This window comes from Photobacterium japonica (assembly GCF_050337005.1).
Taxonomy (GTDB): Bacteria; Pseudomonadota; Gammaproteobacteria; order Enterobacterales; family Vibrionaceae; genus Photobacterium; species Photobacterium japonica.
In genome coordinates this window covers 1-57,671 of sequence record NZ_JAKJSN010000042.1, presented here as the reverse complement: position 1 = coordinate 57,671, position 57,671 = coordinate 1, and the positions used below count along the sequence as shown (strand labels likewise).

General features: G+C 49.7%; 41 protein-coding genes (1 of these 41 running past the window's edge). 22 read left to right on the top strand and 19 right to left on the bottom strand.

The annotated features are described in order from the left end of the window. Window positions 1-1,080, bottom strand: partial view of a xylose isomerase gene (gene xylA / locus L4C36_RS16330; protein ID WP_428478871.1) — the 5' portion only. The gene continues 240 nt to the left of window position 1, outside the view; the window shows 1,080 of its 1,320 coding nt (coding positions 1-1,080); its start codon is at window positions 1,078-1,080; the stop codon falls past the left edge of the window. 386 nt (window positions 1,081-1,466) lie between these two features. Then, on the bottom strand, window positions 1,467-2,498 hold the full coding sequence (locus L4C36_RS16325) for a LacI family DNA-binding transcriptional regulator (protein ID WP_428478870.1): 1,032 nt from the start codon (window positions 2,496-2,498) through the stop codon (window positions 1,467-1,469). A 144-nt stretch (window positions 2,499-2,642) separates the two neighbouring features. On the opposite strand from L4C36_RS16325, the gene nhaC reads away from it, so the two are divergent. From nhaC to L4C36_RS16310, 3 genes are all read left to right on the top strand, one after another. Continuing rightward, on the top strand, window positions 2,643-4,088 hold the full coding sequence (gene nhaC / locus L4C36_RS16320) for a Na+/H+ antiporter NhaC (protein WP_428478869.1): 1,446 nt from the start codon (window positions 2,643-2,645) through the stop codon (window positions 4,086-4,088). Window positions 4,089-4,723: 635 nt separating this feature from the next. Then, a complete protein-coding gene (locus L4C36_RS16315) occupies window positions 4,724-5,887 on the top strand; it encodes a glutathionylspermidine synthase family protein (RefSeq protein ID WP_428478868.1) in 1,164 nt (387 codons plus the stop codon). A gap of 196 nt (window positions 5,888-6,083) precedes the next feature. Then, a complete protein-coding gene (locus L4C36_RS16310; RefSeq protein ID WP_428478867.1) occupies window positions 6,084-7,088 on the top strand; it encodes a DUF3187 family protein in 1,005 nt (334 codons plus the stop codon). Window positions 7,089-7,154: 66 nt separating this feature from the next. On the opposite strand, the gene L4C36_RS16305 is transcribed toward L4C36_RS16310, so the two are convergent. Further along, window positions 7,155-7,955, bottom strand: coding sequence for an SH3 domain-containing protein (locus L4C36_RS16305; RefSeq protein ID WP_428478866.1), 801 nt, complete (start codon window positions 7,953-7,955; stop codon window positions 7,155-7,157). Between the two features lie 749 nt (window positions 7,956-8,704). On the opposite strand from L4C36_RS16305, the gene L4C36_RS16300 reads away from it, so the two are divergent. The 3 genes from L4C36_RS16300 (at window position 8,705) to L4C36_RS16290 (ending at window position 11,887) form a co-directional block, all read left to right on the top strand. Beyond that, a complete protein-coding gene (locus tag L4C36_RS16300) occupies window positions 8,705-9,409 on the top strand; it encodes a UTRA domain-containing protein (RefSeq protein WP_428478865.1) in 705 nt (234 codons plus the stop codon). A gap of 8 nt (window positions 9,410-9,417) precedes the next feature. Further along, window positions 9,418-10,377, top strand: a complete 960-nt coding sequence (locus tag L4C36_RS16295; RefSeq protein WP_428478864.1) for a sugar phosphate isomerase/epimerase family protein — start codon at window positions 9,418-9,420, stop codon at window positions 10,375-10,377. Between the two features lie 253 nt (window positions 10,378-10,630). Next, window positions 10,631-11,887, top strand: coding sequence for an MFS transporter (locus tag L4C36_RS16290; protein WP_428478863.1), 1,257 nt, complete (start codon window positions 10,631-10,633; stop codon window positions 11,885-11,887). 109 nt (window positions 11,888-11,996) lie between these two features. Here L4C36_RS16290 and L4C36_RS16285 read toward each other — a convergent pair whose 3' ends face one another. Then, complete coding sequence (locus tag L4C36_RS16285; protein WP_428478862.1) at window positions 11,997-13,592, bottom strand: cytochrome-c peroxidase; 1,596 nt, start codon at window positions 13,590-13,592, stop codon at window positions 11,997-11,999. A gap of 726 nt (window positions 13,593-14,318) precedes the next feature. Between L4C36_RS16285 and L4C36_RS16280 the strand changes: the two genes are divergently transcribed. Then, window positions 14,319-14,828 carry a hypothetical protein gene (locus tag L4C36_RS16280; RefSeq protein WP_428478861.1) on the top strand — a complete coding sequence of 170 codons (510 nt, stop codon included), beginning with the start codon at window positions 14,319-14,321 and terminating at the stop codon, window positions 14,826-14,828. 55 nt (window positions 14,829-14,883) lie between these two features. On the opposite strand, the gene L4C36_RS16275 is transcribed toward L4C36_RS16280, so the two are convergent. From L4C36_RS16275 to L4C36_RS16260, 4 genes are all read right to left on the bottom strand, one after another. Further along, window positions 14,884-16,059: a hypothetical protein gene (locus L4C36_RS16275; protein WP_428478860.1), complete on the bottom strand. Its 1,176-nt coding sequence runs from the start codon at window positions 16,057-16,059 to the stop codon at window positions 14,884-14,886. Between the two features lie 221 nt (window positions 16,060-16,280). Next, window positions 16,281-16,625, bottom strand: a complete 345-nt coding sequence (locus tag L4C36_RS16270) for a hypothetical protein (RefSeq protein WP_428478859.1) — start codon at window positions 16,623-16,625, stop codon at window positions 16,281-16,283. 165 nt (window positions 16,626-16,790) lie between these two features. Further along, a complete protein-coding gene (locus L4C36_RS16265; protein ID WP_428478858.1) occupies window positions 16,791-19,082 on the bottom strand; it encodes a patatin-like phospholipase family protein in 2,292 nt (763 codons plus the stop codon). Between the two features lie 169 nt (window positions 19,083-19,251). Continuing rightward, entirely contained in the window at window positions 19,252-21,252 is a 2,001-nt protein-coding gene (locus L4C36_RS16260) for a replication initiator protein RctB domain-containing protein (protein WP_428478857.1), read from the bottom strand. 1,347 nt (window positions 21,253-22,599) lie between these two features. On the opposite strand from L4C36_RS16260, the gene L4C36_RS16255 reads away from it, so the two are divergent. The 3 genes from L4C36_RS16255 to L4C36_RS16245 all read left to right on the top strand — a co-directional run bounded on the left by L4C36_RS16255 (window position 22,600) and on the right by L4C36_RS16245 (window position 27,042). Next, entirely contained in the window at window positions 22,600-23,814 is a 1,215-nt protein-coding gene (locus tag L4C36_RS16255; RefSeq protein ID WP_428478856.1) for an AAA family ATPase, read from the top strand. An 8-nt stretch (window positions 23,815-23,822) separates the two neighbouring features. Continuing rightward, the gene (locus L4C36_RS16250; RefSeq protein WP_428478855.1) at window positions 23,823-24,800 is read left to right on the top strand and encodes a ParB/RepB/Spo0J family partition protein; all 978 of its coding nucleotides are present in this window, start codon (window positions 23,823-23,825) and stop codon (window positions 24,798-24,800) included. Between the two features lie 118 nt (window positions 24,801-24,918). Further along, complete coding sequence (locus L4C36_RS16245; RefSeq protein WP_428478854.1) at window positions 24,919-27,042, top strand: tRNA(Met) cytidine acetyltransferase TmcA; 2,124 nt, start codon at window positions 24,919-24,921, stop codon at window positions 27,040-27,042. A gap of 1,211 nt (window positions 27,043-28,253) precedes the next feature. Here L4C36_RS16245 and L4C36_RS16240 read toward each other — a convergent pair. Further along, window positions 28,254-30,221 carry an EAL domain-containing protein gene (locus L4C36_RS16240; protein WP_428478853.1) on the bottom strand — a complete coding sequence of 656 codons (1,968 nt, stop codon included), beginning with the start codon at window positions 30,219-30,221 and terminating at the stop codon, window positions 28,254-28,256. A 563-nt stretch (window positions 30,222-30,784) separates the two neighbouring features. On the opposite strand from L4C36_RS16240, the gene pdxH reads away from it, so the two are divergent. Next, window positions 30,785-31,429 carry a pyridoxamine 5'-phosphate oxidase gene (pdxH, locus tag L4C36_RS16235; RefSeq protein ID WP_428478852.1) on the top strand — a complete coding sequence of 215 codons (645 nt, stop codon included), beginning with the start codon at window positions 30,785-30,787 and terminating at the stop codon, window positions 31,427-31,429. A 40-nt stretch (window positions 31,430-31,469) separates the two neighbouring features. Here the strand turns inward: pdxH and L4C36_RS16230 are convergent, their stop codons facing one another. Further along, window positions 31,470-32,180: a helix-turn-helix transcriptional regulator gene (locus L4C36_RS16230; RefSeq protein WP_428478851.1), complete on the bottom strand. Its 711-nt coding sequence runs from the start codon at window positions 32,178-32,180 to the stop codon at window positions 31,470-31,472. Between the two features lie 1,633 nt (window positions 32,181-33,813). Between L4C36_RS16230 and L4C36_RS16225 the strand changes: the two genes are divergently transcribed. The 4 genes from L4C36_RS16225 (at window position 33,814) to putP (ending at window position 40,821) form a co-directional block, all read left to right on the top strand. Continuing rightward, complete coding sequence (locus tag L4C36_RS16225; protein ID WP_428478850.1) at window positions 33,814-34,599, top strand: AraC family transcriptional regulator; 786 nt, start codon at window positions 33,814-33,816, stop codon at window positions 34,597-34,599. 557 nt (window positions 34,600-35,156) lie between these two features. After that, complete coding sequence (gene putA, locus L4C36_RS16220) at window positions 35,157-38,336, top strand: bifunctional proline dehydrogenase/L-glutamate gamma-semialdehyde dehydrogenase PutA (protein ID WP_428478849.1); 3,180 nt, start codon at window positions 35,157-35,159, stop codon at window positions 38,334-38,336. 32 nt (window positions 38,337-38,368) lie between these two features. Next, entirely contained in the window at window positions 38,369-39,079 is a 711-nt protein-coding gene (locus L4C36_RS16215; RefSeq protein WP_428478848.1) for an aldehyde dehydrogenase family protein, read from the top strand. Between the two features lie 245 nt (window positions 39,080-39,324). Then, window positions 39,325-40,821, top strand: a complete 1,497-nt coding sequence (gene putP / locus L4C36_RS16210; protein ID WP_428478847.1) for a sodium/proline symporter PutP — start codon at window positions 39,325-39,327, stop codon at window positions 40,819-40,821. Window positions 40,822-40,949: 128 nt separating this feature from the next. Here the strand turns inward: putP and L4C36_RS16205 are convergent, their stop codons facing one another. From L4C36_RS16205 to L4C36_RS16195, 3 genes are all read right to left on the bottom strand, one after another. Beyond that, window positions 40,950-42,320: an L-serine ammonia-lyase gene (locus tag L4C36_RS16205; RefSeq protein WP_428478846.1), complete on the bottom strand. Its 1,371-nt coding sequence runs from the start codon at window positions 42,318-42,320 to the stop codon at window positions 40,950-40,952. A gap of 111 nt (window positions 42,321-42,431) precedes the next feature. Then, window positions 42,432-43,562, bottom strand: a complete 1,131-nt coding sequence (locus L4C36_RS16200; protein WP_428478845.1) for an HlyD family secretion protein — start codon at window positions 43,560-43,562, stop codon at window positions 42,432-42,434. Beyond that, window positions 43,562-43,924 (bottom strand): DUF3302 domain-containing protein, encoded by a 363-nt coding sequence (locus L4C36_RS16195; protein ID WP_428478844.1) that lies wholly within the window; start codon window positions 43,922-43,924, stop codon window positions 43,562-43,564. Before L4C36_RS16195 ends, L4C36_RS16200 begins: the two co-directional genes overlap by 1 nt. Window positions 43,925-44,157: 233 nt before the next feature. Between L4C36_RS16195 and L4C36_RS16190 the strand changes: the two genes are divergently transcribed. After that, window positions 44,158-45,543: a tetratricopeptide repeat protein gene (locus L4C36_RS16190; RefSeq protein ID WP_428478843.1), complete on the top strand. Its 1,386-nt coding sequence runs from the start codon at window positions 44,158-44,160 to the stop codon at window positions 45,541-45,543. A gap of 49 nt (window positions 45,544-45,592) precedes the next feature. On the opposite strand, the gene yieH is transcribed toward L4C36_RS16190, so the two are convergent. Next, complete coding sequence (gene yieH / locus L4C36_RS16185) at window positions 45,593-46,258, bottom strand: 6-phosphogluconate phosphatase (RefSeq protein ID WP_428478842.1); 666 nt, start codon at window positions 46,256-46,258, stop codon at window positions 45,593-45,595. A 128-nt stretch (window positions 46,259-46,386) separates the two neighbouring features. Further along, on the bottom strand, window positions 46,387-46,857 hold the full coding sequence (locus tag L4C36_RS16180) for a hypothetical protein (protein ID WP_428478841.1): 471 nt from the start codon (window positions 46,855-46,857) through the stop codon (window positions 46,387-46,389). 91 nt (window positions 46,858-46,948) lie between these two features. Between L4C36_RS16180 and L4C36_RS16175 the strand changes: the two genes are divergently transcribed. After that, complete coding sequence (locus L4C36_RS16175; RefSeq protein WP_428478840.1) at window positions 46,949-47,623, top strand: CatB-related O-acetyltransferase; 675 nt, start codon at window positions 46,949-46,951, stop codon at window positions 47,621-47,623. 86 nt (window positions 47,624-47,709) lie between these two features. Here L4C36_RS16175 and L4C36_RS16170 read toward each other — a convergent pair whose 3' ends face one another. After that, entirely contained in the window at window positions 47,710-48,645 is a 936-nt protein-coding gene (locus L4C36_RS16170) for a Rossmann-fold NAD(P)-binding domain-containing protein (RefSeq protein WP_428478839.1), read from the bottom strand. A gap of 101 nt (window positions 48,646-48,746) precedes the next feature. Here L4C36_RS16170 and L4C36_RS16165 point away from each other — a divergent pair, with 101 nt between their 5' ends. Together L4C36_RS16165 and L4C36_RS16160 are read left to right on the top strand one after the other, a co-directional pair. Beyond that, window positions 48,747-49,661, top strand: coding sequence for a LysR family transcriptional regulator (locus tag L4C36_RS16165; RefSeq protein ID WP_428478838.1), 915 nt, complete (start codon window positions 48,747-48,749; stop codon window positions 49,659-49,661). Between the two features lie 408 nt (window positions 49,662-50,069). Then, entirely contained in the window at window positions 50,070-51,263 is a 1,194-nt protein-coding gene (locus L4C36_RS16160; RefSeq protein ID WP_428478837.1) for an acetate/propionate family kinase, read from the top strand. A 111-nt stretch (window positions 51,264-51,374) separates the two neighbouring features. On the opposite strand, the gene L4C36_RS16155 is transcribed toward L4C36_RS16160, so the two are convergent. Next, a complete protein-coding gene (locus L4C36_RS16155; protein ID WP_428478836.1) occupies window positions 51,375-52,328 on the bottom strand; it encodes a LysR family transcriptional regulator in 954 nt (317 codons plus the stop codon). Between the two features lie 254 nt (window positions 52,329-52,582). Between L4C36_RS16155 and L4C36_RS16150 the strand changes: the two genes are divergently transcribed. Further along, on the top strand, window positions 52,583-53,464 hold the full coding sequence (locus L4C36_RS16150) for a radical SAM protein (protein WP_428478835.1): 882 nt from the start codon (window positions 52,583-52,585) through the stop codon (window positions 53,462-53,464). A 153-nt stretch (window positions 53,465-53,617) separates the two neighbouring features. Here the strand turns inward: L4C36_RS16150 and trmY are convergent, their stop codons facing one another. Then, window positions 53,618-54,214, bottom strand: a complete 597-nt coding sequence (gene trmY / locus L4C36_RS16145; RefSeq protein WP_428478834.1) for a tRNA (pseudouridine(54)-N(1))-methyltransferase TrmY — start codon at window positions 54,212-54,214, stop codon at window positions 53,618-53,620. Window positions 54,215-54,954: 740 nt separating this feature from the next. Then, on the bottom strand, window positions 54,955-55,929 hold the full coding sequence (locus L4C36_RS16140) for a TDT family transporter (RefSeq protein WP_428478833.1): 975 nt from the start codon (window positions 55,927-55,929) through the stop codon (window positions 54,955-54,957). Between the two features lie 1,095 nt (window positions 55,930-57,024). Here L4C36_RS16140 and cspE point away from each other — a divergent pair. Next, window positions 57,025-57,234, top strand: coding sequence for a transcription antiterminator/RNA stability regulator CspE (cspE, locus tag L4C36_RS16135; protein ID WP_428478832.1), 210 nt, complete (start codon window positions 57,025-57,027; stop codon window positions 57,232-57,234). Window positions 57,235-57,459: 225 nt separating this feature from the next. Beyond that, window positions 57,460-57,671: transposase family protein (locus L4C36_RS16130; protein ID WP_428478831.1), on the top strand; the 212-nt coding region annotated here is incomplete at its 3' end.

Genomic DNA, 57,671 nt, shown 5'->3' with positions numbered 1-57,671 from the left:
CATGCCACCAATGTGACCGTGGAACAGATCTTCTGCATCAATCGATGGGCGACGTACTCGTGAATCAAAGTTGAAACCACCGGTGGTAAAACCGCCCGCTTTCAAAATTTCGTACATCACCAAGGTATTTTCTTCTACGCTGTTCGGGAACTGATCGGTATCCCAGCCTAGCTGCGGATCACCACGGTTTGCATCAATCGACCCGAACAAGCCCAATGACGTGGCCGTCGCTACCTCATGTTGGAAGCTGTGACCTGCCAACGTCGCGTGGTTCGCTTCAATGTTCACTTTAATTTCTTTTTCAAGACCGAACTGCTTCAAGAAACCGTACACCGTCGCCGTGTCGTAGTCATACTGGTGCTTAGTCGGCTCTTGCGGTTTTGGCTCAATCAAAATCGTGCCTTTAAAGCCGATCTTGTGTTTATGCTCCACCACCATTTGCATCAAGCGGCCTAGCTGCTCGCGCTCTTGACGCAGATCGGTATTCAGCAGGGTTTCATAACCTTCACGGCCGCCCCACAACACGTAGTTTTCCCCGCCCAGACGCTGTGTGGCACCCATTGCGTTGAAAATTTGTGTCGCCGCATAGGCAAACACTTTCGGATCCGGGTTAGTGCCCGCCCCTGACATGTAACGCGGGTGCGAGAACGCATTCGCGGTGCCCCAAAGCAATTTCAAGCCGGTTTCTGCTTGTTTTTGCTCTAACACATCGACCATTTGGGCGAAGTTATTGACGTATTCTTTGATTGAAGCCCCTTCCGGTGCCACATCCACATCGTGGAAACAGTAGTAAGGTACGCCCAATTTCGCGAAGAAATCGAACGCAGCATCGGCTTTCATGCGTGCCATTTCCATCGCGTCACCGCTGTGGTGCCAAGGGCGATCAAACGTGCCCGCCCCAAACACATCCGACCCTGCCCAGCAGAAGTTGTGCCAGTAACAGGCCGCAAAGCGAAGGTGTTCTTTCATCGATTTGCCGAGGATCATTCGGTCCGCATCATAGTGACGGAATGCCAGTGGATTAGTGGTGTCTGTGCCTTCAAATTGAATGTTGTTGATGTGTTTAAAAAAATCAGTCATCGCTTTGATCCCAATAAATGGCGTTGCGGGAGAGTCGCAAACACGGGTTATCTGTTGTGTTACTTGATGACGCTATGATTGATTTTTTTGAACGGGTCAGCAATTACGATTTTTTAATCCCACTTTCTGCTATTTGTTTATTGTGCTAAAACTCTCATTCTTCATTTACCGTCAGCGTTTTTTTGTGATCGTTGCAGGCATTATTTATACATGGCGTCTTTTACACGCTCTACAAACAGGCGATTAATTCACCTAAAACAAAATATCATAATCGTATTATCTTATTTCATCATATTACAYGTGAATTTTAACAAAATAAAAAAACAGTAAAATGGAAATAGAGTGATTCTTTGCCTATATTTTTAGGSAGGTTATTTTTCTTTATTTCATTTTGACGTTATCTTTTTTCTTTCAGCGGTTGCGTCTGCACACGGCGCAACCGACTCTCGGTGGATCAATGTGGGGTAGTAGCAATGCCCTTGCGGATGACGTGCATAATCCCCCGTTAATGCCAACAACGCCGCTTTACGCGCCATAGCCGCAATGGGGTGTTTTAAGGTCGTCAAGGCGGGTGAGAAATAACATTGTGGCATCACATCATCAAACCCGATGATCGACAATTGTGCTGGCACTTGCACCCCGCGGGATTGAAATTCCCGTAACGCACTGGCGGCGTACACATCGTTAAAGGCCAGTAACGCGGTCACAGGTAAGCCTTGCGACAGTAACTGTCGCGCGGCATTACGCCCGCCAACCTCTAGCCAATCGGCATCTTGCACCCAGCCAGACTCTACAGGTAAGTCATTGTCTTTCATCGCATTTAAATAACCTTGCAGACGACTATGCTTGTCATCACAGTCAAAGGCCAGATTAATAAAACCAATACGCCGATGGCCAATATTGATCAAATGCTGCGTCGCCTGATAGGTGCCCGATTGTGAATCCAACCACACACAGCGCTCGCGGACAGCCTCGATATTCCGCCCGATCAAGACAACCCCAGGGTGCTTATGGCAGATACTTTCCAAAACGTTATCGGATAACGCTTTACTGTGGATCACGATATGCCGACAGCCGTGTGCCAATAGGAAATCGATCGCTTTTTGCTCTTCACGGGCCTCATAACCGGAGGTGCACAGCATCAAATGCCGATTATGTTCACGCCCAACGTCTTCGACATTTTGCGCCAATAAACTGTAAAACGGTGAGCTAATACGATTAATCACCACCCCAATGGATGGGGTACCACTGTTTATTTTTAAGCGTTTATTATTATCACGGGTAAAGCCGATATCAGATGCAACTTGTTCGATATGCTGTTTTGTTTTCTCGCTGACTCGGCCTTGTCGATTTATGACACGTGAAACGGTTGCCATGGAATAACCGGTTAATTGAGCGATATCTTTCAGAGTCGGCATAAATAAAATCTCAGCGTGATGAGGCTCACAACTGTAACTTACACACTATTTTGTTTGCGTAATGTGATAATGCCCTTATTTTCATTTCATCAGTACAGGTAAATTTCGCTTCAGATTCGACCCTATAATAAAAAAGGACATTCCATGAGCGTGAAAACACCCAGTATTGCCTTAGCCATGGCACCAATGGCATCCATGTTAATATTATTAACCGTCGGCTTTACCTTTTTAGGTTTATCCATTGAAGTACTGATGTTGGTGGCGGCGGCTATCTCCGCGGGTATCGCGCTGTATCTTGGCCATTCATGGCAAGACATTCAAGATGCGATTGTCGACAAACTCAAAACCACCCTGCCTGCCCTCTTTATTTTGATCATTGTGGGGGGCTTGATCGGCAGCTGGATGGCGGGCGGTACCATTCCCATGCTCGTCTACTACGGCTTGATGATGATCAGCCCTGAATACCTGCTGGTTACCGCGTTCTTGGTCACCTGTGTGGTCAGTGTGTGTACCGGTACCTCATGGGGGAGCGCGGGCACCGTGGGTGTAGCATTAATGGGTGTTGCTGTCGGCATGGATGCAAACTTGGCCGCGGTGGCAGGTGCTGTGGTATCAGGCGCGTATTTTGGCGATAAGATCTCCCCACTGTCTGACACCACCAACTTTGCCCCTGTGGTGGCGGGCACGGATCTGTATTCGCACATTCAACACCTTTTGTGGACAACGATTCCAGGCTTTATTTTGTCTTGTGTGGTGTTCTTGTTCATGGGCCAATCAGCGGTCGCTGACGGGGGCGTGCCAGAGAAAATCACCGACATTTTGACGAACCTGAATGCACTGTATGACTTCAACGTATTGCTACTGCTACCGCCACTGTTGGTACTAGGCGGCGCGATCAAAAAGTTGCCGACCATTCCACTGATGCTGGGTGCCTGTTTAATTGCCGTGATCAACGCCGTGCTGTTCCAAGGCTTTGATTTAACTACTGCCACCAGCGCCTTCTTGAATGGCTTTAATGTGTCTATGTATGCAGACATGGGCGTACAAGCCAACGCGGTCATTCCCGATGTGGCGAAACTGGTTAACCGTGGTGGCCTGAGCTCGATGATGGGCGTGATCTTGCTGGTATTCTGTGCATTCTCGTTTGCCGGTGCGATGTCGGTAACAGGCGGCCTGACCATTGTGGTACAAGCGATGGCTAAAGGTATTCGCTCTGTCACCAGCTTGATCGGGGCGACATTGGCCACCACTATCATTGTGGTCAGCACCACCTGTGACGGTAAACTGGCCCTGCTTATTCCGTCGGAATTGTTCCGTGATTTGTACCGTAAACTGAACCTGGATCCGGTGAACCTGTCACGTTCAACCGAAGATGCCGGCACGATTATTGAGCCACTTGTGCCTTGGACCAGCGCCGGTATTTTCATGGCCTCCACCTTGGGCGTGGCCACGCTGGATTACCTGCCATGGGCAGTACAGTGTTACACCGGTATTGTGTTCGCGATGATTTGGGCCGTCACCGGCAAAGGGATCAAATACCTAAACGAAGATAAAAAAGCCGCAACCTTAACCCCAGAAGCGGCACACTAACCGATAACTGATAAGCGAAAACACAACAACGGCGAGGTGCGAGGTGCGAGGTGCGAGGTGCGAGGTGCGAGGTGCGAAAAGTATCGAGAAAAAGCATCCGCGTAAAAGGTTTTACATCACAGAAGCCAAAAATATAAAGAAAAAAAGTGGGTAAGCCACCTGACGTTAACGCAATAAACTGGGCGTGCAAGTTACAGCGCAAAAATGGTGAACATTAACGTTTAATCAGTCACTTACCCGAACGATTATTTGTAGTGATGTGAACTTTTCCGGGCGTCGGCATACCGATGCATGCAACCAGAATCGAACGGGCGCTACTATACCGCACCAACATGAACACATCCTGACCTGCATCAATTTCTCCGCATTTTTTACCCTGCACGTTAATCAATCAGTAACAAAATGCAAACAGCGGTAACAAAAGGCGTCAACCACGTTTTTTCCACCCACTTCCCTGTCCGATCTTTGCGCTGTCCGCCTCCCATTTCACGCCTCCCTGACTACCTCCCGCGCACAAAGCGTGCAAAAATGCCCTCGTCCGCATCAGCCTATCACCCCATCTCTTAGTGATGAAGCACGGCTGATAGTGATTGATTGACACCGTTATCGTTACCTCCCAGCAGCAAGGAAGCAGTATGTTAAGGATCCACTGTCAGGAACGCCCACATTGGCGTGAACTGGCCAAAGAGTTTGGCTTTGGGTTTCATAGCATGTACGACGATCCCTATTGGGATGAGACAGGCTATTACCAATTTACGCTTGAGCAAATTGAACGCGACTTGGAGGATCCCACCGAAGAGATCCACCAGATGTGTCTGGAGATAGTGGATACCGTAGTGGCGGATGAATATTGGCTACAACGCTTTCAAATTCCGGAACCCATGTGGCAATCGGTCTTAGACTCATGGCGCAGCCGGGAGCCGTCGCTGTATTCTCGCCTCGATTTTGCGTATGACGGCAAAAGCCACGCCAAGCTGTATGAAAACAATGCCGACACACCGACATCGCTGTACGAAACGGCCTTTTGGCAATGGTTATGGTTGGAAGACATGGTCAAAAGCGGCAAAATCCGCCGCGATGCCGACCAATTTAACCTGTTGCAAGAACTGCTGATGGCGCGCTTTCAGGAGCTTGCCCGCCAGCAACCGGGACAAACCCTGCACTTTTCCTGCTGTAAAGACACCGAAGAAGACCGCGGCACGGTGCAATACTTAGAAGACTGTGCCAAAGAAGCTGGCCTGTCGACGGCCTTTGTCTACGTGGAAGATATCGGCATTAACGGCAAACAAGCATTTACCGACATGCAAGATCACCCCATTCGCTGGATGTTCAAACTCTATCCGTGGGAGTTCATGCACCGTGAAGATTTCGCCAAATACCTGCCAACCACACAAGTTAACTGGTTAGAGCCGATGTGGAAGTCGGTACTGAGTAACAAGGCCTTACTCCCGCTACTGTGGCAAAAATTCAAAGGCCACCCGAACCTGCTGCCGGCGTATTTCCCCGATGATCGCCAGTTAAGCGAGCTGAAAGATTACGTGATCAAGCCGATTTTTGCCCGTGAAGGCGCCAATATCAGTATTGTTGAAAATGGGCGGCAGACGTTGCGTATTGATGGCCCTTACGGTGACGAAGGTGTGATCTATCAAGCGTATCACCCGCTGCCTAAATTCAATGATGCGTATACCTTGATTGGCAGCTGGCTGGTCAATGATAAAGCCGCGGGGATCGCGATCCGTGAAGACAGTTCGCGGATCACTCAAGATATGTCTCGCTACCTGCCCCACATCATTCTCTGAACCAAGATCACTCTCTCGGCCTATTTATTACTTTTAAGCCGTAACGCGCGTCGCTGATTTGCTACAGTTAATGCATAGGCGACGCCGTCAACCTTCCTATCTCCAGACTTACCACACGCATCTGCACCATCACACCCAATGAAGGCTTTAACGGGGACGCATCCAGCTTTGTTCACAGCGTTATGGCGGTATTCTGATGACTCATCGTGCTGTTTTACTTTTGCTTTCAAGCACCACTCTCTTGCTTTCATCCGGTGCACTCGCGGCCACAGGCAGCCGTCTCTCGGCGGCGGATAACCATGATTTCGGGCCGTTGAAAACCTATGTTCAAGCGCCTTTACAATCCAACACCCTAACCCCCCAAGTGCGTTCTGGCTTTCGGTTGCAACCTCGCACAGTCGATCTCTATGGGGCAGCGTCAATCGCCAGTGTCTGGGCCAATACCAATGACTATCAGATGGATTACTACCAAAACGCCTTATCTATCGGCAGTTATATTCAGATCGATGAAAAATGGGCGATTGAAATGGACTACACATGGCGTTTTGCCGCCAATAACCATTTAGATGCCCTCACTCACAACTTTCATAAAACCTTTGGGATCGACCAAAACGGACGCGATGAGGTCGATAAACACAGCTTTGATATATCGGTGCCACAATATGGCGTCGACATTCACGATTTTGAAGGGGATACCCTGAGTAATGCCTTTTCTTTCTACGCGGGCTATCAGGTACTGGAAAATACCCATCACGGCGTATCACTGGGTGGGACGTTGTATTACAACTATGTGGGCAGCGGCCCTTTCAAGACCAGCCGTTTTGAACAGGCCGTGCAACTCAATTACAGCTATCGCAGCGGTAAACATCATGTCTATACCCTGCTGGGTGTGTCTTACCGGCATGATGACAAGGTCATTGCCAACATCCCCTATAACAAGTTCGCCTTTGCGACAGGGGTCAGTTACCAATATGCCCTTTCAGCCAAGCACCGTCTACTGACAGCGTTTCACGTGTACGAAGGGGCAAGCGATGCCACGTCGGATCTCAATGAACCCTCAACGGAATTTTTACTGGGCTACCGCTATCACACTGACCAAGGGGCGATTGAGTTATCAATGATCGAAAACGTGTTCAACATGGACAACAGCACCGACATTGCCTTTACCTTGGGCTACCGCCATCGGGTGGTGATGGAGTAGCCCGTTCATTACTACCTTGATCATGCTTTCGTTGAGCGCCCACCCGGTGAGGCTGACCTTGCTAGCTTATCCTTTTACCGCGGGCGCTTCGATATACCACACATTCTGCTGTTTACGGCACGCTTTCAGCGTCCCTGCGGTATCATCGTTATCATTACGCAATTGGTAATCTAAATAGCGGCAGGTAAATTCGCCGTGCAGGCCTTTTTCCGGCATGTCGCTGGACGCGTCCAACATCTGACTCTCGGGCAACAAGGTCGACACCAACGAGTTAGGCTGAGTCGATAAGATATCGCGTGTGATCACATTGCTCTGGGCATAATCGCTGTGCACATAGCCTTTGATCAGCCCTTTTTGCTCCACCAGCAACCACGGCTCTTTCATCACTTTGGCCATGGCATTGAACACTTCGCCTTTTTGCAGCACACCTAAGATCTTGCCATTCAGGCCGGGTTCACTGCGAATATTGAGGTTGGCGTTAGAATGATAAGGAATATCGACAAACTGAAGATCGTGCGCCATGTTCACTAACTCGACAGAAGGGTGTTTCACTTCAACGGTTTGCCACTGAAGAGGCTGCACACGAATGATCCATTTGGCATACGTCCGCGGATCACGTCCCTGCCATTCACTGCCTTTTTCAGATTCCAAGGCATCAAGCATCTGCTTCAAAAACACATTACGGCTACTTTGGCTTAAATAGAGATCTAACTCATCACTCAATACCGTTACCGTGTGTGCATGGGTATCACGCAACGCCCCCGCTTCCGGCTCCACCTGTGCTATCGGCGTGGTTTGACACCCCGCTAACACGAATCCGCTTAGGGCGACACCCAGCAGCCCAATACGTTTTGTCGCCTTTCTCATCCTTTCCCTCCTTGAATGTTCTACCAGCAGTGGCGCTCATCTGTTCGTTCAGCCCTGTCCTATGCGCTTTTGTCGGTGCATCGAACGTTACCCATCCCATACAGCGATCAGCCCTCCTCAACATACACCTGATAGCTAGCGCATTAACAGGCGAGATTGATTTAATTTCCCGACGCCTCTTCCAAATTGCACTGTTTCTTACTGCAACCGACAACATCACCGTCTTCCGCTCTCATATTCAGCCTTACATGCCCGTTTTTATTCCGCAAAAACATACTGTTACCCTGTATTTCTCATCACCTTTGCACCGCAAAACACACTCGCTTCTCATCTTTTACAGCGATGAAGATCACACACAAAGACCGCCTTCATGAAGCGGGGGGAAGTGGACACATCGATCCCGTGTCGTCTTCATACCTCACCATAGTGGCGATATCCCGCCAATAAAAGGTGACGGCGTCACGTATTGCGGTTTTCTATTGCTCATCGTGTCGCCTTACTCATGAAAACAATAAGACCATGATAAATAACAGCATTTATCGTAATCTATGCATGTGCATCGTCTCCGTCACCTAACGGCCTCCACACTGATAAAACACGGGAAGAGGACAGTGATACACCTCACAATTCTATGCCCGCTTTGAGACTTCAAGCACAATTTAACGATTGATTTATCAAAATAGATTGAGCTTTTTCCACGCAGGATTATTCTGCAACACAACAACTGGTTTAAACCAGATGGAGTTACCATGAAAACCGAAAATAATGTCAGCCTTGTTCGCCGCAGTTTTGATGCTTGGCTTGCCGACAGCGATCTCCCTGCTGGCGCTAAACTGCCGTCAGAACGTGAGCTGTGTGAATTATTAGCGACAAAGCGCATGACGCTACGTCAGGTACTGATTGAACTGGAAGTGGAATCGCGCATTTTCCGTAAAAACCGCAGTGGTTGGTTCATCACGCCACGTAAGTTTATTTACAACCCAAAATGCCTATCGAGTTTCAATGAAGAAGCACTCGCCCAAGGCAGGAAGCCATTTTGGGATTATTTAGAAAAAGCCCAGGCTAGTGTTTTACCCAAAGAGGTCGCGGCCGTATTTCATCAGCCAGAAAAGACTTACAAGGTAACAGGGTGGTGTGGGTTAGATACGCATAAAGTGTTTTATCATGAGTCTTATATCGATATATCAGCCGCACCTGATTATATTACACACTTAACGGATCAATCTTTTTCTGCGCTATGGAAGACACACTACGGCCAAGATTTAACCATTAAAAAACTGGCCTTTAAACCGGTAAATATGCCAGCCGACGCCTGTAAAGAATTAGGGGTTGCGCCTAACTCATTTGGCATATTAATCGAAAAACATCGTGCTACCGAAAATAAACACGTGGTTCACATCGACTTAGAATATTGGCGATTTGAATCCGTCGAATTAGTGATTAATGATTTATAAGGAAATGTATGTTGACTCACACGCCTCACACACTGGCTGAACGTGCCGCGCAGATCCCCCTCTACCTGCATGCGTATGCGTTCCACCTAAATATGCGTTATGAACGCCTGTTACCCCATGATTTGCTGGACATCGCCCATCAGCAACATCTGCGCGGGGTGAAAATCCATGTAGAGGATGGCGAGTCACAATCGCTGCGTACATTCAACGCAGACGCTTTTGCGCAGTTCAAAGCCAAAGCCCAGCACTACCAGTTAGATGTCCATATTGAAACCAGCGCATCTGATAACGCGACGTTAGATGAAGCGATGCGCATCGCCCATGCGACAGGGGCGACCTCCGTGCGATTTTACCCGCGTTATGAAGGGCACCTATCTACCGTTATGGCCAAAATCAAACAGGATTTAGCGTATTTACGTCAGTTTGATGACTGCGGTCTGACCTTCACCATTGAGCAACATGAAGATCTCAAAGGCCATGAACTGGTGACACTGGTCGAAAACAGCGGGATGAAAAACCTCTCTATCCTGTTTGATTTTGGCAATATGATCAACGCCAACGAACAGCCGCTAGAAGCGCTCGCTGTCATGGCACCGTACATTACCCAAGTCCATATTAAAGACGCCAAACGCCTGAAAGAAGGTAAAGGCTGGGGACATGAAGCTTGCCGTACCGGAGAGGGCGATCTGCCGCTCAAAGCGATGCTGACTGAGTTATTGCTGCTCGGTAAAGTACATCCGCAGGTGATCGCCTTTGGTTTAGAAGAAGAAGTCGATTATTACGCCCCGGCGTTCCGCTTTGACGATGAAGGTGATGACCCTTGGATCCCTTGGCGTGATGCCAGTTTCACACCACTGCCCAGTGACGAACAGCGCGATCAGCGCCTGGCCTTAGAGTACCAACATGCGTTGGAACAAATCGTCTATATTCGTCAACTCTGTGCTGAACTGATCGCCTCACCCGCATAACGACAGCATACACACACGCCATCGGCTGTATGACTTCCTTGCATTACAGGCAGGGCGGGCACCACATTGCCTGAAATAAAAAATTACTGTCGTCCACCGATGGCCTCAATATATTGAGATCCCCCTATCACCGCGTTGAATATCGCCATCATGATATTCAACGTGGCACTAATTAATGGCTTTATGGTGTCAGTTAATACCATAAGACGCTTGTTTATTTAAATGATTTCGTCATAATATTTGGAATATCATCATGCTCATGAATAAATGGATCCGGCTTTGTTTTTTAATTTTAGGTGGCGGTACCATCTTTAAATTATCCAGTATGAAGGATGTCTTTTATGTTCCTATGCAAGAAGATTGGGGATTAACTAATACCCAAATTGGATTAAGTTTTACGGTTTATACCATTGTACAAACCACCGGTTTATTTTTATCCCTCTATATTGCCGATCGCTTCTCAAAGAAAATATTACTGCCCGTTGGCTTGATTGGGGTCGGGCTGTGTGGCTTATATCTGAGTACGTTACCGCCATTTACTGGCTATCTGATCAGCTTTGCCGCCATGGCCTTTTTTGCCGATGTCCTGTTCTGGCCGGTCTTATTGAAAGCGGTACGTTTACTCGGCACGAAAGAAGAGCAAGGTCGCCTTTTTGGCTTTCTGGAAGCTGGTCGAGGGGTGGTAGACGTGATCATCGCCTCTGGTGCTCTGTTTGTTTTCGTTCAATTTGGCGAAGGCAAAGAAGGCATGCAAGCGGGCTTGTTGTATTACACCTTGGTGACGATCGCGGTGGGGATCATCACCTACTTCATTGTCGACAATGACGACAAGATCGAAACCAACGCAAGCGAAAATACCAACCTAGAAGTGCTCAAGGGGATTAAACATGTACTAACGTGCCCAAACACGTGGTTGGCCTCTCTCGGGATCTTCTTTGTCTATTCGGCTTACTGTGGCCTGACCTATTTTATCCCGTTCCTGAAAGAGATTTACACCCTGCCTGTTGCCCTTGTCGGCGCTTACGGCATTATCAATCAATACGCGTTGAAAATGGTGGGGGGACCTGTGGGGGGATTATTAGCCGATAAAGTGGCCAAATCACCGACTGTCTATTTAAAGTGGACCTTCTTGCTGTCTGCGGTCGCTATGTTCCTGTTCATTCAATTACCGCATGCATCCATGAATGTATACCTTGGCATGGCCGCCACGCTCGGGTTTGGTGCGATCATCTTCTCACAGCGTGCCATTTTCTTTGCCCCAATGGATGAAATTGGTACCCCTCGTCAATACGCGGGATCAGCCATGGCTTTCGGCTGCATCATTGGTTACATGCCAGCCATGTTCGGTTACACCATCTACGGTTGGTTACTCGATAACTTTGACGGGATCACAGGGTACAACTACGTGTTCAGCACGATGATGGCATTTAGCTTGTGTGGCTTTGTCTGCTCATCTATTCTTTCTAAGCGTTTGAAAAGTCAATCAAGCAACGAATTACAACCGGCCTAGTACGCATCCCGCATAACGGCACAAAAAAAGCGCATTGGGCGATCACTCAATGCGCTTTTTTCCTCATTTAAACCTTCATCGCTTTACAAGCAATCCACTCACACGCACGTTAAAACGCGTCCCAGAATGATCCCGATGTATGGGAAGACGGTTTATCGCTATCGCCTTTGTGCTCCAATCGGCTTTCTTTATACGGCTGTGGACGGTATGGCTTCGGCGCTTGGACCGAGGTTTCATCACTGAGGGTTTTCAGATACGCAACCACGTCAGCCTCGTCTTTTTCGGTCAAGCGTAGATCCCCAACACCAAAACGGGCCACATTTTGATCCACTTCCGGCGTTGGCCAGCAGTTGGCAGCCATGGCGTCTATTGAATTAAGCGTGTTATCCGCACACGTTTTTTTATCAAAGAAACAAGCTGTTGAAACATCCATTTTATCTTGATCCGTCACGGCAGCCGCACACGCGACTTCTTGTTCTGCGGTCATCGGCGTCGACGTATTATAGAAGTGCACCAAATCCTCTAGACTTTTAAACCACCCGTTATGGGTATACGCTTTGACAAAGCTTGGGTGAGGACGCTTGTCGACATTACGCAGCGTCGGCACTTTGTGCTCACCACGGTGGTTATCTTGTTGCGTCAGTGCAAAGACCCCCATATCAGGCTCGGGATCATTGGGGATCTCATGGTTACGTGGTACCCCAATATTAAAGTACTGATCGTTGGTGTAACGCTCAAATTTCCCGACCCCTTGATCATTCCCGCTTTGGTGACAGAAGAAACAACGCGCACCAGGCGGACGGGTCGTGGCACTGAACACGCCATAGAACAGATCATGGCCGCGGTTTTCCTCTTCGGTAAAATCCACCAATGGGAATTCACGGTCGTCATCATTGTTCAACGCGATATCGCGTTTTGAATCAAAGCGATTATTGTCATTCGACATCTGCCACGCAGAAATGGCCAATGAGAAGCGGGCAAACACTTTATCGACATGCTGATCCCCACAACGGAGCGAGGTACCAAACGCATAACGATACAGTTGTTGTCCCCATAAGGTTTTATTGACTTGTTCACACACCGATTTTTTAGTCGGTTTGGCTTGCTCAACCGGGTTGATGAACGGACTGGCATGGGCTTGATCCGCCAATGGCCCGAGGTACTTACGGTACATCCCCTCGTATTTGCCCCTCAGTTGTGCAAAGGGTTCGATGCGGTGGAAGCTTTCGATCAAATCCCCTTCTGCCCGACCATTCCAAAATGCCCCCCCACACGGTGCCGTTCCACCAAAGGCAGGGCAATTGGGATCAAAATCTGTCAGCCCTTCAATTTTGCCTTGGTCATTCATAAACTGGGCATATTGGTTTGTCGGCGGCTTAAGGGTGCCGACCAAAATACCGTCCGATCCTGTCACCGCGACATCGGTTAAGTTCGTGTTGGAATCGTTGTTGGTGCCCCCTGCTGTTCCGGCATGACAGGTCGCACACGACATGTTGTTATTGAGTGAGATATCTTCAAAAAACAGACGTTTTCCCATTTCTTCGATATAGGTCATGTCCGCGTCATTCGCCTGTGCGCCATAAGACGCTATCGCCAGTAATGTCGCCACGCCCGCGTAGGGGATCGTCCGAAAACGCGTGTGCCGTGCGGGGGGTTGATTGTGCTGTGCTGTTCGATGCTGTTGTGTTGCTCGCCCTTCTCTCATTGCAGCCTCCATTACGTGTCGTCCCAGTGACAGGATTCAGTAATTATGTGGATATGATTTTTTACATCACGGGTGATCGACCCCGTGTTTTTATTCGTTGGTAGAACGTAACAAACACAGTATTAACCACAATCTTTCAATTGATTTAGCGAACGCCGAGAAGTATTAGCAATTAACAACTTGTCAATCCGTCAATACAGTTTCTTATTTCCCTCCTTGCGTATTAACGGAAAGAACACATCATGAGACCGTCTTAGTCTCACGATTAATGTCTACCTTTTCGGACAGCCTTCATGACACGTCATTGCCACGTAAAGCCATATCGAACCACTTCAACCCACTGTAATAAAACAAGAGAAAGAAAAAACCCACAACAAGTACAACCCGCCATCATGGTTACGCATCGGTTGTACACCGCCAACAGACACATAACATCGCAAAAAAGTCGGCACACCGATGAAATATATTCCGCTTACTTTCAATAAACCGTCTTATTTCTGCTTGACACTCTCACGGGATATATTGGCATCTTGCGTGCGGCGTACGCTGTGTATTCCACCGCGTTATCAATCTATTACTCAATGGGATATTGATCGGAGTTTGTGGGCAATAGAAATGATGCGTTACGGCGTCTTTGTATGCCGAGTTCGCAGTCTGCATGGTGGTCCCTTGTACAGCAGCGAGTTGCTCGCTATGAACAAGCCAAACAGACTCTTGGGATGGCACATGAACAACACAATGAAACTCGGCGGGATAGTTACCATGGCGGCAGTGATGAGCGCCTGCACCACTTCCCCCTCCAATCACGCACAGGCTCAGTCTATGGGTTGGTTGCACGGTAATTGCTTAGCGATCAAACAGGCGGATCTGCCTGCTGCCTCGCCTATCACACTGATCCACCTCAATGAGACACACCTTGATGGCAAATACAGTGAAGAGCACGCCGTGATCACCCGTCCCAGTAATCGGACCGATACCTGTTACGCCCAGTTTGCTAATCGCGCCCAAGTGAACACGGAAGCGGGCTACCACTTTTATCAGGTACGTACCCGTCAACCGGTCAATTTTGCCATTGGGATCGTCGGCACCGCGAACACGTCCAACAAAATGGCCTACTCCTATTGTCACACTCGTGAGGGGATCACCTTTACCGCCGCCGACAACGAGAAAACCGTGTGGCAGGGGGCATACTACTTAGGGTATGACGCGCTGCCGACCTGTAAAACGCCACAATAATCAGCCGTTAGTAACAGTCACTAACACTGACCAGCCTCACATCACGGTGCGGACATTATTGCGCAGCGTGCATTTCGCGCTGCGCCTGCCTATCTCCCCATTGGGTGATCTGCCGATTCACGGCATGGAAACGTTCGATGTATTGCCGGTAATCCGGAATCGCGATGTCTGAGAGCACCGCCCCCGCCAGATTACGCACCCGCCGCACGGGCCCCATCTCAAACACCGGCCAATGCTGGTACTGGGCGATATAATCGGCTTCTGACAACTCAGAGAGACGGGCAAAGTGCGCATAATACCGATAATGGGTATTGCTGGTGATATGCGGTTTATAGGCCATCCGTGCCGCCCACTGCGGAATAAGTTCGGTGGGAGAAAACAAATCACTTCGACCGCTCAGCGACAAATTAAATTGGTGGATCATCGCGAATTCACGGGCCACACTGAGGGTCAAACTGCGTTCACGGGGGGTGAGTTGGGTGATCCACACAGCGGGAAGCGTCTCGTGCTGTGCTGCGACCTGTCGCAGCCACGCCAGGTGTTCTTCAAACATCGTTAAATACACCATTTTACCGATGAGGCTGTCTTCTTGAGCCAGACGATGGCGAATGTGCTGCATATTGGTCATCACCAGATCCACCACCGAGGTCAACGCCGGCGTCGATGGCTGGGTTTGTTTGGTTTGTTGGGTTTCCTTGGTGTGAGCCGGTGACACGGAGTACCACCATTGCGTCAGTTGCACGCGGTTAGCCTGGATCAGATAAGCATATTGGGGCGTCGGCGCATCGATACGAGGGGAAAATAGCGGGGTGACCGCTGGGGCACGAATAACATGCCGATAGCGAGTAAGTAACGTGGCATGGTCAGTCAACTGCGGCGCGAGTACATCGCGTACCGCCAGCAACGGTGCCGGACAATCATCTTGGATGAAATCACACAGCGGTAAATCATCGGATAAGGCTAAGGTCTTGGGCAACGCTTGTTGTATTACCTGCCGTTGCGGAGCCAGTAACCAATCACGCCCAGCCGCCAAGGGATCACGCTGCGCATCGGTACCGATCCCCAACAAATAGGCATAGGCTTGTCCGCCCTCCGTCGCTAACCCGCTCAGCAGCGCGGCGTCGTCCCGCATTACCGGTGCAATGAATGAGGCAATGGCCGGATCCAATGGATCGTCCCATTGCAGCGCCATCCCCCACACACATGTCAGACTTGCCAACCAACCGACCATTGCGCTTCTCCTGCTTCTCGTCCTCATCACCGCGCCCATCAGGGTACCGTGCAGACACAAAAAAGCAGAGTAAGCTGTTATTGGCTAACGTAAAAACGGAAGCCAGTCCGCACTCTGATTGCAAGATAACACCCATCACAATAAGTGACGGGCATGACACCTTGATCATGCTTCCGATTTAACTGGGGGGTCATACCGAGGGAAAGCACGGTGGCGCGCAGTTACTGCATGAAGGTTTGCTGTGCTTGTGGGCTAGTCGCAGTCAAATCCCCCGCCGGGTTCACCAGGTGCGGCAGGATTTTGGGGAGATTCAACACAATGTCCTGATCGGTCACAGGCTGAATGACCGTGTTATACCAACCCAGCAGCCCCATAGCGGCGTAGCCAATCGCATCATCGCTGTCACGGTGCTCCAAGATGATCTGCATAAAACGCAATATCGCTTTGTCGTTACTCTGCGCTTGTTCCAACGTCTGCTGGTAAATCGCGGTGGCTTCGTCAATCAAGCCGTCAAATTCAGTGTCTACGGCCACGTGGAATGAGCCGCCATCAATGGAGATTTTCATTGTTTGTGTTCCATCAAGTTCCAAGGGCGCTATCGTAACGAAAAGCCCAGTCTATTTTGTGATCTCACACGGAAAACCCACCCGCATGCACAAAGCACCACCACTTTTCAGGCAAAAAAAAGCGAGCCCCCACGGACTCGCCCCTGATCGTTGTACCGAACGGCGTTATTTGAACGCGCTGCCGATAGAGAAATACAGCGAACTTTGACTGCTTTCTGCATGGCCATACGCCAAATAGACCGGCCCGAGCGGGGTGTCGAGACCCACAAACACGCTGCCTGCCGTTAAACTGCTGCCCAACGTGATGTCTTTGTCATCATCCCATACCCCGCCTTGCTCCAGCGAGCCGCCAAGATACACAGGCACAGACAAAGCGCCAAAATCATTATCCAGCAACCGGTAGCTGTACACTAATGCCCCAAATGCCCGGTATCGGCCATTGAGTTCGTAACGGTGATAGCCTGACATATTGAACAAGCCCCCCAGATCTTGTACGTAGATCGGCAGCAGATCATCAGAATTATTCCCGCTGAACTTGGCTTTCGCGGTCAGGCTATGCCGCTCATAGCTGAACGGTTGCGAGATATTCACGCTGTAAAACAGGTTAGTGCCCGACACCGAATCGGCACCGTTCACGGTACTGCGGCTGTGGCCCATGCTGATCTCCGCTTCAAACGCGGTGCCGTGGCGCGGGAAATACACACTGTCGAGATCATCGTACACAAACGACACGTAAGGTCCGTGTACCGTGTACGCTTGCTGGTTGTTAACCCCTTGCTCATTCACTTCCCCGCTGGCACCACGATAACCCAGCGCCAAGGCACTCCACGGCCGCAGGTTCCAACCCAGCTCAGCAAACCCGGTATAGGTGGCATATTCGGTTTCCACACTGCTGCCCACCGGGCGCCCGATCAGATCCGCCTGCTCTTCCGACAACAAAAATTCGCGGATCTCACGATTCCACCCTACGCCAGCGGCAGTAAACATGGTTTTCTGGTAATCCAGCGGAAAATACACACTGGTGTTCACTGCTTTCCAACTGCCCAATAACCACTCGAATTGCCATTCGCCGCCTTTGTCCGTCAGATCGGTGTAGATATACTGACTACCAAAGGCAAAATCCGAACGGTTCACCAAATCGTCTTCAAAACTGAATTTAAAGTTAAGATAACCCGGCCCCCAGGATTTTTCCCTGACATCCATCACCAAGACATTCTCCGCCCCCTGGCGTTCGATTTGGTAGGTGATCCGCTCGTAAATATCCTGGCTATTCAGGCGTTTAACCGCCTCATCCAACTCGCGATTGGTCAACACGCGGCCCACATCCAAATCCAATACCGCCAGCAAGGCCGTATCCGATCGTCGGCTATTATTTTGCAACGCAATACGATCGACGTAATACGCACTGCTGACCACTAACTGGCTACGGCGATCCAACTTCTTGCGCACATAGGCCTGATAGTCGGCCTCTGACAAGCGGTAACGCAACAGCTGTGGCAGCGCATCCAACGCCACCTGTCTGCCCGCAGCATAGGCCAGATCCATTTTGTCAAAATCCGGTGCCAGCATGAACGCCACATCGGGCTGCAAGTACGTATCCTGATTGTCCATCCGGGCTTTTTGCTGATCGGCACTACTGTTGGTCATGAACGTGGTCAACTGACCGACAATGTTCAGGGCGCTGTTAAGCTCCGGCGCTTTGTACAAGGCATCACGCAGATCCACCGCAATGATCACCTCCGCCCCCAACGCCTGCGCCGCATCCACCGGCATGTTGTTCACCACTCCGCCATCCACCAGGATCTCCCCGTCGATCCGCACTGGCTGCAGCGCCCCCGGTACCGTCATGGAAGCCTGCATCGCGGTGGCCAAGTGGCCCCTATCCAGCCATACCGGCTTCACGTGCACAATATCGGTCGCCACGGCCCGGTACGGGATCGCCAGCTGATCAAAACTGGCCAAAGCCGGCAAGTTTTCTGTCAACTGCCCCAGCAGGGTCGCCATCCCCTGTCCCTGAAAGGCCCCCGGTTTAGACAAGTAATTGCCGTCCAGATCGATACCAATATCGGCATAGATCTGATAATTATCGTTTTGCTTTTTGCGTCGTAACTCCAAGTCATTGCGGCCCACGCGATCGCTGTACCCATGCTGCCAATCGGCCGCTAAGGTTCGCTGGCGCACTTCTTCCGCCGAGAACCCCATCGCATACAACCCGCCAACATAGGCTCCCATGCTGGTGCCGGTGATCACATCCACCGGGATCCGGTACGCTTCCAGGACAGACAGCACCCCAATGTGTGCTGCGCCTTTCGCCCCGCCGCCACTGAGCACGACCCCCACCTGCGGACGTGCAGTGGCACTCGGTGCCGATGCCGATGCCGCCACAGCAGGCTGTACCATCAAGGTCGTCAAAATGATCGCCCCGCCACACAGGCGCCACGGCTTGAGCCCTTTCATGTTGTGATTTCCTTGCGCTTAACTAATTGACAAATAAGATCGATCGTTCAGGTGCGACCGGGTCATAGAATACGGGATGGACACCCTGTCCGGCGAGTAAAACCAAAAAAAAATCCGGTCCCCACGTGTGTGAGGACCGGATCGGCGATTTCTGGTACAAAATAGGGCATCAGCGCCCGCTGGCAATATCGTCCAACGCCGTCATGACCGACTCGTTCATGTGGCCTTCAAACACCAGTTTGCACACCTTACGGCGTACCGCGAGACCGGAGATCAATTTTTCAATCGATAAATGGCGCTCATCTTGCTGACCATTATACAACTCGATGATCTTGCTTAACGTTTCATACGGGATTGGCTCACCGCTCACGCGCAACCAATCTAGCTTCTCCAGCAGGCTCTGACACTCCTCACTGATTGAGGCAACAGAATGCCCTGTCATCGCCGATAATGCCGTGATACTGCGTTGTAGCGCTTCTGGCGAGGTATATTTGGAGAGTGTGATGGTTAATTCATCCGCATTGATCTCAACCAAATGCTTACGCAGCTTCACACGGCGGCCCAAACGCCCTTTCGTGCGCCCTTCTTTGCGCTGGATCGGTTCAAATTCCCCATCAATGATCTCGGACAGTTGATCAAGCGCTTGACGAGGCAAGATCTCATTGCGCAACGGATTGGGCATGGTTGGCGCCATGGATCGTTTGCCTTCATTGGTGGTTTTTGCTCGAGAAAAACGGATCACTTCATCCGCATCGCAGCGAATATCGATCTGGTAATCACTGTAACGCTTATCCTGCTCATGCGGGTAAATCGTCAAGTGGTAACCCCATAAATTCACCGCAAACATGCTATCGGTGATCGTGCCTTCCGCCAGTTTACGCAGCTCTCTTATCAAATCGCTCGAGAAGCGTCGCCATTCGATGTTACGCGCAAGCTTTTGATTAATATCACTTAACAGCATAGAGTCATGAACGCGGCGTGACATGCGGCTACGGAAAAACGTGTACAACTGGAACACCAACGTATGCTGACGCAAAATTTCTGGCGGGAATAAGAAGAAATAATCCCGCGTGAGTAGCTCATCGAAAAACGACGGTTCCCAGACCAAAATATACAAATTGGGCTTGATTCGGATCTCGCCATCTTCACGCTCTTGCGGGGCTTCCTCTGAGGCGGTGATCGTTCGGGCTAAGAAGCGAAAACGATCACTTTTGAACCCTTCCGGCATGTTGTCACTCATCCAACGGCCCGTTAATTCGTGCAGCTGAAAGTCCGTAAATTCAATGCGATCAATACTTTCACGGATTGAGTCGCGTGCCGGACCGCTATCTTTTTTGCCGCGTAAGGCCAAAATATCCGTGATGTACACCGGCGTTTTATTGGTCATACTGCGGGTCTGGATCTCGTAATCGGCAATGTGATGATCATGGTATTGCACGGTTAAGGTAAACAGGGCAAACAGGGTCATCAGATCGTCCACGGTCATGATCGACTTGGACGATCGTGTTTCAATGATCGCTTTGGTGCCGCTGATCGCTACCATGGATTTTTGGTAGCTCTTTTTGGTGCGCGGGGGAGCTAAAGCCTGATCAATGATCCCGGCCCAACTGGTGGGTGATACGACAATTTGATCCGCTTCATCCGGCATGGTGGGCGGGGTGCCTAAGCCATGCTCACTGAGCAATTGACGGTTCACATGGTTTTGTGCCAAGGCTTTTGAGCGTTTTTGTTTGGCTTGTGCACGACTTTGTTCGGAATTTAAACTGCCCGTGCCCAGTTGTGAAATGAGCAACGCCGGATTAATGAAATGATGCAACATGGTTTTACCAGCAAGGCCCGCTTCAAATCGGACGGGTTGTTGCTTGAACAAACCAATGCTGACCGCGGCACGTAAGCGCTGCTGGATCGCGGCTCGGGTTAATTGCCCTTCGGTGGCTTCAACTAGCTCGGTGGTGGAAACCATCCCATCTTGACAGTTGAGGCCCCGCAATGAAATGAGATTCAACAATTCGATGATACTTTTTGTGACACCCTTGAAATGCTGATACTGGGGCAACCAGTCAATCAGATTATGGGGGATCGCAAATAAGTGCCCGTCTTTGTGAGATCGAGGTGCCGAGATCAATATTTTTTCGTGGTGCTTATTGTCCGGAGTGGGTGCTGAATTCATTTGTCATTAGCCGTAGATGCATCATTTTTCCGAGAAAGATTAATTGAAAAAGATCCAGAAAGAAAGATCTTTTGTTGTGTTTTTTAATCCTGATCTTTTTGATTATTTTGATCTTAATGTTTAAGTGATCTTATGATCCGGTGAAAATAACCGCCGTAACTGATTGTTTTGTATCTGTTTACTTTTTATCGGCATTGGAACGATGATCAACGAACTCTCGGAATGCTGATCAAAGGCAGTGCGAAACGATGATCATCAACACGCCGGAAAGCTGATCATTAAACACCTGAAAAGATGATCATCACTGTACTGCAAGCATGATCAGGTGGCATGCAAGGCTTTTGCACAATGTTATCCACAGGCGATGCGAAGTGGGAGACATAACGCGTGCTAAAACCGCTGTTTTTGCCGGTTGTCGACCGATTTGGCCTGCCAACCCCCTTGGAAGCATGATCATACTGCTGCTTTTGGACTGCTATTTTCCACGTTGTCTGTGCGACTAGCTCTTTCAATGCGGAAAGTGACGGTATTTTGTGCATATTCCAAATGACACTTGCCGTATTTTGTGGACCTTGCCACATGTGTCCGGCGTGGAGCGATGATCAAGCTGACATCGTTGTATTTTCATTGCCCCCGTTGACCGCCCCTTCCCCCTTGTTCTTACGTGTATTGGGTGGGTGATTTACCCGATAAACCCTTATCCGTCCTGCATTCTCCGTAATTTAAGCCCCTTTTATCATGCTTCCGTCAGGTACACTGCGTGGTGGTGAATGATCCTCACATCACTTGATCATTGATCCGTTTCTTCTGGGGGCGGAACCGGCGGGATTTACAGGCAAAATGGCCTTGATCATCGTTGCTGATCTGCCAGTTTGGCGTCGGAGACATGATCAAGGAAAATGAGGTGCATTTTGATGATCTTGGCGTAGCATGTTGATTTCAGGGTGATCGTTCTTACCTTGTTTGGACGATCATGATGAAATCCCCCTATTTCACCATGATTTCTACATTTCATGCCAATCATGAGGTTGAGCATTGCGAAAGGGTCACTGGGGAGATTGATTTCAATCTGACAGTGACCGTAATTTAGTCTTAAAAACTCACGCTTCCGGTAAAGTCATCAATTTACATTGTAAAATAGTGACGCTGTAACGCTTTAAATCTGGCGTATTAGCAGCATGATAGTATCAATAAATGACAGACGATGACGTGCAAAATTGGCTGTTTTTCTCGCTATTTTTTGCTTTCTGCTGAGATAAATATCACACGACGACGTTCAGCATTTTGTTGTTTTGGTTATTTTTTGCTGTACAATTAAGCCCAAACCCTCAATGACGAAGAGAGATAATGAACAGGGAACAGACTATCGAAAATTTGCTCAATATTGCTGAGCAAACCAAGCAGGTACAGGCTGATCGTATTGAGATCGTATTAGAGGAGCGCCGTGAAGAGCTATTTCCTCCGATGTCCAAAGCGTTGATGGAAACTCGCTCTGGGTTAACGCGCCGTAAATTGGATGATGCGATCTCTCGCATGGAAGCCACGGGGCACCAATTTACTAAAAATAACGCGAACCACTACTCCATCACATTGGAAGAAGCCCATCAGTTGATGGCGGCAGCAAAAAAACCGGCGTTTCATGAACGAGAAGGTGCGGGCCGTAAACCGTGGATCGTGAACGTGCAAAACCAGAAAGGTGGCACAGGCAAATCGATGACCGCGGTGCATTTGGCGGCCTGTTTGGCGTTGGATTTGGATAAACGCTACCGTATCTGCTTGATTGACCTCGATCCACAGGGGTCATTACGTCTGTTTTTGAACCCGCAAATCAGTGTGGGCGAGCAGGAAACCATCTATTCTGCCGTCGATGTCATGCTCGGTAACGTGCCGGAAGGGCAAGCTATCGATCAGGACTTTTTGATGGGGAATGTGGTCATGCCGACCCAGTACCCGAACCTGAAAACGATTGCGGCGTTCCCTGAAGATGCGATGTTTAACGCTGATGCCTGGCAAGATCTGGCTGAAAATCAGGATTTAAATATCGTGCGTTTGCTTAAAGAACGTGTGATTGACACCATTGCTGACCAATTTGACGTCATTATGATTGATACGGGCCCGCACATCGATCCACTGGTCTGGAATGCGATGTATGCGTCAAATGCCTTGATCATCCCGTGTGCGGCGAAGCGTCTTGACTGGGCATCTACCGTGAACTTCTTCCAACACTTGCCGACAGTGTACGAAATGTTCCCGGAAGAATGGCACGGTTTGGAGTTCATTCGCCTGATGCCGACCATGTTTGAGGATGATAATAAAAAGCAGGTGTCGGTGTTAACCGAGATGAATTACCTGCTGCGTGATCAAGTCATGATGGCCACCGTACCGCGTAGCCGCGCCTTTGAAACCTGTGCGGATACCTACAGCACCGTGTTTGATTTGACGGCCGCAGAATTTGAAGGGGGTAAAAAAACCCTATCCACGGCCCAGGATGCCATTCAACGCGTGGGCCTTGAGCTTGAACGTGTGATGCACAGTCACTGGGCAAACCTAAACCGGGAGTAAACTAACAGATGGCAATCAAAACCAAAGATCTTAATGCGCGTCTGTTTGGCAAGGCGGATAAACGCCGCGCTACAACACCGATGGAAGCGCAAACTGCGGCCAAGGACAAGGCTGCTGTGATTGAACTGGCGGTGGCCGGCGAGGAAACGGTTGCATTTGAGCTGGTCAAAATTAGTGCTGATCAAGTGGCAGATAAGACCCGCGTCTTTGCTGAAAATGCCCGTGAACAAGCCTTTCTGAACGAACATGCGCTGGCTGATATCCTTAATACGCTTAAAGATCGTGGTCAACAGTACCCCGCAGTGGGCCGTTGGTTAGACGATGGGCGCATTGAAGTGCTTGACGGTAGTCGCCGTCGCATGTCCTGTATCCTCGCGGAAAAAGATTTCCTTATTTATGTCGGTAAGGGGATCAACAGTGAGCATGCCAAGTTCTTGTCTGACGTGGCCAATGCGCACAAACCGTTGTCGTTGTTTGAGCGTGGCAAGGAAATGCAATCTTTGCTTGATTCTGGCAAAGTGGCGGATCAAAAAGAGTTGGCCAAATATTGCCAGTGCAGTGAAGCCTTGGTCAGTGGGGCGTTAAAAGCCGCCGCGTTGCCGATGGAATTGTTGATGGCTTACCCGAGTGTCGGGGAATTAGGCCGTCCGACGATCGTGAAATTGCACCGTTTGTATTTCAGTTTATCGCCGGATCTGCAGCAACAATTTGTGGCGGATCTTGGGATCGGTGATACGGCGATGTGGAAGCGCATTAATGCCACCGGCATTACGCGCATTACTCGCGAAGTGACCAATCAACTTGAGCAAATGGGTGAAACCCTGGCACCGAAAAAGGTTGAGGTTGAGAAGCCGAAGCCACAAGAATTGGTGAAAGGGAAGATCAGTTATCTGCGCGATGGCGATAAGCTGCAACTTAAAATGAAGAAATTGACAGAGCGCCAGACCGATGAGATTTTGGCGTACTTGGCCGATTATCTGAAGTGATCGACACCACTGCGTGTGGGGGCCGTCTATGAAACCACGTCTTTTGACGTGGTTTTTTTTCGCCTATCGCGGGAGTGAGTTGGTATGATGGCGGGGTTACTATTGATTGAGTGTGTAGATGGACGGATTAAATGAGTTTTGGCAGGCGCTTGCATCGTCTGCCAAACAGGCACATTGCCGTTATTTGGTGGTTGCTCAGGGGAGTGAAGTCTGGTGCGCGACGGTGGCCCAGTCCGGGATACCGCAGTATCGCGTTCCATTGTGGTGCGGGCCGATGGCCGATCCGGCGTTATTTGATGCCATGGGATGTGCGCTGCCCATCGTTCCTTTTAAGCAGGCGCGTCAATGGTTAGGGCGCGAATGTGATTGCGTGATCATCAATGGGCACCACACGTTTGATGCCGAAGCGTTTGGGGCCTTATCGGGCACCGTGATGGGAGGCGGGGTGGCATTGTTGCTGTTGCCAGAAGGCTGGGGAAGTGCGTCAGACGCCCGTTTTCATCAACGGCTGGCATCGCTTTTTTCGGCTCCCGGCGTTTTCGTGATACGTGAATATGCGCCTTTACCCGTACCGCCATCGTCGTCTTCTGGTGTGGTTGAGGCGGCTTTGGCGTCGACAGGTCAAGATCTTGATGACGCATACGGCGCGATGACGGCTTGCCAGGCGGAGGCTATCCAGGCCATCCGCCGCGTCGTGACGGGTCACCGTAAGCGCCCGTTGGTATTAACCGCTGACAGAGGGCGGGGGAAATCGTCGGCGCTGGGGCTGGCGGCGGCCAGTTTATTGGCTGAGCGTAAGCTTGATATTGCCGTGACGGCCCCGTCTTATGCTGCGGTTGAAACCCTCTTTCGCCATGTGGCCACCGTGTTTGATCAGCCGTTTAGTCAGCAAAAAAAACTCACGGTGGGGAACGGTAGCCTGCAGTTTGTGGCGCCAGACGCTCTGCTCGCTTCCCCTGCATCTTTTGATTGTGTGATGGTGGATGAGGCGGCGGCTATTCCGGCCCCTCTCTTGGCGCAGTTACTCGGGCGCTTTAATCGACTGGTGTTTGCCAGTACTGTCCACGGCTATGAAGGCACGGGTCGCGGTTTTGCCGTGAAGTTTCGCCAACTTTTGGACAGCACGATGCCCCAATGGCGTGAGCTGACGTTGCAACAACCCATTCGTTGGGCGAAAGAGGATCCGTTAGAGCATTGGGTTTTTCAGGCGCTGTTGCTTAATACGACGTTGACGGATTGTCCGTTTACGCCTGATACCGCCCTCTCGACACGGCGAGTCCCCGCGGATGAATGGTTGCATAACGAGAACTTGCTGGGGCAATTATTTGGTTTGTTGGTCAATGCGCATTATCAAACTTCCCCGACAGATTTGGTGGCACTGCTTGATGATCCTGCGCTGCATACGTTCGTGACGATGGCCGATAATCAGGTGGTTGGGTGTTGTCTTGTGATGGCCGAAGGGGGACTTGCCCCCGATCTCGTTGAGGCGATTCAACGGGGTGAACGGCGTACCAAGGGGCATTTATTGGCGCAGTCATTGGCGGCACAGGTGGGAATAGGCGACGCGGCAGAGCAGCGTGCTGGGCGTATTCTTCGTATTGCTATTCACCCCCAGTGGCAGCAGCGAGGGGTAGGCAGTGCATTATTGTCTGATGTGGCACAATGGGCTGAAACATGTTGGGATTATTTGGGGACCAGTTTTGGTTATCTGCCAGAGTTGTTGGGGTTTTGGCTACGTAATGGATACCACCCCGCTCGCTTGGGCTTTACGCGCGATGCCACCAGTGGGTATCCGTCGCTGTTGTGTGTTAAACCGATCTCTACAGCCAGTCAGTGTTGGTGGCCACAGGCACAAGCGTTGTTTACGGCAGGCTTAGCGTGTCACTGGTATGACGGTTATGTCCAGCTCTCGGCGCATGAAGCGTTACCTCTGTATCGCTATGCAATGACGCAACAACCGGTTGCCGCCGGGTTGCCGATAAATTTGCTTAATCAGCAACTGGCGCTGTTTTGCCAAGGAGGGCTTGGCATTGAATCGGCATTGCCTGCTCTCCAACAATGGTTTTCCAATACGCTGTTGCCACTGTCGGATGATCACGAAGATGGACTGGCATTGCTGTTTGCTAAATTGATCCAACGCCAATCGTGGCCGCGCGTGGTGGCCGACTTCGGTTTCACCGGCCGTAAGCAAGCAGAGCAGGCGGTCCGTGCTGTTGTTCAACGTCATTATGTTTCACCGTGAGTGACGGTGTGAATTTACACTGTAAATTTCACTTATGTCATTTTTACTTAAAGCGCCCTTGGGCGCTTTTTTTATGTTTGATTTACACTGTAAATTTCAGCTGAAAAATCAGTTCGTGATTGATCAATTGACGGATGAAGCTATGGAAGAACGGCGAGCAACCCTTGTTACTCTTTAGCCAAACAAACTTACGTGCGTTACTTTTTTATATGAGACATCGTTGGTCGCGTTCGTTCGTGAGCGTGGTTTGATGATGAGTAAGGGGGCGGTTGCCGTGGTATTGAGACGTTGGCCTTATGACCTGGTTTATGCCGCAGGGTTGGCTTGCGGCGTATTGAACCACGCATGTAGGTGCAGAGTCGGTCAATATCGGTGATGCCTCATGCCCATTCAGCGGCGAAGCGGGCAGGTAATCTCCACTAGCCATTTTACTGGTGCTCGATAACCGCTTGTCGAGATTTACCTATGAGGACACTTTGAGTATTCGGGCTTGCAGCCCATATCTCTAGGGGTCATCATGCGTGTATCTTTATAGGCAACTAGGCCCGTATTGTTGTGGTGAAGGGCGCTCCGCTCGTCGTTGCTCACGTTTATCCTATGTCCCTTTCAGAGGTCAAAGGGATGAGGCACAGACTGCCCTCTCATAGTCCGTTGACACAGCCATCGCTTGATTCAGACGCTCAGCGATTCCTCTGCTTCATGATACGCCGTGCGGAGAGCGCGTTGGCCTTACTGGCTCGTGATCTTTTTATCAGCTTCGTCGCTCGCTTTATTTTGAAGGATAGTTTTTATAGAGAGCTTTGATGGACGGCTTACAACACGGGAACTGGCCATCAATGCGCGTTACCTGTCGGCCTATTTACACTGTAAATAGCGAGAGGGATTGACCCATCAAAAGGCTAATATATGAATACGCTGATGGTGAGTGACGTTCTATAACGCATAAGGCAAGACAGAAAGCCCGATAGCTCTACCTTGCGAGAATGCTGCACGGTTTCGCGCTTAGCCACTGCTGGGGGGAACTAAGAAAAGGAATCTGAATGTAATGGCATGAATAGACGATGTTGCCGTTGTGTGTGCTAGAGCGCCGCTGAGGTGGGGAGAGGTTGATATTATAGGTTGAGATTTTAGTTTGAGAGGGAGATGAAAAAAACCGCCTATAAGGAGGCGGTTTTTCTATTTACACTGTAAATGGGAAAGGTTATTCGGCGTTACGTAAAGAGCGCTGGTTGAATTGGATTGCCAGATGACGCTTTCACTTGCTGGCTTTCAATGATGTAGCCTTGGAAGCCACTCACAAACAAATCTGAGAGACGGTCGAGCTGTGTCTCTGTTTCAACGCGTGTCGCAATCGTGGTGATATTCAAGCTGTGCGCTGTGCGTGAAATGGACGACAGCAGGTTGATCTTCACCTGATCATTGAGCTGATGTGTGTAGGAGAAATCAATCTTCACATAATCTGGGCGGAACTCGCGTAAGTAATCCAACGACTTCAGATAGCGGCCATAATTATCCACACCCATCCCAAACTTGTAGAAGCGAATCGCCGAACACAGCAGGCTGCAGGAATCAGGCGCTCGTACAAAGCTGGTCTCTGGGATTTCAAAAAAGATTCGCGAAGACAGGCGCTGATTGCGTTCCATCAACTCGGTAAGCCAGCGAATGAATGCCGGATCACTCGCACTGTTTGCTGTCACGTTAATGGCAATAGGGCCAAATTTAGGGTTCGCATTGAGCATATTGATGTGATGTGCAATGACGTGACGATCAAACTGGACCCCCGCGCCCACATCTTCAATGGCGCCCAAGAACTGGGAGGCACCGTATTGTTGATTGTTTTTTCGGATCTCCGAGAACACTTCGTAATGCAGGATGTTATTGGTATCGCTGGCAACAGGCTGGTAGCTGTATTGGATCTGGTTATTGTCAATCGCTTCTAAGACGAGAGACTTCCATTGCTGCTTACCCAAAGAAATGGGCTGCTGAGAGTCATCGGCGATGGCAAGCGGTTGTTCCGGGGTTAATGCCGCTTTGGCTAAGACGTTATCCAATTGTGCCAGCAGTTGGGATGCGGTGCTGGCCTGATGGACCACAAGCATGCCTAAGCGAACACTGTCTGGGTAATCAATATGATGGCGTTGCTGCAATTCGCCGTGAACGGTGAGCATGGATTCTGCGATCACTTTTAACTTTTCGTCACTGATGTTCGGGGCTAATACCGCAAATTCATCATAGGACAAACGTGCTAGCGTGACATCGCTGTGGATGATATTGGCATTAAGCTCTTCCGCTAACGAGTGGACAAATTTATCCCCGATCTCAAACCCGGCTTCACGATAGATATCATCAATCAGGGTTGATTTAAGAATAATTAATCCCCCTTGGTGTGAATCAGTCAGCCAAGAATTGAGTTGGTTAATAAAGTAATGGCGATTGCCTAAGCTAGAGACATTGTCACGGTAAGCTTGTTCTTTCAGTTTGATCGCTTCGGTGGCTTGGCGCTTGAAATTCGCTTCCAGCTGTGCAATTAAGTGGTTGATCATTTTGGTGATCTCTCGACCCTCTTTATCATGAGGGACTGGTAACGGGCCGGAGAATTGATTATTCACGATGGTGCTGTAATGATGGGCGATTTGACTAAATGCGCGTAGCTTTCGCTTGAGCATCAAGAAGGACAGTAAGCCTAATACGAGACACACCCCTAACGCAAAATAGATGAAGACTTGGGTTTGCTGCCAGAGTTGTTGCTGCCAAGGCGCGGGCAACAGCGCAATACGTAACGTTGCAAACGGCGAAAGATCTTTATACAAGGTGCGCGACGTTTCAAACGAATCAAACTGGGCGAGCATGGTAAACCAGTCCGGTTGATGGAACGGCTGTGAAGATTGTTGTGTGTATGTTTTGCTGCCATCAGCCAGCACTAATTCGACTGAGATACTCGCTTGTGTTTGAGTGATCGCGCGCAAATTGCTATTAATAATATTGTCAGACAAAAGCTCTGCGCTGTTAAATGTTTTATCTAACAGCGTTTCCGATAAATACGCTTGGGTTTGAAGCTGAATGTCTGCCTGTTTTGTAAGGGTCGATTTTACGGCAAAAAAATGACCCGCCACTGCACTAAGCAAGAGCAAACTCAGGCTGAAAAAAATCACATTAAAAGTATATTTGGCGATAGTCATAAATCATTCTCAAATAGCGCGACGCAGGATTGGTCAGTGGTTGAGCATTGATAAATCAGTTAGTTAGGCTGCAAAAATGCCTCTTACTAAAATAACAAATTTTCATGTCAAATTGCCGTGAAAAGCCTTTTCTGCTTTTAAAATGCAGATATGGCTCGTAAATAAATGTAACGAATTCTGCGTTTTCAATCAGAAGTTATGCAAAAGGCATGAGTTGACGACTAAACGTTAAATTGTTCTTGCTCAATAAGATATGGAATGATTGTACGCGTCGTGTATTTTGCGATCTGATCCCTGCTGGGCTCTTACATGCTCGCCATAATGGAGTGAATTTGAATCAATTTCCTTTGTGGGTCCCTGTTTGCGGCCCCTCTCAATCTGGTTTTATGGTGTGTATGAGAGGGTAGGGTTAAGCCTGCCTTGCGATGTTGAATACGGCTAACGTTTATTTGTGTGATAAATTCAAGGGCGGCGACGACCTGTACTGACGGCGAGCGATATCTGACTGGATAGCGACAGGGGGAGGGTATATAGTGACACGATTACGATGTGTGGAGTGAACAATGGAATTGTCTGATATTCGGCGAGATTACACCCAAGGGGGATTACGTCGTCAGGATTTACCCGCTCAGCCTGAGCATTTATTTGATACCTGGTTACAGCAGGCTATTACCGCGAATTTAACCGACCCAACCGCAATGACGGTGGCCACGGTGGATGAGGAAGGGCAACCCTACCAACGGATTGTGTTATTAAAAGATTTTGATCAAACCGGGTTTGTCTTTTATACCAACCTAGGGAGCCGTAAAGCACTCCATTTGGCGGATAACGCGAAGATCAGTTTGCATTTTCCTTGGCATCCCTTAGAGCGCCAAGTGCATATCACGGGTACCGCAACCAAATTGTCTAAACGTGACGTGTTGAAATATTTTGCCTCGCGGCCGAAAGAAAGTCAGTTGGCTGCGTGGGCGAGTAAACAGAGTACGCGGTTGACGGCGCGCCAAGCGTTGGAAAGTAAATTCATGGAGCTCAAGCAAAAATACGCGCAAGGTGAAGTGCCGGTCCCTACGTTTTGGGGAGGTTACCGTGTCACAATTCGATCTATCGAGTTTTGGCAGGGTGGCGCGAATCGATTGCATGATCGTTTCCTTTATACCCGTCACGATCACGATGCGACATCGTGGGACATTGAGCGTCTCGCCCCTTAGTCACGTAGAAAATGAACAAGAGCAGCCAGCGCTGCTCTTGTTATTCTTTTAGGATGATCGACAGTTGGCGTTTTAACATGCTTTCTGGAATGTGAGAGCCAAAGCCCAAATCTAATGCGATATCAATTAGCTCGCTTTTTGAATTGGCATTAAATTTTTCCCGCAAACGCACCACATAATTTTCCACGGTTTTGACCGACACACTGAGCACTTTGCCGATGTATTGTGGTTTTTTACCATAGAGAAGCAAGAAGAGGACTTCTGACTCTCGGGTATTGAGTTGAATGGCTGGGTGCGTGTGTAAAAGGTTGAATGAGGCTTGTTCTTTAGGGGCTAACCCAGCCGCACGGCAAATCCAGTGCCCCACTTCTAAAATAGCGGTGTCTTTGAGTTCAATACCGGAGAATATGGTACCTACAATGGTATTTTCTTCATCTCTCCACGGTGTTTTCGTGAACAAATGCGCACGCCAGTTACCATCAGAATACGGGTGAATATCCAATATTCGTGTTCGCTGCCCTGTCGCCATGACAAGGCGATCTTGGGTTTGAAATTGTTCGGCACATTCAATCGTTGGGCTGGGCATGTCAAAATCTGTGCGACCAATACAGTCTAAATGATGATCCACACCAATCATGTCACCATATTCAGCATTGGCATAAACAAAGACAGAATCCTTATCTTTACATCCCCAACAGCCGGGTAATTGATTAAATATATGCAATAAAGAAGGGTCGACTTTATTTTTCACGATATGTTGCCTGATTAATTACGAGTGCCAAATTACGTAGGGGAGTTTAAAGGAATATGCTGATGTTACAATATCAAGATGACGGCTTTTTAGGCATTGGTGTTAAATACATAAAAAAAAGCCGACCATAAAGGTCGGCAAAGACAAGAGTTTGGCTCTTTCGAGCATAATCCTGTACGACGTGTAGAAGAGGTTAACCCGTTAGGTACATGGACCGGCATATGAGGGTGTATATGCCATTGACCTAAGGGGTCAGTATCCAATGTTGGATACGATAAACCGTCAGCAGGAAATCCTGTTTAATGTTTATAAAGCGAATATATCCTAGCCAACCCGCCGGAGTAAGGGGGGAATTCACCTATTGACATTGATATTCATTAGTGGTTGATGCCACTATGGGGCATCTGGTAGGGGGAATATCAATACGCCAATACGTGCACAGCAAACGTTTGCATTTTATTTTTTGTGTCGAGATCATGTTGAAACTATGCAGTAGACCTGCTTAATAAGGGCTATTTTTTGAAAATGTGTGAATGAATATTCGATTGGGTGGGATGTCGGGGTCAACTCGCCTTCGTTATATGGCAAAAACACGGATCTTACACCTGTCTAATTATGCGTGCAGTCTCAAGGGGATGTTTATATTCTTCGCTGTCAACGTGCCCAAAAAGGTAAAATTTTTATTATATACCCTGTTTAATCCGCTATATTCATTGTTGATTCATCCCCACCGTTGTTGGGTAGATAAAAATGAAAGAAGAGACATAATGATGCCGTTGGGATAATGTAGAATAATTTACAATACTGACGAATATGATATATATTTTATATATCGTGACTTGAATGTTAATTTACGCTGCGAAGTTTAACGTTTATAAAATCGAGAAAAAACAACATTATATTGGCGTGTGGGAAAATAATCGACAACAGGTCTTATTCATCCAGACGTTCAGGCTAAATCGTTCTGAAAAACGTCTCTTTTATCGTCATGGCCGACCGTCTGTGTGTGTTTGGTGGGCAATGGTTGCGGGAACCCAAGCCTCCCTTGCTGATGGACTCACAGAATGCTCAGTTCATTGTTATAATTTTTGTAACATAATTAAGGGGATCTCAGCGCCTTCAATGATCGAGATACACTCAAAAGACGGAAAATGTGCAGAAGATCAATAAATAGGTCGCTTATGTTAGTGTTAAGTTATTGATTCGTAGTGGAAGAATGAATGATGCCTACAACATAACGGGCACTGCATGTCTGACAGGAACGATGATCAAGTAAGATCTTGATCTGGATCGTTCTTATAGCAAGAAGCATGATCAAGGTATGAACGGTGAGTGCGTGTTATGGTGCAGAGGGTTACTGAGGTGCGTTGAATGATTTAGAGGTAAGTCATTGATTAAAAAGAGTTGTATTGGTTTTCTTCGTTGTTGTTTCCCACACTCGCCGATCATTGTGGTGGTGTGAGGGGGAAATAGGCGTTGAACAATGACGGGAATTATCTCAAGGGTGAGTATTGAAATGACATTGGCCGTAATGTAATCCATCTTGATCATCGTTCCAGCGCTAGGCAAGGGCCGGACTTGTGGTATGATGTGTGCCTTCACTCACTCCCTCAAGGCCCTGCGGTTATCGCGCATGAAAGAGCACTTGCATTCGCTTTCCTATAAACCTTCTGAAATCGTTAAGCTTCCTGAGCAGATGGATCATCATAACCATGGTTATAACCAGATTGTGATCGGCCTGTCGGGGCAAACTGAATTTGATATTGAAGGGGTGGGTAATCTGGTGTGCCCGGGGCAAGGCTGTTTAGTGACGGCGGATTCCGAACATGCGTTCTCTGGCATTGGCCACAATGAAATCTTGGTGCTCAATGTACCGAGTGAGCAAGTGCAACCAGCCTATACGAGTGACAGTGTGGCGCGCTTGTTTCAGCAGTCCAGCTATTTTCACCTCGATCGCCAAGCACAGAGCTTGATTCAAATGCTCACAGCAGAAATGCTGGCACACCCGGACGATTTGTTACTGAGCAAAGCCTGTACCGATACGTTAATGTGTGTGTTGCATCGCCACTTCAAGCCATTGCAGGATCACAAGGCGTCTTATCGACTTAATATGGACTGTATTGATCAATACATTGTTCAACATATCACGCGTAAAATCTCTGTGACGCAATTGGCGGGGTTGGTGTTTTTGGGCGAAAGCCAATTTCATTTGTTATTCAAAGAGCAAACCGGTGTCACGCCGCACCAGTATGTGCTGAAAAAACGGTTGGAATTTGCCCGCGATCTCATTGAGAGCTCGAGCTTGAGTGTGGCGCAGGTGGCACAAAGTACCGGCTTTGCCAGCCAGAGCAGTTTTACCCAAGCCTTCACCCGTCTTTTTGGTACTCCGCCTGCCCGTTACCGTAAAGACATGCCCTAATGGTGTGTTATTTTTTGCCTGCTTAGCTTGTTGTTCTCAATAGTGATCCCTCTGTGTCTTATCACCCGTAAGGTGACGGCGATGATAGGGTGACTGCGCGAGTTTGATGAGGCAGGCTTCTTTTCTCTTTTCTCTTTTCTCTTTTCTCTTTTCTCTTTTCTTTTCTTTGCTTGATTTTATCTCAACGTTTTCTGTTCCCTTATTCCTCCGTTTTTTTCAGCCATGCGGCTGTGTGTTCCGTTTTCATTTTTTTCTGAACGTGGATCGCCCTGATCTACCGATGACCCTTTGCCTCTCTCGGCCTGTTTTGCTGATAAAATGTGCAATTATCGACGCGGCGTTAATGATCTCGGTGTTTTATTTAAAAAATACAGATCTATTTTTGTTAAGTAGCGGACTTTTTCTAAAAAGTATCGGAGAATAGCGCAAGACGTAGAGTGCGGTGGAAAATAAAATCCTCTCAATGGTAACACGATTGTAACATCTACCCTGATCGAGGATGCCGAGCAAACGGTTATGCTGGTTTTCGGTACAGGTTCACTATTGAGGGAATCGTTATGTTTCATGCGGCAGAAGTGCTACACCCTGAGTTTATTGCCCGTTCACGGGAGACCCTGTGGCCATGGATCTCGGCCCAGTATCGGGTGGATGAATCCGACTGGCTGACTCAGTTAATCCCGTTGGCAGCACCGACGGATCACGAGCGTACCGTGACAGCGGAACAAGCCCGTCTGTTGATTGAACGCGTACGGGCTGATCAGCAAGCGGTGCAGATGATCGATGCGTTGTTGCTGGAATACAGCCTAGATACCCAGGAAGGGATCTTATTGATGTGCCTGGCTGAAGCCTTGATGCGGATCCCTGATGCTGCGACGGCAGATGCGTTGATCCGCGATAAGCTCAGTGTGGCTGATTGGAAATCGCACCTGAAACATTCCGACTCGTTGTTTGTGAATGCATCAACGTGGGGGCTGATGCTAACCGGTAAAGTCGTGGCTTTGGATGCTAACGAAGATGGGACGCCTAGCCATGTGATCAACCGGTTGGTGAGCAAATGCTCTGAGCCGGTGATCCGGCAAGCCATGCATCAGGCGATGAAAATCATGGGGCACCAGTTTGTACTGGGGCGCACCATTGGCGAAGCGATGAAAAACGGCAAGTCAAAGCGCGATAAAGGGTTTACTTACTCGTTTGACATGTTGGGTGAAGCGGCCTTGACCGCGCAAGATGCCGAAAAATACGGCAAAGATTATGTGATGGCGATTGAAGCGGTAGGACGCGATCGTTATCAGCAAACCACTGACAGCCCGAATGGATCACCGGATCCAACGGTGTCGATCAAGTTGTCAGCCCTGCATCCCCGTTATGAAGTGGCCAATGAAGCCCGCGTACTGGATGAGTTGTATCACACGGTGTTGACGCTCTTGATCCGCGCCCGAGAGCTGAATGTCGGGATCACCATTGATGCCGAAGAAGCGGATCGCTTGGAGTTATCACTCAAACTCTTTGAAAAATTGTATACCGACCCTGCCGTGAAAGGCTGGGGACGATTTGGGTTGGTGGTGCAAGCCTATTCTAAGCGTGCGCTGCCAGTCTTGACGTGGTTGGCAGCACTCGCTCGCGAGCAGGGGGATGTGATCCCACTGCGTTTGGTGAAAGGGGCCTATTGGGACAGTGAACTTAAGCTGTCACAGCAAAGCGGTTACGCGGATTATCCGGTGTTTACCCGTAAAGAAGGCACCGACACCTCCTATTTAGCGTGCGCGCGCTTTTTGCTGGCCCCGCATTTACGGGGGCTGATTTATCCGCAGTTTGCCAGCCATAACGCCCACACGGTCTCCGCCATCATGGCGATGGCTGGGAGCGACGCCCTGCATGCCGCAGTGAATGACGGGTTTGAATTTCAGCGTCTGCATGGTATGGGCGATGCCCTGTATAACCATGTGATGGCGATGCATGGCACACACGTGCGGATTTACGCACCGGTCGGTAGCCATAAAGATCTGCTGCCGTACTTAGTGCGTCGTTTACTGGAAAACGGTGCCAATAGCTCGTTTGTTCATCGCTTGGTGGATGCGACATGCCCGGTGGACCGTTTGATCCAACATCCGGTCGACGTACTTGAAAGTCGTACCAGTTTGCACAACGGTTTGATCCCGTTACCGCCGGCGATTTTTGGTGCGTCGCGGCGCAATTCAGCGGGGATCAATATTGATATTGCCTCCGAATGGGTGCCGTTTGCCGCAGAGGTAGCACGCTTTGCGACGCACCAGTGGCAGGCGGGTCCGTTGATCAACGGGGTCACGGTGTGTGGCCATGCTGAGGCGGCGCGTGACGATTCGCCAGCGTGCGTTCACGTGACGGCCCCGTACGATCGGCGTGAAAAGGTCGGGCGGGTGACGTATGCCTCGGCCGCGCAGGTGGATGACGCCATTACGTGTGCAAACGAAGCCTATCCAGCGTGGGCCAATACACCGGTTGCTGAACGTGCCGCTTGCCTACAACGGTTAGCGGACCTGCTGGAAGCCCATACGGGCGAGTTGGTCGCTCTGTGTCATCGGGAAGCCGGTAAAACGATCCACGATGGCATTGATGAGATCCGTGAAGCGGTCGATTTCTGCCGGTTTTATGCCCTGCAAGCCGAGAGCGAATTGGCCTCACCGCTCACGGTGAACGGGTATGACGGCACCGTACGTACGATCCACCAGCAAGGGCGCGGGGTGTTTGCTTGTATCAGTCCGTGGAATTTCCCCTTGGCGATTTTCCTCGGGCAAGTATCAGCCGCCTTGGTCACGGGTAACACCGTGGTCGCCAAGCCCGCAGAGCAAACGTCGTTGATTGCGTTTCGGGCGGTGGCATTGATGCGAGAAGCGGGGATCCCGGCGGGCGCCATTCAACTGTTGCCGGGCACCGGTCACACGGTGGGGGCGGCAATCACGTCGGATCCGCGTATCGCGGGGGTGGCGTTTACTGGCTCGACAGACACGGCACTGCGGATCAATCGCACGCTCGTGGCCCGTGATTGTGCGCCAGTGCCTTTGATTGCCGAAACCGGGGGTCAGAACGCGATGATTGTTGACAGTACCGCTCTGCCAGAACAGGTGGTGCGGGATGTGATGCGTTCGGCGTTTGCTTCGGCCGGTCAGCGTTGTTCGGCCTTGCGGGTGTTGTATGTCCAGCAAGACATTGCCGAGCGCGTGATTGGGCTGATCAAAGGGGCAATGGCGGAATTACAGGTGGGCGATCCCCGTTTGCATCAAACGGATGTGGGGCCCGTGATTGATGGCACGGCCCGGGATACATTGTTGACCCATATTCAGGCCTTGAAAAATCAAGCCTCATTGATTGCCCAAGCGCCGTGCTCGACATCCTGTGAGCACGGGGATTTTGTCGCGCCCACGGCGTTTGAGATCCCAAGTATTACGCTGTTGAAGCAGGAGCATTTCGGTCCGATTTTGCACGTGGTGCGCTATCAGGCCAGTGAGCTCGATAACGTGATTGCGCAGATCAACCAAACCGGTTTTGGGTTGACGCTCGGAGTGCACAGCCGTAACGAGACGACTTATCGCCATATTGAACGCCGCGCACGGGTGGGTAACTGCTACATCAACCGCGATCAGGTTGGGGCCGTCGTTGGGGTACAACCGTTCGGTGGTCAAGGGTTGTCAGGCACGGGGCCCAAAGCCGGCGGACCGCATTACTTATTGCGTTTTACCCAAGACATTGTACAAGCCTAATCGGCGCTAAGTGAACTATTAAGGAGTGAATCATGACTATTGAGACTATCGTTAACACACACTTAGCGGCGTGGGAAGGCTGGAATGACTTGGGCTATGACGCGCGGATCGCGATATTGCGTCGCTGGAGTGAGCGTTTACCGCCAGCTTCGCGTGCCATGGTGGAATACCATTGTCAGCAAGCCGTAGTGCAGGTCGCGCGCGTTCATCTGATGCCGGGGCCGACAGGCGAAACCAATGAATTGTATTGTGCAGGGCGAGGGACGTTTGTGGTGACTGCTGCACCTCAGATACCCGCCGTTGCCGTTATCGGTCAGATCACCGCTGCGCTCGTGACGGGCAACACCGTGTTGTTGTGTTTACCGGCTGGGACAGAGGCTGCTCAAGCGAATGCTGTTGACGCGGATGACATCGTCGCGCAACTGACCCTTTGTGGCTGTTCGGCGATCAGTGCGATCCCTGACGATGCCCTCGATGTGGTTTTGGCATTGCCTGTGGTCGCGGGTGTGGCGTATGCGGGAGAGGCGCCCTCATTGCAGGAGCTCGCCCGTCAGTTGGCGGCGCGTGACGGAGGTTGCTTAGCCGCCGTGATCGGTGAAACCGATGTGGCGACGCTACCGGTGATCGGTAGCCCGACGTATTTACTCCGCTTTGTCACGGAGCGCACGCGCACCATCAATATCACGGCGGTGGGCGGTAACGCGACGCTGCTGGAATTGGGCAGTGGCGAGACGAGTGCCTAAACGCTGTTGGGGCCGTCGCTGAGACGAAGACAGCGCGACAGGTGCTAATAGCAAGAACAAGCAAGAACAAGTACCGGTGAAGGCCAGATTAATGGGCTTCACCGTTTTATTCACGTGGGGGGATCCAGAAGGCAGTGTGGATGTTTGCTTGCACCACGGCCTGAGGATCCCTCCTTCAACTTAACGAAGCAATAACCACAACGCCGCTGCAATGCACAGTGGCACAGAGTGAGGGAACTCCAGCAATGATTGAAAGCAACTTTGCCATTACGGCAACCTTTATCACCTATCTGATAGGCATGTTAGCCATCGGGTACTTGGCCTATAAACGCACGGCAAGCTCTGCAGATTACTTTTTGGGTGGACGCACTTTAGGGCCATGGCCCGCGGCGTTATCGGCGGGAGCCTCTGACATGAGTGGGTGGCTGTTGTTAGGGTTACCGGGCTATGCGTATGCGGCCGGCATTGAGTCGTTCTGGCTGGCTGGTGGCCTGCTGTTGGGTACGTGGCTAAACTGGCTGATTTGTGCCAAACGTCTGCGTACTTACAGCATTACAACGGATAATGCCCTGACGATGCCGGAGTTTCTTGCCCGCCGTTTTGATGACAAATCCAAACTGATCCAAACCATTTCAGCGTTCTTCATTTTGCTGTTCTTCCTTTTCTATACCAGTTCGGGTTTGGTTGCTGGCGGTAAACTGTTTGAAACCGTGTTCGGTTTGGACTATCCGATAGCAGTGTTGATCGGCACCTTGTGTGTGGTGTCGTACACCTTGTTCGGCGGCTTCTTGGCGGTATCGTGGACCGATTTGGTGCAGGGGTTGTTGATGTCAGCAGCACTGATGATTGTGCCGATTGCCGCAATGGAAGGTGGTTTTGGCGATCTGGCGATGGCATTGGAAGCGAAAAACCCAGAGCTCTTGACGATGTTTAACAATGTGAAGGGCGAGCCACTATCACTGATGGCGATTGTGTCATTGATGGCGTGGGGCTTAGGTTATTTTGGCCAGCCACACATTTTGGCGCGTTTTAAAGCGACCCGTAGCAACGCCGACATTACCACGGCGCGCCGTATTGCGGTGGTATGGACCGCCTTGTCGATGGCCGGTGCCATTCTGGTCGGTTTGACCGGTATCCTGTATGTGGACAACCAATTGGTAGGCGGTCTGGCAGACAGCGAACGTATCTTTATGTTGCTGGTGAATTCCATGTTCCACCCTGTGATTGCCGGCATTTTGTTGGCCGCTATTTTGGCCGCGATCATGAGTACCGCTGATTCACAGCTGTTGGTGTCATCGTCGGCACTGGCAGAAGATTTCTACAAGCAAGTGTTCCGTCCGCAAGCGAGCTCAGATGAAATCGTGAAAGTGGGTCGTGCCGCCGTGATCATCTTGTCGTTCATTGCCCTGATGTTGGCAATGAACCCAGAGAGTACCGTGTTGGGCTTGGTGTCATACGCATGGGCTGGCTTTGGTGCGGCCTTTGGTCCGGCCTTGTTGCTGAGCCTGTTCTGGAAAGGCATGAACCGCAACGGTGCATTGGTCGGTATTATTGTCGGTGCGCTGACGGTGGTGATTTGGAAACAGCTCACGGGCGGTATCTTCGATTTGTATGAATTGGTACCGGGCTTCTTCTTGGCGGGCTTGTCCATCATTGTGGTGAGCAAGGCAACGGGTGGGGCATCGGATGCGGTAGAAGCGCAGTTTGAAACTTACCAGCGTAACCTCGTGACCTTTAAATAGTGTGACGTTCAAATAAGTCGACAGACCCTCGGTGAGGGTTCTGAGAGCAACAATGACAAACAGCCGCCTGATGCGGCTGTTTTTTTATGGGTGTTATTTCATGGGGGCGTCGGGGGCGGACACCGGGATTATTCACACGGCGGTGCCAAGTGGATCATCGCGAGGCCGCCGAGTGAGGTTTCACGGTATTTCTTGTTCATGTCTTTCCCGGTTTGGTACATGGTTTCAATCACCTTATCGAGCGATATCCGTGATTTGCTGTTGCGTTTTAATGCCATGCGTGAGGCGTTAATCGCTTTTATCGCCCCCATGGCATTACGCTCAATGCAAGGGATCTGTACCAAGCCGCCGATGGGATCACACGTCATCCCCAACGAGTGCTCCATGGCGATTTCTGCCGCCATGCAGATCTGCTCATTACTGCCCCCCGCAATGGCGGTGAGACCGGCGGCCGCCATTGAGGAGGACACACCAATCTCGCCCTGACAGCCGACCTCTGCGCCGGATATCGAGGCGTTCATTTTATACAGCATGCCAATCGCGGCGGAGACGGCGAGAAAGTCTTTCAGTTGCGCCAGCGTCAACTCCCCCATGAAGCGGTGGGTATACATCAATACGGCGGGGATCACGCCGGCTGCGCCGTTGGTGGGGGAGGTGACCACTTGTCCGCCGGCGGCGTTCTCTTCACTTACGGCAAACGCAAACAGGTTGACCCAATCTAACACCGCCATTGGGTCATGCTCGATCCCTTGGTTGGCTTCCAGCTTTTTGAGGAGAGCAGGGGCGCGTCGTACCACATGTAAGCCGCCGTCTAACACTCCTTCGGTCTGAAAGCCCCGGGTCATGCAGTCACGCATCACCTGCCAAATCTGCGCGGTTTTTTCATCGACCTCGGTCGCTGAGCGAAAGGCATGTTCATTGTGCAGTAGCATCGTCCCAATACTCAGGCCGTTTTTGTCGGCCAGTGTCAGTAAATCGTGCGCCGATTGAAAAGGGTAAGGCACGGTCACATCTTGGCTGGCTTTGCCGTGCTGTAATTCATCGGCTGTGGCGATAAAGCCGCCACCAATCGAATAATAGGTTTCACTGAGCAGGCATGTATTCTTGCTGTCAAACGCATGTAAGGTCATGCCGTTCTCATGCAAGGGTAAATTGGTGTCATGAAAGCGCATGTCACGATCCATCTCAAAGGCGATGGATTGCTGGCCGGCCAGTAGAAGGGTGTGGTGTTGTATTCCCTCGGCGAGCTGTTGGTTGGCCAGACGAATATCAATGCGGTCAGGCTGGTGGCGCATCAGGCCAAGCAGCGTGGCGCTGTCGGTATGGTGGCCTTTACCGGTTAATGACAGTGAGCCATAGAGGTCGACTTGCACGCGAGTGACAAGGGGGAGGTGCGGCATCAGTCGGGTACAGAAATCATACCCCGCCAACATCGGGCCGTTGGTATGGGAGCTTGAGGGGCCGACCCCGATCTTGTAAATATCAAAAAGCGATAACATCGTGACTCCTTACGGAAAAGATCGTCTGACACTGTTATCAGTATAGAGAGAGTCTCGGGGCAGGAAAGGGGTTGGTGCCCACGGTATGCGAGGGCACGTGTCTTTATCGGATCAATGATCAAGGAAGAGATAGTTTTGCCAGCTTTTCATTCGGATCAGCACTTTGCGCATCACCGACACATGCTCAAAACTGTCGGAGTAGACGGCGATTTCCACGCTGGTGCCTAACGGCAGGCCGTATTGGCTCAGGTCATCGTTAATTTTTAATTTGATCAACGGACGCCCATGGCGCAATAACAAATCACTGCCGTATAGCATGCCGGCGGCTTGTACCTGACTTTCCCCGATGGCAGGCAGCACTTCAATCACTTCCCCTTGAAAGGTTTTCCCTGGCAGGGCGCGGAAAATAAAGTCCGCTTTGAACCCGGGCTCAAGACGTAGCAAGGAGTTTTGCCGAAAGGCACCAATGTAAAACTGCTCTTCTTGGTGAATAAAGGTCATGACCGGACGCAACGGCAGGGGCACGGCCATCATGCCGGGGCGCAATTGCACTTGCGTGACATAGCCATCGGTCGGGGCGTGTACCACGGTTTCGGCTAAGTTAAATTCGGCTTGCGTTAAACTGGCCTGCACTTTGGCGACAGTGGTATTTTCGCCCATGATTTCGGAGTCATAGGCCAACTTAGCCCGGCGTTCCTCAGCGCGGGCCGCTTCCAGAGCGGCATCGGCACTGCGGTAAAATTGGCGGCGATTGTCGACTTCGGCAGCGGTAAAAGCCCCGCGTTTAAAGCCTTTTTCATAACGGTTAAATTGATTGAGGGTACGGGTGCGTTCGGCGACGGCTTTCGCGGTGGTTGCCTGTGCGGCTTTATAGCTGGCTTCCAGCCCTAATACGGTTTGCTTGGCTTCGGCGAGTGCTGCCCGTTGTAACGTCACTTGCGCCTGAAACGGCGTTGGGTCAATTTTAAATAAAATCTCCCCTTTTTTGATTAACGTATTCGGGGTGACGGGCACCTCGATCACTTTGCCTCGCACACCGGGCACAATCGGGGTGGTAACAAACAGTTGTCCCCCTTGGTTGGTGTAGGGGTGGTTATAGTTCATCAGTAAGATCAGTGTGCCGACCAAGATGACGCCCCCCAGTACGGCAGTGGGCACCGTCCATTTGTTTAACGGGATATTGAAGATTTTAAAAATGGCGATACACAGCGCGGCGTAGGTTAAGATCAGCAATAAATCCATTAGCGATCCCCTTTCTGCTGGCGTGCCTGCATGATTTCCAGCTGTGCCACTTTTTCGGTGAGGTATTCGACTTGCTCGGTCAGTTTGAGCAGTTCATGGTGCAACTCATGCTGTTCGTTTTGAATTTTGGTGAATCCCCAGCCGCGATCTTCTCGCCACAGCGTGGCCCAGATCCACAAGAAGGGCCACAACGCATGCAGGGTGAACAAACTGACCCAGCCAGCATAGTGAATAGCATCTTGGTGGGGGTGATTACGGGTTTTTGATATTTCGTAAGGAATGTCATGGATCGCGATGATGCCGTAAAACAAAAACACCGCGACAAAACATAAAACGCCGAGTGCAAAATAGTCGAGAAACATCCCTGCCTCCTAAATCGTGATTATGGGTCGAATGGTGTCAACAAGTGGTGTTATCATGACGCGTTATTCAAAAATTTAGCACTCATCTGCTGGTTGTTGTTGTTTTTCTGTGGAACTGGTGATCGCGTTACCGTTTATTTTCGCGCTGGCGATGAGGGTGGAAAGCGCCCATTTGGCGGTGGCGTGCGGGGCCACAGGCACAGGAAAGATGAGTTAAAAGCCATTGAGGGTGTATGTCTAATCTACTGGTTGGCCTGGGTGTGGCCGGCGGTTTGCTCGCTTGGATGCTGTTTCGCTATTTTGATGCCCAGGAAAAGCAACAAAAAGTCCGTGAAGCACAGCGAATAAAAGAAGATAAATATAAGCGAGTATTGGAACGGGCCAAAGTCGCAGAGCGTGAAGAGAAAGTGTTTAAAGCACAAACCGGGCATATTCCGAGTCAGTTGTCATTGGCGAAAGAGTTTGAGTTATGCAACCTGCGTGAAGCCTTGTATTGGTACTTGAAAGCGGCAGAGCAGAACAATGCCATCGGGCAAAATGCGTTGGCGCGTTTATGTCGGATGGACATGGAGGATCCGGAAGGAGAAGCGAAATCCCGCTATTGGGAACAGGTGCTAAAAGCACAGCAGCGTGATCCGGCCGCGTTGTTTGATTTAGGTCGCTATCAAATTCGCGGTCAAGGCACGGCAATTGATATTGAAACCGGTCTAGGGAACGTGGAAGCCGCCGCAGATGCAGGGTGGTTGCCTGCGCAATTGTTCTTGGGTGACTGGTTCATCTCAGAGAAAAATACCCATAAAAATCCACAGGCTGCCTTTATGTGGCGCGTACGGGCTGCGCTGCAAAATGATGCAAAAGCCTGTGTGAAGGCCGCGTATTGCTACCAAATGGGAATAGGGGTGGAGAAAGACAAAGCCCACACTTTGTACTGGCTGGAACGCGCAGCAGAATTGGACAATATCGAAGCCCAATTACTGGCAGCGCGTATGCACTTAGGCACGGCGGCCAATGATGCAGCCGTGGCGTATATTTGGTATTCCATGGCGTACGTGAATGGGCAGCAGGCGGCGAAAGTTGAACGCGATAAGGCGGTACAGCGGATAGGCATTGATGCCATCTTGGGTGTGCAGAACGTAGCCAACACGATTTATAAGATGATTAAACAGGAAGAGGCGCCCCCGTTGGCGGTGATCCAACTGTTGGATCGGATCTATGCGCGCAAAGGGTATCGCCCGAGCCGTGAGGTGCAACAAGCGCTTGCGACAGGCAAAGAGGTGGTGGAATCGGATATTCATGATGCTTTGCTGATCAACGATCCGGCGACTATTGAGCCACCGAGTCAAGCCATGTCGGCGTCGCAGGCGCTCAATAACGAGTTGGATGCGTTATCGTGGCAGCAGACGGGCACATCGTCGGTGTCTGCGGCGAGCCCTTCCACAGCGCATACATCGGCGCTGAATGGCACAATGGCTAACGCGGGATCAATGGTTAACACGGCGATGACGCCGCCATCGCGGGCATCACTGTCAGGGGCCGAACATAAATCGGCCACCAAAGAGTACCAAGATCAAACGTGGCAGGCGTCATGGGATACGTTTTTCGCTGACAACGAACCGTAAGCAGACCGATTAAGTGAACCGAGAGTGAGGGGAAGCATGATGCTTCCCCTTATTTTTTGGTGATGTGCTCAAGCAGTTGCGGCATGGCGGTTAGGGTGGTGACCGTCGGCAGGTGCAAGCGTGGTGCATCGGGGGCGGCGTAATGAAAGGTTGGGATCCCTGCGTTGACGCCAGCGAGCACGCCATTACGTGTATCATCAACAAACACGCAGTCTTGCAGGCGGTAGCCCATGTGCATGGCGGCAAAATGCAGTAAATCCGGATCCGGTTTCCAGCTGCTGGCTTCAAACCCACTAAACAGTTTGTGTTCAAAGTAGGGCATCAGATTGGTCAGCCCCAGCGTTTGCTCCATTTTCTGAATGGGCCCGTTGGACGCAATGCACATATCAATCCCCATCTCCGTGAGGTGCGCGAGCAGTTCCGGCACTCCCGCAATGGGCGTGAGGTGTTGCTCAAACAGTCGGCGACACTCTTCACGGTACATGGGTTCTAAAATGTCGATCGGTAAGCGCACGCCCGCCCGCTCACGGGTTTCATTCAAGATGTCGACAATTTTCCCGCCTTGGAAATGGGCCATGCAGGTGGCTAACGTCAGCGTGCCGCCTTGGCGCGTGAAAATATTCACCAAGGCTTGATTACACAGCCTTTCACTGTCCACTAACGTGCCATCGCAATCAAAAATAACGCAGCGAATTTTATGGGGTGTTTTTGCCATAACGTGTCAGATCCTAAAGCATGTCCGTGCTTGATTGTTAATACACGCAGAGGCTTTCTACAACACACAGGGTGACGTTTTGTTATCTGTATCGCCCGTAGGCAAGGCTGAGGGCGCAATTCTGCGGATCACGCCTCATCCTCCGGATAGCGGGCAATGAACGCTTCCAAATGCGGAGTCCCACTGTGCGTGGCCTGCTGCTCTGCCAATAAAAAGGCGTAAATGGCATCTTCATGCTGTTGCACCAAGTCAAACATAGCATGGTGATCGGTGGCTTGCGCCGCGTCTTGTCGGTAGCGCAACGCATAGGGTTTGACCCAAGGTACCAAGGTATCCATCAGGGTGGGCCAATCGCGATCTATCCATTTTTGCGCATCCTGTCGCCCTTTGTTTTCCATCGCCATATCGTGCGTTGAACAGGCTATTCCGCGGGGATCAAGATAGTTTTTTAGGCGTTTTGCCGTTATTTGTTCGACCTGTATCAAAAGTTGCCATTTATAGATGTGCGTATCATCACTATACTCTTGAGCAAAAGCAGTAAAAAAGGCAATACCGTACAGCTCACCGAGGTAAGCGGCGTGCAGCGGTTGTAGTGACATAGGGGATACCTTTGTGGGAGAGCCAATGTGATGCAGCTGGACGTTTTTTGTGCCCATGTGTGTGCTGCGGTCATTATTATAAGGGGTGGCTATGTCATCATCCATTTTTCCGTCATGGCTTGGCGGTTATGAAATCAAGGAACACATCCGTAACCCGAATATTCAGGTCGGCGATCACACCTATTACTCGGGCTATTACCACGATAAACATTTTGAAGACCACTGTGTACGGTATTTGCTGGGGGATCATTCCAGCCGTGCGGTGTGGGAATCCGGGATCTTCGGCGACGTGGATCAGTTAATTATCGGTAAATTCTGTTCGATTGCTTCCGGGGCGACATTCATGCTGGCCGGCAACCAAGGCCATCGGCATGATTGGGTCTCATCCTTTCCGTTTGATGTCAGCAAGTTCGGTAACAAAGTGAAGTCAGGCTTTGAGCGCGCAGGTGACACTGTGGTGGGCAATGACGTGTGGATTGGTTCCGAGTGCGTGATCATGCCGGGGGTGACGATCGGTGACGGTGCCGTGATTGGTGCGCGTGCCGTTGTCACCAAAGATGTGCCGCCGTATGCCGTGGTGGTCGGGAATCCGGGACAAGTGGTGAAGAAGCGCTTCAGTGATGAACACATTGCGTTGCTATTGACGATGACGTGGTGGGATTGGCCGATGGCGCAATTGCAGGCCAGTATGGATCGCATGTGCAGCAATGACATTGATGCGTTGTATGCGCACTACAAGACGTTTCAGGCGCAAATTGACCAGTAGGCTGATCGGTCTTTAGTGACCACTGTCGCGTGACGTTGAACCGCGAAATACAATAACGCGATGCCTTGTGAAAGGCATCGCGTTTTTTATTTCATGTGGCGCCAGCTTTGCTGCAAGGCCAACTCCAAAGGCGTATGGAATAATGCGGCTTGTGAGGCCGTACTGCTGCGCTGTGAGGGGATTTGGCTGCCGTGTTGCCAAATACGGCGCATGCTCAAAAAGCCGCGAAATAATGGCGAAAACAACGAAATGCACTCCATGACCGTCCAATGCAGGTGCGTGACGGTGACGGGTTTGCCACTACTGAGGGCTAAGCAACGGGCTATGTCTTTAATGCTGGCTTGATGCCCCGGGTAGTAGGTGACATCCAGCGCGCGCGGGGTATCAAGTTGCTTGGCAATCGGCGTCGAGAGCTGGTGGACAATGTTTTCCGCTAAATCCGGTAAGAAGGTCCAGTAGTGGTTCAGGGTATAACGGCTGGGGGACTGAACGATTAACTTATTGTGGGTTTCTTTGATCAGCATGCCTAAGTAGCCATGTTGCTGGGCGCAACTCAGGCTGTGACCGCAACAGCGTACGGTGATGTGGGCGCCCGCTTCGGCGGCCCGTTCTAGCTGTGAGTGCAACTTGGCAGACAGGGCTATTGGAAGGGGCTTTTTCTCGCGCCAAAACGTGAAGGCGGAAAACAGTGAAGGCTTTACCTCATAAAAATTGGTGGTCAGCACAAGATGACGTTTGTGTTTGGCGATCAGGGCGGTGATGGTCTCCAACGGAAAAAGAACCTGCCCACCCAGTGTCGGGTCTGGCAGGTGCAGGAAAACGGTATCGCTATCTTCGATGAGCTCATCAAGAAAATCGGTCTCCGTCGGACTGATCTCTGCCAGCGTTAGGTTATGGGTAAGTTCAATGGGCTGGCTCGGGTCATCGATGGTTGCCGTGACGTGCCAGTTATATTTGGCTAACGTTTTACACAGCAAGGCGCCCATCTCATGCTCAATGCCCAATACTAAGGCTTTTCTCATACTTACCCTCAACCTTGCGATTCAATTCAAAGGATTACCAAGAAGGTAAGGGATTTTTGGCGGTATAGTAAACAGACAAATTGGCATGGTGGTATTTGATAATGCATAGCATGGAGTGGGATAGCATACGGATATTCCTTGCAGTGGTGGAAGAGGGAAGTATGTCAGCCGCTGCACAGGTACTGGGGATGTCTCAACCGACAGTGAGCCGTCAAATTTCAGCGTTGGAAGATCGGGTGGGGTTTAATCTGTTTGATCGATCCTGCAACGGGCTGAAATTGACGGTGCTGGGGGAGGGGTTATTGGCGTCAGCGCAACAAACCGCACGGGGAGTGGAAGGGTTTATGCGCAAAGTGAATGCCAGTAACGATCATCATGAGGGGCATGTGCGGCTGGCCGTGAGTGAGGTCGCGGCGTTTTACTATCTCCCACAAGCGTTGAAAGCGTTCAATGCGGCCTTTCCTCACATCGAAGTGGAGATCCTGGTTAATAACCAAGATGTCAATTTGAACAAGCGGGAAGCCGATGTGCAGATCTCGCGTCAGCGTCACACCCAGCCGGATTTGGTCGTGAGTCATCTTTATCAGCATGCGGTCGGTTTTTTTGCGCATCAGGATTATATCGCGGAATACGGTATGCCAACCTCACTAGAACACATGCATGGGCGTGATTTTCATATCATTGGTTTTGATCAGTTAGATTTGTATACCCGTACCGCCGCACAGCTCGGCAAGCCAGTGGTAAAGTCACAATTTCCCTATCGTACGGACAGCTACATGATGCAATTGGAGCTGGTGCGTGCGAAAGCCGGTATTGCTGCCATGTACAAAGAAGTCGCTCAGCGTCACGTCGAATTGGTGCCTGTTTTTCCGGATGCGCCGATCCCCCCTGCACAGTGGTGGTTGGTCTGTCACCGCGATGTGCATGTGAACCCCCGTATCCGTCACCTGATGGTGTTTCTTAGCCGATGGTTTGACACCTTAACCCCAACAACGCCTCAAACGATCACGTTGTAATGCCTGCCTGTTGAGGGTGTCAGCCTGCTTGCCGACGGCGAGGAGGTGGTACCCCACCTATTCTTATCTTGAGATGCCGTTTCACCGCCGAATTCCGTCGTGGTTTATTTTGTGATTTTTGTTTAAGTGGTATCAAAAACGTTACATAGAAAAACGTTATTGCTCAATAAATAAGCCAAGGTAATCGTTTTCGGCGGGTTAAACTTGATCTGAACCAGTGATTTTTCAATTTTTTTCAAAATACTCGAAACAAAAGTTGAGTTATTCAAAAAAAATTGAATAATGTAATCAAAAGATAAAATGCTGAGAAAATGCTGCTCCACACATTTTCCTCTGCAGTTGACCCAAAGACGTGTAACGGGACATTTGTTGTCCGCGTGTGTACCTCAATAATCTGATGAGATAACCATGAGCAACTCTCTAGTACTTGTAATCAACTCTGGCAGTTCTTCCCTGAAGTTTGCATTGATCGACACGGTAAGTGGTGAAGCGACCCTTAGCGGTTTAGGCGAATGTTTCGGTCTACCTGAAGCGGTCGTGAGCTGGAAAATCGACGGCGAGAAACACGAATACAAACTTGATGATTCAGGTAACCACCACCAGCAAGCTGTTGATCGCATTGTTATGCTGCTAGAAGAGCAGGGTATCAAGCAAGATATCGTCGCGATTGGTCACCGTGTTGTACACGGCGGTGTGAAATTCACGAAGACTGTGAAAGTGGATGACAGCGTACTGAACGAGATCGAAGCATTGAGCGATCTTGCACCGTTGCACAACCCAGCACACGTGATCGGTATGCGTGCGACAATGAAAGCGTTCCCAACCCTTTCTCAGTACGCGGTATTTGACACAGCGTTCCACCAGACAATGCCGGCAAAAGCATACACTGGCGCTATCTCTCAGAAGCTATTCAACGACTACGGTATCCGTCGTTACGGCTTCCACGGCACAAGCCACTACTTCGTGAGCCGTGAAGCAGCAAAAATGATCAACAAGCCAATTGATGAGAGCAGCTTCATCTCTGTTCACCTGGGTAACGGCGCCTCTGTGTGTGCTATCAAGAACGGTAAGAGCGTTGACACCAGCATGGGCTTTACCCCACTGGCTGGTCTAATGATGGGTACACGTTGTGGTGACCTTGACCCAAGCATCATCGAATTCCTACTGAAGAAAGGCTGGTCTGAGCAAGAAGTGTTCGACGAGCTGAACAAGAAATCAGGTCTGTTAGGCGTATCTGGCCTAACAAGCGACTGCCGTGGCATCATCGAAGCGATGGAAAATGGCCACGAAGGTGCAACGCTAGCGTTTGAACTGTTCTGCTACCGTGTAGCAAAATACGTGGGTTCTTACATGGTGGCGTTGGATGAGCTAGATGGCATCATCTTCACAGCTGGTATCGGTGAAAACTCACAGCCAATCCGTAGCAAGATCCTAGAAAACTTGAAGATCTTCGGCTACCGTGAAGACGAAGCGGCAAACGCCGCAGCACGCTTCGGTAACCGTGGTGTGATCACGCAGCCAAACACACCGGTAGCGATGGTTATCCCAACGAACGAAGAGTGGGTTATTGCGAAAGAGTCAATGGCGCTTCTACACGCTTAATTGCTTCGCCTGTAACCATTTCCTCATTACGAAACCGCTGGCATCATGCTAGCGGTTTTTTTGTATGCGTCGATCAAAGCATTCCTGCTTCCTATCGCTAATAATATGCTTTTAAACGTCTTTTCTGGAATAAAGTTGCTCGAAATGGGGTATGTTTCGCTCCCAAATCGGCAGGTTTTCTCCAACAATCGACGTTAAAATATCAATAAACAACCTCGTTTTGATGGGGGCGTCGCGATGTGGGTACACGGCATAAAATGTTCCAAAATCATCAAGATTTAAATGCGTCATAATAGGAATCAGTTTTCCCTCAATGATTTCATTCCCAATCATTTGAGCCGTGACGACAGCAAGTGTATTCCCTGCCACTGCACTTTTTACCACCATTTCAACGTCATTCACTTTGTAAGCGGCATTTAAATGAAACTGCTGTTCAACCTTGTTCTCATCAAGATAACGGAATTTATCGATGAATAAACCTGGAGCGGAATACACCGTAGCAGGTAGCGACTCTAACTGTTCAATGGTCTCTATCTTCCCATGCTGTTGAATGAAATCCGGTGAAGCCACAATTAACAAACGGCTGCGAGCAATCCTACGAGAAATCAAACTGGAGTTCTTTGGCTTGCCAATACGAAAACCAATATCAAAGCCCTCTTGCACAATATCGACCAGTCTATCTTCTAATCTCAGCTCGCACTTCACTGCTGGATATTGCTTCTGAAAAACAGAAATCGCCTCTTGAACGTACTGGCGGCCAAACACCATTGAACTCGTGATTCGCAATGTTCCTCTGGGTTCAGAATGGTAGTTTTGCGCTAAACGGTAGGTATTATTAAGCAACTCACGTAACAGTTTGGCTTGGCTCAGCATCTCACTGCCCGCTGCCGTTAACGATATGGATCGCGTGGTACGGTTAAGTAAACGCACACCTAATTCTTCTTCTAAACGATTTATCTGCTTTGATATGACAGATCGATCAAGATTCTTTTGCTCAGCAACCTTAGTGAATGAACCTAATTCATTGATTTCTAGCAATAAAAGCAAACGATTGGAAAAGTCCATAAGCGCCTCTTGAGAATAGACCAATACACGATTGGTGCAATACTAGCATCAATATTGTGCCATTAAAGGTGTTTTTATTGGCTAATTCAGCGGTTATTGTTACGTCACTGACGGAGACGGTGCTAAAGAGTAAAAACAGCAGGCATTAGCTCTGCATTCTTAAAATATGGCGGGCAAATTGAACGCGAAGCAAAAGATATTCAAGGTGTGGCCTTGATACCGCGGCTCATTTTATTCTACTGCGAAGGTGACTCATGAGATACGAAGGTGATATTTATCGTCCGCCACCAGAGGCTGACGCTTATATTCTACAATGCACGATTGGGTGTTCTTACAATAAATGCACTTATTGCTCAATGTACAAAGATGTTCGTTATAGAGTGCGTCCTATAGAGGATCTAAAAGAAGATATCCGTATGGCGAAGGCGGCATTCGGTGACAAAGTCGAAAAAGTTTTCTTAAGTGATGGCGATGCGATCTCACTCCCTACAGAGATACTGTTAGAGATTTTATCTGAGCTTTATACGACATTTCCAAAATTGACGCATGTGAGTACCTATGCTGGGCCGCAAAGCACGCTTGATAAAACACTGGATGAATTCAAACAACTAAAGAAAGCTGGGTTGAGCATGACTTACCTTGGCGTTGAATCGGGTTCTGATGCGGTTTTAAAAGCGGTTCGTAAAGGGGTTAACTCGGCGGAAATGCTCGCAGCAGGTCAGAATATTGTCGGTGCCGGCATTAAACTGGTTGCTATGGTGATGATTGGCCTGGGGGGGAGTTCAGAGCGATCTAAACGTCATGCCTTGGAAACGGCGCAATTAATTAACCAGATGAACCCGTATTTATTGGGTTTATTAACCACAGTCCCAATGGAAGGAACGGCGCTATTTAGACAGGTTACTAACGGTGATTTTAAATTACTCGACCCTTATGAGGTGCTTGAGGAAATGAAAATACTGTTAGAAAATTTAGCGCATGATAATTTACTTATCGATAGTACTCATGCTTCGAATTTGCTCGCTATAAAAGGAACGTTGAGTGACGTTAAATTGAGCACCTTAGATCATATCAATCGTCATTTATTAACAAAAGATAATGATCTGATTGGCAAAGCGTATCTCGGTCATTTTTAGTATGAAACGTTACTCTCAATGAATGACGGCTGTGGCACTTGGTACGGGAAGGATAAAAAAACCGTCAACATGATTGACGGTTTTTTATGTCTCTGCCACCAAACGGTATCACCCAACCGCGTGACTCAGTGCAGCAGGATACCGGCGATCGCGTTACTCACACAGATCCAATTCATTGTGGATCAACACCACACACTGTGAAGCAAACAGCATTTTCGGGCCAAGGCTGATTTTAATCGTACCTAAGCGCTTCAGGCTGTTCATGCTTTTCTTCGGCATCGGGATATGATCGGTCAGTAAGAAACAGCAGTTGCCGGCAAATTCCTGCGTGCGGATCGATTCGCCTTTCTTATCCATCATGTAGATTTGATAGTCTTCAGCCAACTCAACCACCAGCTTTTCAAAACTGATGGTGCGCACGGTGATCCCCGGCTCAACCTGGCGGGTCTGTTCTTTCCCCATGCCCACCGACATATCCAGTGCACGTACCACTTTTTCCAATAGGGCTTGCTCATGGAAGCCACCCACATTGGTGATATCGTTAGCCGTAAACGTGATGGTACGGGAATAGTCTTGCGTACTTTCGAGCACCAAATGGACCACTACATCTTCACGGTGTGACTGTGCCACAAAAATGGTGTTCATCAAGGTGTGCGCCAAGATCTCTGTGTGGGCTTCTTGGCCGACTGACGCTAAAAGTTGCTGGCTGTTAGTGGGGGCCGAACGGGCTCGTAAAACAAAAGCGCGCATAGGGATGTCCTGCTGGTCTGAATATTGGCGTGTAATACGGATGACACTCCCTGACAGGGGCACCCGAGAAGGGCGGTATTATCCCAGCTTTACGCCGTTATGTAACGGGAATTATGTGATAGTGGCACATCTACGGGCCTTGGATTCAACCGCCTGTGGGGGGATTACAGGGCGAAAGCGGGCATAGGGGGCCGCGGTGTATTAATCTGTGCAATGATTAAAAAATAGTTGAGTGTGTAGTGGTGGTTATTTGGCAGAATGGATCAATTATCACACAGCGACATCGGGGAGAGGGTGAGACTGATCCGGTCGCCAGCCACTGACGTGCACATCAGGCGATGTTCGATAACGGAAATAGACCGGCTTAACGCCTATTTTACAAGGGATAATCGTTTGTAAAGCAGAATGGAAGGCAAAAAAAGCCAAAATTCAACTTTGATGATTAAAATCAAATAAAGTGTAGGTCGCTCAAAAAGTTTTTGCGTTACTAAAAAATTATGATAAATTGAACACAGATTTGAGAGACACAAATCATACGCATTTAGCGGCTTTCCTTTTTGTAGGAAGGAGAGCAGCAAAGGTGGCGGGAGCGGAGTGGAAAAACGCTGTCGACATCTGCTGGGGGCACCCAGCCTATCCTGCTTGGAACACAGGATATTGACGGAACGGAAAACGGCCCTGAGCATCTGCTCAGGGCCGTTTTTTCATGTCTGGCATTTATTGTTGTGTGTATACAGACGTTATAGCGGGCGAGAAGATGCGCGCAATCGCTCTGGCGCCGCTTGGGGCCAATACAGGCCGAGATAATTCCATCCCACCCACAGTACTAACCCCGTTGCGACCAGCAGTTCAAAGATCCCGAGCCGTTCAAACCATACCCATTGAGGGTGGGCGGTGTTAAACCATTGGGTCAGGCGTTCTAATGCCACCGCGCTGATCACCGAGGGAAAAGTCAAGGCGGCCAACGACGGTTGAAAACGCTGTTTAAGTAAATTGAAATAACACAGATAAACCAGAATGGTCATGGTGATGCCCACGCCCGCCAATGCCCCCGTCAAAATGGGATCGGGCTGCTCGACATTCACCAAGTACGCCGTCAGTGACAAGTTCACCGGGGCCGCCATGATAGCCAGTGTGGGTCTGGCCGGACGGGGCAAGCGACCCGCAAAGCATAAACGGTAAAGCACCACCGGCAGCATCAGGAAGTAAATGGTAATACAGAGATCCGTCATGGCGAGCGCAAAGGCATGATGGCCGAGCTGTGGCCCTGCCAAGGTGCCGCTGATCGCCCCCACCGGATACAGAAACCAACTGGGGTACAAATGGGTCAGACGAAAATGCTTCAGTTGGTGATAAAAGAAGAAGCACATCATCGACAGATGCAGTAACAGAGCCGGATACCATAACAGTTTTGCCATCGGAACATGGATCACCGAGAGGTAGTCAGCAATGACCAGCAGCGCCATCGACATTGGTGCCATTAAGCTGCCATGTAAGGGGTGACGAAGATCTTGAATAAAACGTTGCGGGTTAAGGACATATTTCAGTAAAACGGGGGCGAGTAACCCTGCCCCAATCACGGCGCACAAGCCACGCACCCAGCCCGCGGCCTCAGGAAAAAAAAGTGACCAGGCTAAACCGGTCCCCGTTGTCGCAAGCGCAAGAGCAGCTTGCGCCGTCGGAATGCGCATCAGTGCATTGGCCAAAGCCTTCATTGAATCAAACAACCTTGTTTTTAAAGAAGAAAAGAAGATGTGAAAACGTGTACTGTCCCTGTGTGTTCACGAACGGCTAAGATCATTCTTTCGCCTATTGATGACAGGTCGCTCGACGGTATATTACACCAGAAAGGGGGAGAATTCGGTAGCGAGACTTATCACTCAAGCACTTAAAGAAAAGCGCATAATATTTTGCATTCATATTTGCTAAAAGTGGCATTTGGTACCATATTTACTTTGTGACCTGTTAATGAGCGGTTTTAATACAAGCTTGTGGAGGAATGAGCTGTTTCAGTCATGCTCAGGGCGACAGGAAACACGTTGATGTGAATCAACACCCACTAGGCAACGCAACATTGTTTGTTAGCAACATTGCTCGTTAGACATGCAACACAGAAACACCGTAAAAAGCGACAAAGAGACATAGCAATACAGTAAGTAACAAAGCAACACCGTAACAAAGAGTCACAGCAACACCGCGTTACAGTAATACGGCAACATGCAACACCGTAAAAATTGCCTAGTCACAATTTGGTAAGCAACACACAACATACGATACTTCTTCACCGATAAAATGATGTCCGCTTAAACAGTCACTGTTTCGGACACGGCAAACTCAACGTAATGAGTGGTGAAGCCCAAAAGTAACACGTAGTAAGTGATGAGTAACATAAGCGATAATAGAGATACACGTAACACAGCAACACACGTTACTCTGTTCGTTAACGCTCGATGCAGACTTGACGAGTCGCATGGGCCACAGAAAAAGATACATCCCAAGCCGTACTGCAATGGTGCGGCTTTTCTGCGTTTGTTTACATACCGGTCAAAGGCGACAATTTTAACGCGAGCAGTGCGTATGGTTATAATTTAGTGAAATAACACTTTACATCCACTCAGAAAAACGTATTATCGCGGTCGCTCTGTAGTAAAAATTATTAATGAAACATCAAGTCAAAGAAAGACCTTTAGATACGCTTCGTTACGTTGCTGTTCTCAGTGTTTCCCTTGCTTTATCGTAACATTCAATAATGTTGTTTCAGTGCATCACATATTGTGAATTTATCTAACACATTTATTAAGGGACACATCATGTCTAAGTCAACTGGTATCGTAAAGTGGTTTAACGAAGAGAAAGGTTTTGGTTTCATTTGTCAAGACAACGGCGGCGCTGACGTATTCGTTCACTTCCGTGCAATCGCTTCTGAAGGCTTCAAAACGCTAGCAGAAGGCCAGAAGGTTTCTTTCGACGTTGAAAACGGTCAGAAAGGTCCTCAAGCTGCTAACGTAGTTAAGCTATAATTTTATTATAGTGCTCAGCACTTATCTTTTTGATAAGCGCTAAAACGAAAGGCCAAGTTTATCAATAGCTTGGCCTTTTGTGTATCTGGCGTTTGGCATCCTTGCCGCGCGCCGCATTGCCCCCTAACCCCAGGGCAAGATCATGAATATTTTTTGCCCAATTCCAGATCAAAATTGACCTGACGAGTCGACTGTGATCTTATGCTCCTCTTTTGAGGAGTGACCATGAATTTAGATACCATCAAAGAGCATTTCAGCATCATCCGTGACGAGCGACAAAGCGCGAAAGTGGATTACCCACTGTTCGATATTTTGTTTGGCTCAATCTGCGCTGTAATAGCCGGAGGCCAAGGCTGGACCGACATTCGTGAATACGTTCTTGGCCACCATGAGTGGTTTCTTAAACAGGGCCTTTTTGAGAAAGGAGTACCCGTTGA

Coding starts and splice junctions, on each gene's coding strand:
- L4C36_RS16270 (WP_428478859.1), bottom strand. CDS start 16,625: ATGAAAATCTCCATTGATGGCGGCTCATTCCACGTGGCCGTAGACACT.
- L4C36_RS16245 (WP_428478854.1), top strand. CDS start 24,919: ATGGACGGATTAAATGAGTTTTGGCAGGCGCTTGCATCGTCTGCCAAA.
- L4C36_RS16205 (WP_428478846.1), bottom strand. CDS start 42,320: ATGTTATCGCTTTTTGATATTTACAAGATCGGGGTCGGCCCCTCAAGC.
- nhaC (WP_428478869.1), top strand. CDS start 2,643: ATGAGCGTGAAAACACCCAGTATTGCCTTAGCCATGGCACCAATGGCA.
- L4C36_RS16180 (WP_428478841.1), bottom strand. CDS start 46,857: ATGTCACTACAACCGCTGCACGCCGCTTACCTCGGTGAGCTGTACGGT.
- L4C36_RS16250 (WP_428478855.1), top strand. CDS start 23,823: ATGGCAATCAAAACCAAAGATCTTAATGCGCGTCTGTTTGGCAAGGCG.
- L4C36_RS16285 (WP_428478862.1), bottom strand. CDS start 13,592: ATGAGAGAAGGGCGAGCAACACAACAGCATCGAACAGCACAGCACAAT.
- L4C36_RS16280 (WP_428478861.1), top strand. CDS start 14,319: ATGAACAACACAATGAAACTCGGCGGGATAGTTACCATGGCGGCAGTG.
- putA (WP_428478849.1), top strand. CDS start 35,157: ATGTTTCATGCGGCAGAAGTGCTACACCCTGAGTTTATTGCCCGTTCA.
- L4C36_RS16140 (WP_428478833.1), bottom strand. CDS start 55,929: ATGAAGGCTTTGGCCAATGCACTGATGCGCATTCCGACGGCGCAAGCT.
- L4C36_RS16165 (WP_428478838.1), top strand. CDS start 48,747: ATGCATAGCATGGAGTGGGATAGCATACGGATATTCCTTGCAGTGGTG.
- L4C36_RS16150 (WP_428478835.1), top strand. CDS start 52,583: ATGAGATACGAAGGTGATATTTATCGTCCGCCACCAGAGGCTGACGCT.
- L4C36_RS16300 (WP_428478865.1), top strand. CDS start 8,705: ATGAAAACCGAAAATAATGTCAGCCTTGTTCGCCGCAGTTTTGATGCT.
- L4C36_RS16225 (WP_428478850.1), top strand. CDS start 33,814: ATGAAAGAGCACTTGCATTCGCTTTCCTATAAACCTTCTGAAATCGTT.
- pdxH (WP_428478852.1), top strand. CDS start 30,785: ATGGAATTGTCTGATATTCGGCGAGATTACACCCAAGGGGGATTACGT.
- L4C36_RS16200 (WP_428478845.1), bottom strand. CDS start 43,562: ATGGATTTATTGCTGATCTTAACCTACGCCGCGCTGTGTATCGCCATT.
- L4C36_RS16195 (WP_428478844.1), bottom strand. CDS start 43,924: ATGTTTCTCGACTATTTTGCACTCGGCGTTTTATGTTTTGTCGCGGTG.
- L4C36_RS16265 (WP_428478858.1), bottom strand. CDS start 19,082: ATGAAAGGGCTCAAGCCGTGGCGCCTGTGTGGCGGGGCGATCATTTTG.
- L4C36_RS16215 (WP_428478848.1), top strand. CDS start 38,369: ATGACTATTGAGACTATCGTTAACACACACTTAGCGGCGTGGGAAGGC.
- L4C36_RS16310 (WP_428478867.1), top strand. CDS start 6,084: ATGACTCATCGTGCTGTTTTACTTTTGCTTTCAAGCACCACTCTCTTG.
- L4C36_RS16305 (WP_428478866.1), bottom strand. CDS start 7,955: ATGAGAAAGGCGACAAAACGTATTGGGCTGCTGGGTGTCGCCCTAAGC.
- L4C36_RS16325 (WP_428478870.1), bottom strand. CDS start 2,498: ATGCCGACTCTGAAAGATATCGCTCAATTAACCGGTTATTCCATGGCA.
- L4C36_RS16295 (WP_428478864.1), top strand. CDS start 9,418: ATGTTGACTCACACGCCTCACACACTGGCTGAACGTGCCGCGCAGATC.
- L4C36_RS16160 (WP_428478837.1), top strand. CDS start 50,070: ATGAGCAACTCTCTAGTACTTGTAATCAACTCTGGCAGTTCTTCCCTG.
- L4C36_RS16170 (WP_428478839.1), bottom strand. CDS start 48,645: ATGAGAAAAGCCTTAGTATTGGGCATTGAGCATGAGATGGGCGCCTTG.
- L4C36_RS16190 (WP_428478843.1), top strand. CDS start 44,158: ATGTCTAATCTACTGGTTGGCCTGGGTGTGGCCGGCGGTTTGCTCGCT.
- yieH (WP_428478842.1), bottom strand. CDS start 46,258: ATGGCAAAAACACCCCATAAAATTCGCTGCGTTATTTTTGATTGCGAT.
- L4C36_RS16240 (WP_428478853.1), bottom strand. CDS start 30,221: ATGACTATCGCCAAATATACTTTTAATGTGATTTTTTTCAGCCTGAGT.
- L4C36_RS16175 (WP_428478840.1), top strand. CDS start 46,949: ATGTCATCATCCATTTTTCCGTCATGGCTTGGCGGTTATGAAATCAAG.
- L4C36_RS16275 (WP_428478860.1), bottom strand. CDS start 16,059: ATGGTCGGTTGGTTGGCAAGTCTGACATGTGTGTGGGGGATGGCGCTG.
- L4C36_RS16315 (WP_428478868.1), top strand. CDS start 4,724: ATGTTAAGGATCCACTGTCAGGAACGCCCACATTGGCGTGAACTGGCC.
- cspE (WP_428478832.1), top strand. CDS start 57,025: ATGTCTAAGTCAACTGGTATCGTAAAGTGGTTTAACGAAGAGAAAGGT.
- L4C36_RS16155 (WP_428478836.1), bottom strand. CDS start 52,328: ATGGACTTTTCCAATCGTTTGCTTTTATTGCTAGAAATCAATGAATTA.
- L4C36_RS16260 (WP_428478857.1), bottom strand. CDS start 21,252: ATGAATTCAGCACCCACTCCGGACAATAAGCACCACGAAAAAATATTG.
- trmY (WP_428478834.1), bottom strand. CDS start 54,214: ATGCGCGCTTTTGTTTTACGAGCCCGTTCGGCCCCCACTAACAGCCAG.
- L4C36_RS16290 (WP_428478863.1), top strand. CDS start 10,631: ATGCTCATGAATAAATGGATCCGGCTTTGTTTTTTAATTTTAGGTGGC.
- putP (WP_428478847.1), top strand. CDS start 39,325: ATGATTGAAAGCAACTTTGCCATTACGGCAACCTTTATCACCTATCTG.
- L4C36_RS16255 (WP_428478856.1), top strand. CDS start 22,600: ATGAACAGGGAACAGACTATCGAAAATTTGCTCAATATTGCTGAGCAA.